The following is a 56033-nucleotide window of genomic DNA, read 5'->3' on the forward strand; positions in this document are numbered from 1 at the left end:
GACACCCGGTCGCGTTTATCCCGGTAAGCGTATGGCTGGTCGTTATGGTGGAACCAAAATCACCGTCCGTAAACTCGAAGTTGTTCGTGTTGACGAAGAAAGAAATCTATTGCTGATCAAGGGTGCAATTCCTGGGAAAGCAGGCAATCTTTTAAGTATTGCTCCGAGCAATATTGTGGGTCAAAACTAAGCAACAAATTTCTGGATTTTTCAGAACTATGTCGCCCACGTCACCCACAGCTCTATTTATTTCATTAGCTGATAACCGATAATCCGATACTTCATCACTATGGTTAACTGCGCAGTAAAAAATTGGCAGGGAGAAGATGTTGGCCAAGCCAGCCTCGACTTCAAAGTCGCCAAAGAAGAAAATGCCGCACATATTGTTCACCGCGCCCTTGTCCGTCAGTTGAACAACGCCCGTCAGGGAACTTCTTCCACGAAAACCCGCGCAGAAGTGCGTGGTGGTGGTCGCAAGCCTTGGCGCCAGAAGGGTACTGGCCGCGCCAGAGCTGGCTCCATCCGCTCTCCATTATGGAAAGGCGGCGGGGTGATCTTTGGCCCTAAACCCAAAGAATACAATCTCAAAATGAACCGCAAAGAGCGTCGTTTAGCGCTTCGAACCGCATTCCAAAGCCGGAACGAAGATCTGATCGTCGTCAAAAACTTTGCTCAGGAATTCACCGCTCCTAAAACCAAAGAATTAGTCAATGCGATGTCCCGTTGGGGCGTAGCTACAGGTGAAAAGGTACTCCTTGTTCTCGCTGAAATGACAGACAATGTGTATCTTTCTGCCCGTAATGTTGCTTCTGTGAAAACGGTTCCTGCTGATGGTTTGAATATCTTTGATATTCTCAACGCTGGCAAGATTGTTGTCACTGATGAAGCACTGGCAAAAATCCAGGAGGTTTACAATGACTAGTAGAATGCCTACTGCGAGCCGCGTGCCAACCCGTGACCTCGCTGATTTAATTCTCAAGCCCATTGTTAGTGAAAAGGCGACAATTTTGCTTGAAGACAACAAGTATGTGTTTGATGTTGCCCTAAAAGCAACCAAAATTGATGTTAAGGCGGCGATCGAAAGCTTATTTAATGTCAAGGTCGTCAAGGTGAATACCAGCAGACCGCCCCGTAAGAAGAAGCGTGTTGGTCGCTTTGTGGGCTTTAAGCCTCAGTACAAGCGGGCTGTTGTCACCTTGGCCCAAGGGGATACAATCACATTGTTCCCAGAAGTATAGTCGTCATTCACTTGAATAAATCATGGGTATTCGTTCATTTAGACCATATACTCCGGGAACTCGTCAGGCTACGGTCTCTGACTTTTCGGAGATTACTAAATCCAAACCGGAAAAATCTCTCACTAAGTATAAGCACCGCAAAAAAGGTCGTAACAACCGTGGTGTAATTACCTGTCGTCACCGTGGTGGCGGTCATAAGCGCCTTTACCGTTTGATCGACTTCCGTCGTGACAAGCGGGACATGGCCGCCCAGGTTATTGCCATTGAATATGATCCGAACCGTAATGCTCGGATTGCTCTAGTGCAGTATGAAGATGGCGAAAAACGCTACATTCTTCAGCCTGCGGGTCTAGGGGTTGGTGACACCATTGTTGCGGGAGAAGAAGCGCCCTACGAAATTGGGAATGCTTTACCTCTGCACAAAATTCCCCTTGGTACGGAAATCCATAACATTGAGCTCTACAAGGGTCGGGGTGGCCAGATGGTCCGCTCGGCTGGTGCTTTCGCTCAGTTGGTCGCAAAAGATGGTGACTATGTCACGATCAAGTTGCCCTCCAAGGAAGTCCGGATGGTTCGCAAAGAATGCTATGCCACGATTGGCAAAGTTGGTAATGCTGAAGCGCGGAACCTCAAACTCGGAAAAGCGGGAAGAACACGGCACCTTGGTCGTCGTCCCCAGGTTCGCGGTAGTGTGATGAACCCGGTAGATCACCCCCACGGTGGTGGTGAGGGTAGAGCACCCATCGGTCGCAGTGGCCCTGTGACACCTTGGGGTAAGCCAGCCCTCGGGAAGAAGACCCGCAAGAAGAAGAAGCAAAGTAGCTCTTTGATTGTGCGCCGTCGCCGCTAATCGTCTATTTTTGTTCATTACACGCTGTAAGAAACTATGGGTCGTTCACTGAAAAAGGGTCCGTTTATCGCGGACAGCCTCCTCAAAAAAATCGAGAAGCTCAACGCTTCTGGTGACAAACAAGTGATTAAAACTTGGTCACGGGCATCCACAATTTTGCCTCAGATGGTGGGTCACACGATCGCCGTTCATAACGGTCGTCAACATGTGCCTGTCTTCGTTTCTGAGCAAATGGTTGGTCACAAGTTAGGAGAATTTGCTCCGACTCGGACCTTCAAGGGCCATGCCAAGAGTGATAAGAAAGCACGTCGATAAGGGTTAAAGAAAACAATGACTATCGATACTCAAACTGAAGTCAAGGCGATCGCCCGTTATATCCGGATGTCTCCGATTAAAGTCAGACGGGTACTCGATCAAATTCGCGGTCGTAGTTACCGTGAAGCCTTGATCATTCTCGAATTTATGCCCTATCGTGCCTGTGAACCTGTACTGAAAGTTTTACGGTCTGCCGTTGCCAACGCGGAGCACAATGAAGGCTTAGATCCCGCCAATCTAGTTGTCAGCACCGCCTTTGCTGATGCTGGCCCCGTATTGAAGCGGTTTCGCCCCCGTGCCCAAGGACGTGCCTATCAAATCCGCAAGCCCACCTGTCACATCACCGTTGCTGTGGCCCCTGGCGCTGCTGAATAGCACCCCTAACTTGTCGTAGATCGTAAACATCAAAGGAACAAACCGTGGGACAGAAAATTCATCCAGTTGGTTTCCGTTTGGGGATTACAAAAGAACACCTTTCCCGGTGGTACGCTGACCCCAAACAATATCCTGCCCTTGTACAGGAAGACTACAAAATTCGTCAGTATGTTGAAGCAAACCTCAACAACGCTGGCATTTCCAAAGTCCAAATTGAACGAAAAGCCGATCAAGTAGACTTAGAAATTCATACTGCCCGCCCCGGCGTTGTCGTCGGTCGTGGGGGTTCCGGGATTGAATCCCTAAGAACTGGTCTCCAATCTGTTTTAGGTGACCAACGTCAAATCCGCATCAACGTTATCGAGGTAACAAGAGTTGATGCTGATGCCGCCCTGATCGCTGAATACATTGTTCAGCAGTTAGAACGCCGGGTCTCTTTCCGCCGCGTGGTTCGTCAAGCCATTCAGCGGGCCCAAAGAGCGGAAGTGCAAGGCATCAAAATCCAGGTCAGTGGCCGCTTGAACGGTGCAGAAATCGCCCGGACAGAGTGGGTACGTGAAGGTCGGGTTCCCCTGCATACCCTCCGTGCTGACATTGACTATTCCTACAAGACTGCCCAAACCATCTACGGAATTCTTGGGATTAAGGTTTGGATCTTCAAAGGCGAAATCATTCCGGGTCAAGAAGAAACTTCTACCGCCAGTGCTGCCCCTCTGCCCCGCCGTAAGTCTCGGCGTCAGCAGTTTGAAGACCGTAGCGAACAATAAATTGCACCCCAGGCGCAATTTAATTTTTCCACAATCACTGTTTACCCTTTAGGAAACAATGCTAAGTCCAAAACGTACAAAATTCCGGAAGCAGCACCGCGGTCGTATGCGGGGAATGGCGTATCGCGGCAATGATATTCAGTTTGGTGATTACGCCCTCCAAGCAATTGAACCCAGCTGGATTACTGCCCGGCAAATCGAAGCCGCCCGTCGTGCGATGACCCGTTATATCAAACGGGGTGGTAAGATTTGGATCCGAATTTTCCCCGATAAACCCATTACCATGCGTCCGGCAGAAACCCGTATGGGTTCTGGTAAAGGTAACCCTGAATTTTGGGTTGCCGTGGTTAAACCTGGTCGGATTATGTTTGAGATGAATGGGGTTGCCGAGCCGATCGCCCGTGAAGCTATGCGCCTTGCGGCCCAGAAGCTACCGATCAAAACCAAGTTCATCACCCGCAACGAGGAGTATATCTAAATCATGCCTTTACCCAAGATTGAAGATGCTCACAAGCTCAATGACCAAGAGCTTGCTGATGAAATCGTTGCCGTTAAGAAACAGTTGTTTGAACTCCGTCTCCAAAAAGGCACTGGTCGCCTCGAAAAGACCCATGAGATCAAGCATGCTCGTCACCGTCTGTCTCAGCTGATGACGGTTGAGCGTCAAAGACAACTCCAAGCTCAATAAAAGTAGGAGATAAGACCTCGTATGGCTACGAAAGAAAGAGTGGGAATGGTCGTCAGCGACAAAATGGATAAAACCGTCGTCGTCGCTGTAGAAAACCGCTCCCCCCACCCCAAATACAAAAAAATCGTGGTAAAAACCAAGCGGTTCAAAGCCCACGATGAGGATAATCAGTGTAAGGTTGGCGATCGCGTTCGTATTCGCGAGACCCCACCGACCAGCAAAACCAAACGTTGGACTGTCGCTGAAATCCTCGACCAATAGTTTTTCTCATAAACTGCTGGTTTTCCTTATTTTCTTTACCCTTACCGTAAAGCCGTGATTCAACAACAAACCTATCTAAATGTTGCCGATAACAGCGGTGCTCGTAAGCTAATGTGCTTACGTGTTCTGAGTACAGGGAATTGTCGCTATGGTGGCATTGGTGATCAAATTATCGCCGTCGTCAAAGAAGCAATTCCAAACATGGGTGTCAAAAAATCTGATGTTGTGCGTGCTGTTATTGTACGGACGCGTCAACCGCTCCGTCGCGCCAGTGGCATGAGCATTCGCTTTGATGACAATGCTGCTGTAATTATCAATGCAGAAGGCAACCCGAAAGGTACTCGCGTTTTTGGCCCTGTTGCCCGTGAGTTACGGGATAAAAACTTCACCAAGATCGTTTCCCTTGCACCGGAGGTCATCTAATGACAGGACGTAAAAGTTCCACCCCCGCACGCCATAAAATGCATGTGAAAAAGGGTGACATGGTTCAAGTCATCTCTGGTCGTGACAAAGGCAAAGTCGGCGAAGTACTTAAAACATTGCCGAAATCCAGCAAAGTCGTAATCAAAGATGTTAACGTGCGCACCAAGCATGTTAAACCTCAGCAAGAGGGTGAATCGGGTCAAATTCAGACCTTTGAAGCACCGATCCACAGCTCCAATGTGATGCACTATTCCGAAAAAGAAAAAGTTGCTAGTCGCATCGGCTACCAAGTCACTGAGGATGGCCGCAAAGTCCGTGTATTAAAGAAAACAGGCGAAGTCATCGACTAATCTAGTTTTCTTGCATTTTCTATCTACATTTAGTTTTTCCCTGACCAAGCCCAGGGAAGTTAAAGGTAATCCTATGTCCCAAAGACTCAAAACCCTTTATCAAGACGCAATTGTTCCTAAATTAACAGAGCAATTTGGGTACACCAACGTCCACGAAGTGCCTAAGCTCGTCAAGGTGTCTGTAAACCGAGGCCTTGGGGAAGCGGCAACTAATGCCAAAGCAATGGAATCTTCCCTCAAAGAGCTGGCAATTATCACTGGTCAACGTCCTGTTATTACCCGGGCGAAGAAGGCGATCGCCGGCTTCAAAATTCGGGAAGGCATGCCTGTTGGTGTAATGGCTACCCTGCGTTCCGAAAAAATGTATTCTTTCTTGGATCGTCTCATCAGCTTAGCGCTGCCCCGTATCCGTGACTTCCGTGGCATTAGTCCTAAGAGTTTCGATGGGCGCGGTAACTACAGTCTCGGGATTCGCGAGCAACTGATTTTCCCTGAAATTGACTACGATTCCATTGATCAAATCCGAGGAATGGACATTTCCATCATCACCACCGCGAGAACCGATGAAGAAGGTCGTGCGCTGTTGAAAGAAATGGGTATGCCCTTCCGTGAAAGCTAAATCCTAGGAGAGATTAAAGGTAATAATGGCGGCTAACGATACCATTTCCGATATGCTCACCCGCATTCGTAATGCGTGCATGGTGCAGCATGACAACACAAAAGTCCCGATGACTCGCATGACCCGTAACATTGCTGAGGTTCTAAAGGACGAAGGTTTCATTGAAAACTACACCGAAGCAGGTGAAGGGGTCGAGAAACACCTGATTATTTCTTTGAAATATAAAGGTCGCGATCGCCAACCGATCATCCAAAAGCTCCAACGGGTGAGCAAGCCAGGGCTTCGGGTATACAGTAACCACAAAGAACTCCCCCGTGTACTCGGTGGGATCGGCATCGCAATCATTTCAACTTCCAAAGGCGTGATGACAGATCGCCAAGCCCGTAAAGAAGGCATTGGTGGTGAAATTCTTTGCTACGTCTGGTAATCGTGGTTGAAGTTGATATCAGGAGAAAAACAAATGTCTCGTATTGGTAAACGACCAATTCCCATCCCCGACAAAGTAACAGTTACCCTCTCTGGCTCCACCGTATCCGTCAAAGGACCCAAAGGCTCCCTAGAACGGACACTGCCTGAAAAAGTAACTGTTGCTCAAGAAGACAACACCATCGTTGTCTCCCCCGTTGATAACTCCCGCACCGCGCGGGAACGCCATGGCCTCTGCCGCACCCTCGTGGCAAATATGGTCGAAGGCGTCGCCCAGGGCTACACCAAGCATCTAGAAATTGTTGGTGTAGGTTATCGGGCCCAGGTACAGGGGAATAAGCTCACCCTTAATGTGGGCTACAGTAAACCTGTAGAAATGGAAATGCCCGAAGGTGTTACTGCTGCAATGGGTGAAAAAAATACCCAAGTAAGCATCTCTGGCATTGACAAAGAGGTTGTGGGCAACACAGCTGCTAAAGTCCGTGCTGTCAGACCCCCCGAACCTTACAAAGGTAAAGGTATTCGCTACCAAGGTGAATACATCAGACGTAAAGCTGGTAAGACAGGGAAGAAATAAGAGATGAAAGCAAGCCGCAAACAACTCACGGAGCGTCGTCATTTCCGCATTCGTCGTCGTGTCGAAGGCACTGGCGATCGCCCCCGTTTAGCAGTGTTCCGTTCCCACAAGCATATCTATGCCCAGGTGATTGACGACGAAAAACAACATACCCTGGTCGCTGCCTCTACCCTAGACAAAGACCTCAAGGGAGAACTCGCCTCTGGTGGTAACATCTCAGCCTCCACCGCAGTTGGTGCTCTCATTGCCAAACGTGCCCTCGAACAAGGCATCACTCAAGTTGTTTTTGACCGCGGTGGTAACCTTTACCATGGCCGAGTCAAAGCCCTAGCAGATGCCGCAAGAGAAGCTGGTTTGGACTTTTAAGCTGTTGATGGAATCATTAGGAAAATAACCATGGCAAAGCGTCGTAAATCCGCAAAAAGCAAAGAAAAAGAAACAAATTGGCAGGAACGCGTCATCCAAATCCGTCGCGTCAGCAAAGTTGTCAAAGGTGGTAAGAAACTCAGTTTTCGCGCCATCGTTGTGATTGGCAATGAGACCGGGAAGGTCGGCGTTGGCGTCGGTAAAGCAGGTGATGTAATCGGTGCCGTCCGTAAAGGCGTTTCCGATGCCAAAAAACACGTTGTTGACGTACCACTCACCAAGACCAACACCATTACCCACCGCATCAATGGTGCGGCTGGCGGTGCTCGAGTCATGATGCGCCCCGCTGCTCCCGGTACCGGTGTAATTGCCGGTGGTGCAGTCCGAACTGTACTCGAGCTCGCTGGTGTGAAAAACATTTTGGCAAAACAACTTGGCTCCAGCAGTCCTCTGAATAACGCACGGGCAACCGTGGATGCTCTAGGAAACCTCCGGAGCTTCTCCTCCGTGGCCCAAGAGCGCGGCGTTTCTATCGAACGGATCTATGCCTAAATCCTGGTTGACAGGTCAAGGACATTAGTAAAACGTTTAACCCAAAAAAACTATGAAGCTATCCGATTTATCCCCCAAAGCAGGCTCAAAAAAACGCCGCCGTCGCGTTGGCCGCGGCATCGCTGCCGGGCAAGGCGCTAGTTGTGGTTTCGGTATGCGGGGTCAAAAGTCCCGTTCTGGTACTGGCACCAAAGCTGGATTTGAAGGGGGCCAAATGCCCCTCTATCGCCGTGTCCCCAAACTAAAGCACTTCACGATTGTGAACCCCAAAAATTTCACCGTTGTGAATATTTCCCAACTCGCAGCATTGCCTGCTAACAGTGAAGTAACCCTCGACAGCTTGATTGCAGCGGGGATTGTTACCACCAATGATGGCCCTTTGAAAATTCTGGGCGATGGTGAATTATCCGTTGCCTTGAAAGTTAAAGCGGCAGGATTCTCAGCCAGTGCAAAAGCAAAAATCGAGGCGGCCGGCGGTAGTTGTGACGTCTAGAAAAATTCGGGAACAAAGCACTAAGTTAGAATTTATCAAGGTTGCTTAATACTTCTTAGAATTGTTCATTACGTAAACTCCCGAAGAGAACATCACTATGGTTGTCAGTCGCGAAAAAACACCAACCGCCCAAGAAACTTTCATGCAGATGGCGCAAGCTGCTGGCCTCCGCGGTCGCTTACTTGTCACCCTTGGCCTGTTGGTTTTGGTTCGGTTTGGTGTTTTTATTCCTATTCCCGGCATTGATCGGGCTGCCCTGAGTGAGGGGATTGCTAATTCTCCACTTTTGGGTTTTCTAGATGTGTTTGCCGGTGGTGGTTTATCCGCTGTCGGCATTTTTGCCTTGGGAATTCTTCCTTATATCAATGCTTCAATTATCATGCAGCTCATGACGGCAGCCATTCCTGCCCTTGAGGATATGCAAAAAAATGATGGAGAAGCAGGACGTCGGAAAATTTCCCAAATTATTCGTTATGTGACAGTGGGTTGGGCCGCTTTACAGAGTTTTGGTATTACGCTCCAAATTCTGCGTCCCTATGCCATTGACGGTGGTTTTGCCTTTGTATTGGAAACAACTTTGGCGTTAACTGCTGGTTCTGTGTTTGTAATGTGGATCTCGGAGCTAATCACAGAGAAAGGCCTTGGCAATGGTGCTTCTCTCTTGATTTTCGTCAACATTGTTGCTGTTTTGCCGACAACCCTAGGCAACACCATTGAGTTTGCGCAAACAGGTGGTCGAGCCGTGATTGCACGGGTCATTTTGCTGTTGGTTGTCTTTTTGGTGATGATTGTTGGCATCGTCTTTGTCCAAGAAGGAACAAGACGGATTCCGATCATTTCTGCCCGTCGTCAGGTGGGTCGCAAACTCTACCGTGAACGTACAAGTTATCTGCCGCTACGCCTAAACCAGGGCGGAGTAATGCCGATCATTTTTGCTTCGGCAGTGCTGATCTTGCCTTCTTCTTTGGCTGGTCTAGCTGGTTCTGGAGAAGGGGTATTTGGCCAAATTATCGGCACGATTTCTACGGCGCTGCAGCCGGGTAGAATTCCCTATGTGCTCGTTTATTTGGGATTGATCTTATTTTTCAGTTATTTTTACGCCTCCTTAATTGTCAATCCGGTGGATATGGCCCAAAACTTGAAAAAGATGGGTTCTAGTATTCCTGGGATTCGTCCGGGCCGGGCAACGAGTGAATATCTGGAAAAGGTGATTAACCGATTAACACTGCTAGGGGCAATTTTCCTTGGTTTAGTAGCGACTGTGCCAACTTTTGTAGAGGGTGCGACAGGGGTCACAACCTTACGGGGTTTTGGAGCGACTTCTCTCTTGATTTTGGTGGGGGTTGCTATTGACACGGCGAAACAAATTCAGACCTATGTCATTTCCCAGCGCTATGAGGGCATGGTTAAGCAGTAGTTTTTGGATAATTTAAGGATTGGGTATTGGCTGGAATATCTAATCTTTCTTGTTGATTTAGTAAGCAATTCGGACAGGGGTAAGGGAGAGATGGTGCAAAGTATAAGATTGATTTTTCTGGGCCCTCCTGGTGCGGGGAAAGGCACTCAAGCTCAGATTTTGGCGGAGTCCCATGGCATTCCCCATATTTCTACGGGAGAGATTTTGCGGGCGGCGATCGCCAACGAAACGGAATTAGGTCAACAGGCCCAAGGCTTTGTTGACCGGGGGGAATTGGTTCCCGATAGCCTAATTTTGGACTTGATCCGCGAAAGACTCCAACAGCCAGATGCCCAACAGGGATGGATTTTGGACGGCTTTCCACGGAATGTTAGTCAGGCGGCGTTTCTGAACACCCTCCTTGCCGAGCTCAGTCAACAATGCAATGTGGCCCTTAATTTGGAGGTTCCTGACAGCACACTGATAGAGCGTCTTCTGAGCCGTGGCCGTAAGGATGATAACCAAGAAACGATTCGGCGTCGCCTAGAAGTCTATCGGGAACAGACAGCACCGGTAATTGATTTCTATCAAAAGCAAGGTTCTCTCCAATCTGTGAATGGCGATCGCCTCCCCGAAGAAGTGACTGCCGCCCTTAAAGATGCGATCGCATCATAGTCTTTTTCCCTATCCCCCAACCCGTTACTGACTAATGCAACTTATTAGGAGATCTATTTGTTTTGTCTAAACAAGATCTAATTGAAATGGAAGGAACCGTCACGGAATCCCTTCCTAATGCTATGTTCCGAGTCGATCTCGACAATGGTTTTAATGTCTTAGCCCACATTTCCGGAAAAATTCGCCGCAATTACATCAAAATTTTGCCCGGCGATCGCGTCAAAGTAGAGCTGACCCCCTATGACCTCACCAAAGGGCGGATTACCTACCGACTCCGGAAAAAATAAAAGACGCATCTCCTATGCTTAGTATTCATAGACAAAAAAACTTGCTATGATGATAAGCTTGCGGAGTTTTGTGCTAATCACCCAATCGGTTCATAGCAGAATCAATATATAGAAAATTGCTAAATCTAACCTGAAAATCTATGAAAGTTCGAGCATCCGTCAAAAAAATGTGTGATAAATGTCGCGTGATACGTCGTCGCGGTCGTGTCATGGTGATCTGTGCTAACCCCAAGCATAAACAACGCCAAGGGTAGATTTTATAAAAATCACTCAGACATTTATTTCGTAATTAAACTATTGAAATTGTTCATTTAGGGAGAAAAAATCGTGGCACGAATTGCAGGTGTTGATCTTCCCCGCGATAAACGCATTGAAATTGCCCTGACCTACGTGTATGGCATTGGTTTATCGAGAGCCCAAGAGATCATCGCAAAGACAGGAGTAAACCCCGACATCCGAGTAAGAGACCTCTCCGACGAAGATGCCCTTAAACTCCGTTCCTACGTCACCGACAACTATCAAGTGGAAGGGGACCTCAGACGTTTAGAGTCCATGAACATCAAGCGTCTGGTTGACATTGGCACCTACCGCGGTCGCCGTCATCGTCAAGGCTTACCCGTACGTGGTCAAAGAACCCGGACCAATGCTCGCACCCGCCGTGGTCGTCGCGTCACTGTTGCCGGTAAGAAGAAAGCACCGCGTTAATCCCCTGAGGTGAGTTTTACCTCACAAAGCTACGCACTTAACTCTATCTTCTAAAAACTAGAATTATGGCACGACAAAAAAAAGGCAGCCCCAAAAAGGTCAAAAAAAATATTCCCAACGGCGTTGCCCACATCCAATCAACTTTCAACAACACCATTGTGACAATTTCTGACACAAAAGGAGACTCTGTATCCTGGTCTTCTGCTGGTGCCAGTGGTTTCAAAGGCGCTAAAAAAGGGACTCCCTTTGCTGCCCAGACCGCAGCTGACAACGCTGCTCGTCGCGCAATGGAGCAGGGTATGCGTCAGATTGAAGTAATGGTCAGCGGCCCTGGTGCTGGGCGCGAAACAGCAATTCGTGCTTTGCAAGCCGCTGGTTTAGAAATTACTCTAATCCGTGATGTTACTCCAATCCCCCACAACGGTTGTCGTCCGCCCAAGCGCAGACGGGTCTAAACATCCTTGACTTGCCTTGGGTAAGTTTCGGGTGAAATCAATCTTGTCTGAAGGCTTGGTGCCTGGCTCAGATCGCGAAAAATGGGAGATCAGAAAAAGCGTGACACAGTTTCAAATCGAGTGTGTAGAAAGTAAAACACACAAAAATCAAAGCCAGTATGGCAAGTTTGTCTTCGAGCCTCTTGACCGAGGTCAGGGAACTACCCTAGGGAACTCCCTTAGACGAATCTTGTTATCTAATTTAGAAGGAACCGCTGTAACGGCCCTAAGAATTGGTGGTGTAAACCATGAGTTTGCCACGATTCCCGGTGTGCGGGAGGATGCCCTTGAAATTATCCTTAATATGAAGGAAATCATTCTTAAGAGCTACACTCACCAGCCCCAGATTGGTCGTTTGGTTGCGAGTGGCCCTGGTCAGGTAACTGCGGCTCAGTTTGATCTGCCATCAGAGGTAGAAGTTGTAGATCCGAGCCAGTATATTGCGACCCTCGCCGATGGTGCGAAGCTCGAAATGGAGTTTCGGATCGAAAAAGGGAAAAGCTACCGAGCGATTCAACGCAATCGTGATGAGTCTACTGCTCTGGACTTCTTGCAGATCGACGCGGTGTTTATGCCTGTTACTAAGGTAAATTACACTGTCGAAAGCATCCATAGTGAAGGAGATGCGGTCCGCGATCGCCTGATCCTTGAAATTTGGACTGACGGCAGTATGAAGCCCGAAGAAGCTCTGTCTCAAGCAGCGGCAATCGCCGTTGAGCTGTTCAATCCCCTCAAAGATCTCACCCTCGAAGCTATTCAGGATGAATACCAAGAGGACGAAGACCCCACCAGCCAAATTCCCATCGAAGAATTGCAGCTGTCTGTGCGGGCCTATAACTGTCTCAAGCGGGCACAAATTAATTCCGTTGCTGATCTCCTCGACTACAGTCAAGAAGATTTGCTCGAAATCAAGAATTTCGGCCAAAAATCAGCAGAAGAAGTCATCGATGCCCTCAAAACTCGATTAGGCATTACTTTACCGGAAGAAAAAACAGCGAAATAACTTTCCTGTTATCCAATTTTTTTCATTTAGTTCACTGTTTATATCCTAGGGAGGAATAAAAAATGCGTCATGGTTGTCGCGTTCCCGAATTGGGGAGACCGGCGGATCAACGGAAGGCCCTTCTGCGTGCCCTTACCACCCAGCTTATCCGCCATGGTCAAGTTAAAACCACAAAGGCCCGAGCCAAAGCCGTCCGCTCTGAAGTTGATCGGATGATCACCCTGGCAAAAGATGGTTCCCTGGCTGCTCGTCGCCGGGCTTTGGGTTATCTCTACGACAAAGACTTGGTTCATGCATTGTTCGCTCAAGCACAAGAGCGCTATGGCGATCGCCAAGGGGGTTATAGCCGCGTCGTACGAACCATACGTCGCCGGGGTGATAACGCAGAAATGGCCATTATCGAATTAGTTTAATTCGACTAATCACGCCAGCCTACTGTCCATGCCAGAGTCCCTCGCCAGCCCCAAAAAACGCATCGCGTTAGTTGTTCAATACATTGGCACTCACTTTTGTGGTTGGCAGCGACAAACCGCCGAAAGAACAGTCCAAGCCGTCCTTGAAGAAACCATTTCCCGGGTGGTCGGTCAAAAAATCACCATTCATGGTGCTGGTCGTACCGATAGCGGTGTCCATGCCGCCGGACAATTCGCCCACTTTGAATGTGACAGTTTAATCCCTGGATATAAATGGGCCAAAATCCTGAATGATCGCCTGCCTCCCGATATCAATATCCGTGGTGCTTGCGAAGTCCCCCAGGATTGGCATGCGCAGTTTTCTGCCCTGTGGCGACGATATCGCTACACCATTTACACCCACCCAACCCCCAATCTGTTTATTCAGCCCTACACTTGGCATTATTATCAGGCCCCCCTCGATGAAACCCTCATCCAGGCAGCCCTGACACCCTTGTTGGGTGAACACCACCTTGCTGCATTTCAACGGACTGGTTCCAAACGAACCCATGCTTGGGTCAACGTACAAGCAGCAGAGTGTTTTCGCCGAGGCTCCTTCATTCACATAGAGATTCAAGCCAATGGTTTTTTGTATGGGATGGTCCGCTTACTCGTTGGGATGCTAGTGGACGTTGGACAAGGTAAACTTTCTTTAGCACAGTTCCAAGATATTTGGAAAAACGAGAGACGACACCTTGTAAAATATTCGGCCCCAGCAAAAGGCTTATGTTTACTTAGGGTTGGTTATCCTGAGCCTTTGTTTCCCCCCCATATTTGGTTTGACACCCAGCCAACTTTTCTACTAACTCATTAGTTGAATTCTTTATGCTTATCTAAGCGAAACTTCTATGATTAAGACACCTTTACCAACACAAGAAACCCTCAACCAGAAATGGTATGTGGTCGATGCTGCTGACCAACGCTTGGGTCGTTTGGCCACCGAAGTGGCAAAAGTCCTCCGGGGCAAAAATAAACCAGAATATACTCCCCACATTGATACTGGGGATTTCGTCATTATCGTGAATGCCGATAAGGTCGTTGTGACAGGCCGCAAGCCGGAACAAAAACTCTATCGTCGCCATTCTGGTCGTCCTGGTGGGATGAAGGTCGAAACCTTTAATCAGCTCCAAGATCGGATTCCCGAGCGCATTATTGAGAAAGCCGTGAAGGGGATGTTGCCGAAAAATGCTCTTGGCCGCCGTCTTTTCACAAAGCTCAAGGTCTATGCCAGCGCGGATCACCCCCATGGTGCCCAGCAACCTGAAGTACTCACCATCAATACCATTCCCGGAGGAGATAACTAATGAACGCAACTGCAACCCAAGACCGTGCTGTTTACTGGGGCACTGGTCGTCGTAAATCGTCTATTGCGCGGGTACGTCTTGTCCCTGGCTCTGGTAATGTCGTGGTCAACAACCGCTCCGGAGAAGACTATTTCAATCGGATTCCAGGTTATATTGTGGCCCTTAAGTCTCCCTTAGAAACCCTCGGTTTGGAAAGCGAGTATGACATCCTCGTCAATGCCCATGGTGGGGGATTGACAGGTCAAGCCGATGCGGTCAAGCTCGGTGTTGCTCGAGCGCTGTGCCAATTGGATCCTGATAACCGTCAGCCCTTGAAGATCGAAGGTTATCTAACTCGTGATCCCCGTTGTAAAGAACGGAAAAAGTATGGTTTACACAAGGCGCGCAAAGCCCCCCAGTTCTCCAAGCGTTAATTTTCTTGGTGGGCGATCGCTATTTTTATGGTGGCGATCGCCCCGCTTATCTATCTTTTTAAACTAATCTGCTAGAGAGTAATTTCCATGCCTAAAGCTGATATTCACCCCGAATGGTATCCAGAAGCAAAGGTCATCTGTAACGGTGAAGTTGTGATGACCGTTGGCTCTACCCAACCTGAAATCAACGTCGACGTCTGGTCAGGTAACCACCCCTTTTATACTGGGACCCAAAAAATGATTGACACCGAAGGTCGTGTAGACCGCTTCCTTCGTAAGTACGGCATGCTAAGCAGCACCTCTGACGATCAGAAGTAACTGCTTTCTTGCGTTTTTTTGACCCGGCAGATTTCTGCTGGGTTACTCGTTTTTTAGGGATCACCCTTTTTTTGGCATTAACATTGGAATTATGGCTGAAGCATATTTACTCGACAAACTGAAATCCGTAGAAGAAACATTTCAGGAAATGACCCGCCGCTTAGGGGATCCAGACATTGCCACTAATCCCGACGAGCTCCAGCGGGTTGCCAAAATTCGTGCATCCCTAGAAGAAACAGTGCTTACCTACGAAGAATGGAAAGAAGCACAAACTCAGCTGCTGGAAGCCAAAGAAATTCTCAAAGAATCAGCCAGTGACCCAGAAATGCGCGACATGGCCGCCCTAGAGGTAGAGGAGCTCGTTGCGAAAATCGATGCCCTTGAGCTGCGCTTGAAATTACTATTGGTGCCTAAAGACCCCAATGATGAAAAAAATATCATGTTGGAAATCCGCGCAGGTACTGGAGGTGATGAAGCCAGTATTTGGGCGGGAGACTTATTACGAATGTATTCTCGCTATTCAGAATCACAAAATTGGCGAATTAAATTACTCAGTGAGTCGGCAGCGGATATGGGGGGTTTTAAATCGGTAATCCTTGAAATCCAAGGAGAACAAGTTTATAGCAAACTCAAATATGAGGCAGGCGTCCATCGGGTACAACGGGTTCCTCTGACTGAGGCAGGGGGCAGGGTGCATACCTCAACGGCAACGGTGGCGATCATGCCAGAGGTAGATGAGGTAGAAGTCCAGATTGATCCTAAAGATATTGAAATTACAACAGCCCGTTCCGGTGGTGCGGGGGGACAAAACGTCAACAAAGTAGAAACAGCGGTTGACCTAATCCACAAGCCCACAGGAATCCGTGTCTTTTGTACAGAAGAGCGATCGCAGTTAAAAAACCGTGAGCGGGCGATGCAGATTTTGCGCGCGAAATTATATGAAATTCAGCTGCAAGAGCGAAATGAAGCGATTAGTTCCATGCGGAAATCTCAGGTGGGGACAGGCTCGCGCTCTGAAAAAATTCGCACTTATAATTACAAGGATAATCGCGTAACAGATCACCGCCTTGGGGAAAACTTTTCCTTAGCGCCTGCCCTTGAGGGTAATATTGACGATATCATTCAATCTTGTATTTCCCAAGACCAACAAGCTCAACTTGAGCAACTCGCCGCGGAAGGCTAAATCTGCCGAAAAAAGGAAGGGCGATCGCCCTTCCTTTTTTAATGCTCGTATCTACTGTAGAGCTACCCACAAAGTGCTCCTTCTGGTACGAATTGCGCCCCTGCTTCCCCAGTGCCACCCCTGGGGGGAGTACCCAAGATAAAAGATCTTCTCTCCTGAGAGGAACGCCGGAAGCAGAAAAAGAATTAAGAAGGTTGAATTTCACTACAGACTTGGTAAAAATCTGTTTCTGGTGGTTCCGCAAACAGAGGATTCATTTCTGCCATAATTTGCTGGCCAAGCTCCGTTTGATTTTTATCCATATCCTCAATATTGTCCCAAAGGATCATCGCAATGCCTTGGTCACTGTCTGGATCCATTTTTTGCAGCAAAAAAGCACCTCGAAATCCATCCGAATAACCAGACACTACTTTTTCGTAGAGAGTTTGGGCCTGGGTAAAACGTCCCGGTTTAAATTTTCCAATCGCCACATAAGCGACTTTATGTCTTAGGCAGTCATTTAGTCCTTGCATCATCGAAATTTTCCATCCTTAAAAACCAAGTTTTCCGGAGGCCACTCCATGTAGCTCCCGTAATCTCACTGTAGCGGGGGAAGTTCAGTTCCTGATGATTTTGCGAGGTTTCTTAACTGCCCCTTGATTGTTGAATCTTTTGTCCGCTACGGAAGCAGAGACAAGGGCAATGGGTCACCCATAGTAGCAACCTTGAAATTAACCTGCCATTAATCTGACATCAAAGCCCTATTAATCATCCTTTGCTTAACTGGGAATGCACTAACACCTAAATCAACAAGTATCCAACTTTACTAATCTTGAAAGTTGTTCACTTGCGGTGCTATACTGCCAAGCGATGTTTTGCTAATAATTTGCAGCAACGTCTATGCTTGCACAGAGCATGATTGCCCAAATTCAGAAACAAACTTATATCTCAGGTGTGAGGTTCATTCGAAAATTATGTCTAAAGCAATGAGAAATCTTCTCAGTGGTGCAACCGTTGCTCTCGGTGCAACTGTTGCTTTTTCTGGCGCAGCGATCGCCGAAGAAAACCAAGCCGTCCTCGACCAGATCAGTCAATACAGCACTGATAACTCCGTTGCTCAGGTCAACAGCGTTTTCCAGCTCAGCGACGTTTCCCCTTCCGATTGGGCTTTTGACGCGCTCCGCAACTTGGTTGAAAACTACAACTGTATCGTTGGTTATCCTGATGGTACTTTCCGTGGCACTCGCCCCCTCAGCCGTTATGAGTTCGCCGCAGGTCTGAATGCTTGTTTGCAGCAGATCGAACGGATGCTCGAAGGTGGCGGTGAAGTAACCCAAGAAGATCTCGCAGCCCTCCGTCGTCTGCTCAACGAATTTGAAGCAGAACTAGCTACCCTCGGCGCTCGTGTTGATGACCTTGATGGCCGTGTTGAGTTCCTTGAAGACAACCAGTTCTCCACCACCACCAAACTGAATGGGGAAGTTATCTTCAACCTTGGTGGCGCTTTTGGCGATAGCAGAGCTGATGGTCCTGGCCCAATCGATGATGAGTTCACATTCAGCAATCGTGTTCGTCTGAACCTAGACACTAGCTTCACTGGTCGCGATCGCCTCCGCACTCGTCTTGAAGCCGGCAATATCACTCGCTTAGACCGTGCAACTGGTGTAGATGCAGCCCGTCTCGGCTTTGACACTAACAACGGTAATGATGTTGAAATTGGGAAATTGTTCTACCGCTTCCCTGTAGGTGACAACATCACTGCCTATGTCGGTGCCGTTGGCCTAGGTCTTGATGACATATTTGATGTAACCAACCCATATTTTGAGAGCAGCGGTAATGGTGCCCTCTCTCGTTTCGGTCGTTTTAACCCCATCTACCGTGGCCCCGATGGTGCTGGTGCTGGTTTTAACTTCGATCTTGGTGAAAGAGTTACCTTCTCCGCAGCTTACCTTGCGGATGATGGTGGTGCTAGCAGCCCTGTCTCGAAGAATGGCCTGTTCAATGGCAACTACACTGCGGGTGCTCAGCTCGATTTTGCTCCCTCTGACAACATCATGCTGTCTGCCGTTTATACCCGTCGCTACCAACAGGGTGGCGATGTCAACCTGAGCGGTAGCACTGGTAGTGATTTTGCTGCAGATCCTTTTGGTTTTGCTGCTTCTTCCAATAACTTCGGCTTACAAGGTAGCTGGTTGATCGGTGAAAAATTCAACCTTGGTGGCTGGGTCGGCTACACCAATGCTGATCTCAAAGATCCTGTTGTCACCGGTAACGCTGATGTTTGGAACTGGGCTGTTAACGCCGCTCTACTTGATGTCGGCGGCGAAGGTAACACCCTGGGCTTCATCTTTGGTCAACCCCCCAAACTGACTGAAGCTGATATTGATTTTGGTGGTGGTCCGATTACCTTTGACGGCAGTGACAGCACCTATCTTGCTGAACTGCAATACCGTTACAAAGTCAACAACAACATCACCATTACCCCTGGTGCTTATGTTCTTTGGAACCCCAACCAAGATGATGCTAATGACACCATTGTTGTGGGGACTGTACGGACTACCTTCAGTTTCTAAAAAAACTGAATTTCAAGTCTGATTCTTTCACTTAAGGCAAATCTAAACTTAAGAAATTATTGTTTAAAGTGGGCCAAAATTTGGCTCACTTTTTTCTATTATCGGCGAGTCCATTGGGAAACTTGCGTTTATTTTGACTTTAGGTTGTATTGTCCATATACTAGTAAATTGTGAGTTTTTTGAAAAACCATGAACGCAGAAGCAATTATTCGCTCCATCGAAGCGGAACAGCTCAAGGGTGATCTGCCGATCATCCACGTGGGCGATACCGTTCGAGTCGGAGTTAAAATCAAAGAAGGGACAAAAGAGCGGGTTCAGCCCTATGAAGGCACCGTGATCGCGATGCGCAATGGTGGGATTAACGAAACCATCACCGTGCGTAAGATCTTCCAAGGAGTTGGCGTAGAGCGGGTCTTCCTGCTTCACTCTCCCTTGGTCGACAACATCAAGGTTATCCGTCGGGGTAGAGTCCGTCGGGCCAAGCTTTATTACTTGCGCGATCGCGTAGGTAAGGCAACCCGCATCAAACAGCGCTTCGATCGCCCGATTTAGGCCCACCGTAATGCATTTGATTCACCCAAAATGTTTTGCATAAAGCCGGCCACCTGTGCTAAGATTGCTAAGGCTTATTAAGCGTAAGCCCATGAGCGTCCTTAGTTCAGTTGGTAGAACGCAGGTCTCCAAAACCTGATGTCGGGGGTTCGAGTCCTCCAGGGCGCGTTTCAATATAGATTAAACTTTAGTTGAAGTATTGCAGTAGCTCTGGGAGGAGTTTCTGATTGTGGCCAAAACAAAGAAGATAGTCGACACTGAAGTCAACAAGCCAGAAGGTTTTGACGTTACAAAATACGCAAATGAAACAAAAGAAGAGCTTGCTAAAGTTGTCTGGCCATCTCGCCAGCAGCTTATTAGTGAGTCCGCCGCTGTTATTTTGATGGTGATCCTTGTTGCGACTATCGTTTACGTCGTAGACAACATTTTTGTTTTTGTTTCAGGCGCCGTGTTTTAACAGACTCTTTAACTTTTTATGGAACATTCAGAAGAATACACAGAAACGCAAACAGGGCCGAAGCCACGCTGGTATGCTGTCCAAGTTGCATCTGGGTGCGAAAAAAGAGTCAAAGCAAACCTCGAACAACGTATCCATACCCTTGATGTGGCGGATCGAATCTTCCAAGTGCAAATCCCCCAGACGCCAACGGTGAAAATCCGCAAAGATGGCAGTCGGCAACATGGCGAAGAAAAGGTTTTTCCGGGTTATGTTTTGATTCAGATGAACCTCGATGATGAAGCTTGGCAGGTTATCAAAAATACGCCCCATGTAATCAACTTTGTTGGTGCAGAACAGAAGCGTAGTTATGGCAGAGGCCGGGGACATGTTAAGCCCATGCCTCTCAATCGGTCTGAGGTAGAGCGTATCTTTAAACAGGCTCAGGTCGTCGAACCGACCGTTAAAGTCGATATGACTATCGGTGATAAAATCCTTGTCCTTTCGGGGCCCTTCAAAGATTTTGAAGGCGAAATCATCGAAGTCAGCCCTGAGCGCAGCAAACTGAAAGCTCTATTGTCGATCTTTGGTCGAGATACGCCAGTAGAACTTGAATTTAATCAAGTGGAAAAACAGAGCTAGCAATGGCAAAAAAAGTTGTTACGGTAATTAAATTGGCTTTGCCTGCGGGCAAAGCAAACCCTGCACCCCCTGTTGGTCCGGCCTTGGGTCAACATGGTGTGAATATCATGGCTTTCTGTAAGGAGTACAACGCCAAGACTTCTGACCAGGCAGGCATGATCATTCCTGTGGAAATTTCGGTCTATGAAGACCGGAGCTTCACTTTCATTCTCAAAACACCCCCTGCTTCCGTACTTATCCGCAAAGCAGCCGGTGTTGAAAGAGGTTCTGCCCAGCCGAATAAGCAAAAAGCAGGTTCGATTACCCGGGCCCAGCTCCAGGAAATTGCCCAAACCAAAATGCCTGATTTGAATGCGAACGATATCGAAGCAGCAATGAAAATTGTTGAAGGTACTGCGCGCAACATGGGTGTGACGGTTACAGACTAGTTTTTGGTTTGGACTGGAATTTAACAGTTAAGTTTTTGATCTTTATGTTTGGGGAGAGGCGCGTGTCTCGCTAGGAACCCAAGGAGTAAATATGGCAAAAAAATTATCTCGTCGGCTGCGCGAGGCTCTTGAAAAAGTTGAAGACAGAGCCTATGAGCCTCTAGAGGCGTTAAAGCTTCTCAAAGAAACGGCTACTGCAAAATTTGATGAAACGGCAGAAGCACACATTCGTTTGGGCATTGACCCGAAATATACCGATCAGCAGTTACGGACTACGGTTGGTTTTCCGAAAGGGACGGGCCAGTCTGTCCGGGTAGCGGTCATCACCAGTGGTGAACAGGTGAAAGTTGCACAGGAATCTGGCGCTGATTTGGTTGGTTCTGAAGAGCTGATCGAGGATATTCAAAAGGGCATGATGGATTTTGAGGTCCTGATTGCTACCCCTGATATGATGCCGAAGATTGCCCGCCTAGGTCGTCAACTTGGCCCCCGTGGTCTGATGCCTTCGCCCAAAGGTGGTACGGTAACCACTGATGTGGCTGCGGCGATCGCCGAGTTTAAAGCTGGGAAACAGGAGTTCCGGGCTGACCGCGCTGGGATTGTCCACGTACTTTTTGGAAAATCCTCTTTCGCGGCGGAAGATCTTCTGGTAAACTTGAAGGCTCTTCAAGAAACCATCGACCGGAACCGTCCCTCTGGTGCCAAGGGTCGTTACTGGCGGAGTATTTATGTCTCTGCTTCCATGGGACCTTCAATCCAAGTGGACATTAATGCCCTCCGGGATCTTTCTATCGAAGAAAAAGCCTAAGCCTTCCTTAGGCCAGACAAAAAAATAGATTTGTACTTATGCCAGAGACAGCAGGGGCGATCGCTTAAACATCCTGCCGAGGTAACACGCTACAAGACCTAACAAGTTTTTCCAAATTTTATTGGAAAGAAAGCGTGACCCTGGCATTCCCGCTGGGGTCTATTTTTTGTCCCTACTAATAACCTTTCCCCAAAAAGGAGGTGAGAACAGAATGGGAAAATCGCTAGCCGAAAAGCAAGAGCTGGTCGCTGAGATCAAAGATTTGCTGAAGGATGCACAACTGACTTTTGTGATTGATTACAAAGGACTGACCGTTTCAGAGATCACCGATCTCCGAAACCGCCTTCGTCCCGCTGGGGCATATTGCAAAATTGCGAAAAATACGCTGATGCATATTGCCGTTGACGGTGACGAAACATGGCAGCCGGTGCAATCTTTCTTGAAAGATTCGTCTGCGTTTTTAATCGCGGGTGAAGATGTTGCCTCCGCCGTTAAAGCTTATAAAGAATTCCGCAAAGCAACGAAGAAAACAGAACTTCGTGGCGGCGTTATGGAAGGACAAGCCTTAACCAGCGACCAGATCGAAGCCCTGGGTGATTTGCCGACCAAAGACCAACTCTATGGTCAAATTGCCGGTGCAATCAACGCGGTTACTGCCAAAATCGCCATCGGCATCAACGAAGTGCCTGGTTCTTTGGCCAGATCCATCAAGGCTGTTTCCGAAAAAGAAGCAGCTTAAGTTTGAGCGTCGCATGATGATAACTTTGACTGCGGCCTGACTATTTTCGTTGTTCTAAACGTAAATTTTATTCACTAAGGAGATAGATTAAATGTCTGCTAATACTGACGAAATCTTGGAGAAGCTAAAATCTCTGACCCTACTCGAAGCTGCTGACCTTGTTAAGCAAATTGAAGAAGCTTTTGGTGTAAGTGCCGCTGCTCCCGTTGGTGGCATGATGATGGCTGCTCCTGCTGCCGCTGCTGCTGAGGAAGCTGAAGAGAAAACTGAATTTGACGTTATTCTCGAAGAAGTTCCTGCTGACAAGAAAATTGCTGTTCTTAAGGTTGTTCGTGGCATCACCGGCCTCGGTCTGAAAGAAGCTAAAGAAATGGTTGAATCTGCGCCCAAGCCCATCAAAGAAGGCACTGGCAAAGAAGATGCTGAAGCTGTTAAGAAGCAACTCGAAGAAGCTGGTGCAAAAGCAAGCGTCAAGTAACTTTCTTCAGTTGGCTGATGGCTAACTAAACTAAATTTTTTTTAATTTTATTGGCGAACAGAGTTTTCTGTTCGCTTCTTTTTTTAAGCGCAATTGTTGCAGTAAAAATCCCCTATACCACTAGGGGCAAGGGGATTAGTTCTCTAATGACTTGTTCTGTTCTACAAGGGCAAAATTAAAGTTTGGGTTGTTGTTTATGCCATTCGGTTGCTTGTTCGTAGGCATAAGCTGCCTGGAGTAGGAGATCTTCTCTAAGTACATTGCCAATAAGTTGCATCCCGATGGGTAGCCCTTGGGTATCAAAACCACAAGGCAGGCTCAAGGCCGGCAGGCCAGCGAGATTAACGGGGATTGTCATCAGGTCAGATAGGTACATGCTGAGGGGATCATCTGTTTTTTCGCCAGCTTTAAAGGCAGTGCTGGGGGAAGTGGGGCAGATAAGGAGGTCAACTTTTGCAAAGGCATTGTCAAAATCTTCTTTGATTAAAGTTCGCACCTTTTGAGCTTTGAGGTAATAGGCATCGTAATAGCCGGCGGAGAGGGTATAAGTCCCTAGCATGATCCGCCGTTTTACCTCAGGACCAAAGCCTGCTGCCCGGGTTTGGGTATACATATCCACCAGGTTATTGGCAGAATCACTACGGCGCCCGTATTTCACTGCATCGTAGCGGGCGAGGTTTGCCGAGGCTTCGGAGGGAGCAATGATGTAGTAGGCGGGCAGGCCATAGCGGAATCGGGGACAGGAGATGGTTTCAATTTCAACGCCTAGGGCTTGAAATTGGGCGATCGCCTGTTGGACTGCCGCCGCCACTTCTGGCTCAAGACCTTCCCCAAAGGTTTCCTGGATAATGCCAATTTTTAGGGGTTTATCCTTAGGTAGGTCCGTCTGGAGCAGTTGGCTATACTGGGGAATTTCGACATCTAAGCTAGTGGAATCTTTCGGATCATAGCCGGCGATCGCCTCCAACAAAATTGCCGTATCCTCTACGGTGCGGGCAAAGGGGCCAATCTGATCTAGCGAAGAAGCATAGGCCACCAGACCAAAGCGAGAAACAAGGCCATAGGTTGGCTTCAAACCCACAACACCGCACAAAGAGGCTGGCTGACGAATAGAGCCCCCCGTATCCGAACCCAGGGCGATCGGCGCTTCCCCTGCCGCCACTGCTGCCGCCGATCCCCCAGAAGAGCCCCCTGGAACCCTGGTCACATCCCAGGGATTGCCTGTTACTTGGTAGCCAGAATTTTCTGTAGAGCTACCCATGGCGAACTCATCAAGATTTGTTTTACCGACCATAATCGCCCCTGCTTCCCGGAGCTTCTGGGTTACCGTCGATTCGTAGGTGGGCACAAAACCTTCAAGAATCCGTGATGCACAGGTGGTCTGAATGCCTTTGGTACAGAGATTGTCTTTAATTGCGATTGGAATTCCTTCCAGGAGGCCAATGGTTTCCCCCCGCGCAATTTTTTCATCCACCTGCGCCGCTTGGGTTAGAGCCTGATCTTTAGTCAATGTCAAAAAGGCCTTAACCTTAGGTTCCACCGCTTCGATATGGGCAAAGGTTGCCGTCAAAATTTCAACAGCAGAACGTTCCTTTGTGATGAGTTGTTGGTGTAGCGTGCGGATGGCTGACATGCTTTATATATTCTCTGAAATACCCCAATCAGTTTATCTACTTGCCTTCCTCCCTGACAATCACCCCCCAAAATAATTTTCAGGCGATCGCCCCGGAAGGGAACCCCCATCCGATACAATAAATTCCAGCTTATGTTAATTTAATAAATCTGTTTTTAGTCAGCACAACAAAATGCTAAATTTATGAGCGCTCATATTCTTAAACAAAATGTGAGAATCGCTCCGGTAGACTTTTTAGGAATCATCAATGAACCAGGAAATTTTCGACAAAATTAAAAACATCATCGTTGATCAGCTAGATGTCGATGCTGACGCCGTAACCGCCGACTCAAATTTTATCAGTGACCTTGACGCTGATTCCCTTGATACAGTTGAGCTGGTCATGGCTTTTGAAGAAGAGTTCGATATCGATATTCCCGATGATGTCGCTGAAAAAATCACTACGGTGGGAGAAGCAGTTAACATCATTGCTGAGAAAACGGGTCAAAATTAATTCTTTCGATCTCACCAACTGAACCGTGACCTTTAGAGCTGCGAACTTTTTACAGTTATCGCGGCTTTCTCGCTAGTTTTTACAATCATTGCTTCCCCCGGACGCCCAACCTTTTTCCCCCACTGCAAAAACACTTACATCAGCCATGGCAAACTCATCCCCGTATCGCGTTGTAATCACCGGTTTAGGTGCGATCACCCCGATTGGCAATACCCTACAAGAGTATTGGGAAGGACTCATGACCGGTCGCAATGGGATTGATGTTGTGACCGCCTTTGATGCTTCTCAGCACACTTGTCGCATTGCTGGTGAAGTCAAAGGCTTTGATCCGCTGGATTTTATTCCCAAAAAAGAAGCCAAACGGATGGATCGATTTTCCCAATTTGCCGTGGCTGCCAGCAAGCAGGCCCTGGCTGATGCGGGATTAGAAATCAATCCAGAAAATGCGCCAGATATCGGTGTGATAATTGGGACAGGGGTCGGTGGCATCAAGGTCATGGAAGACCAGCAGGAAATTTATTTAGAAAAAGGCCCAAGCCGTTGTAGCCCCTTTATGATCCCCATGATGATCGCCAATATGGCGGCGGGTTTGACGGCGATCCACACCGGTGCCCAGGGACCAAATAGCTGTACGGTGACGGCCTGTGCTGCTGGTTCTAATGCTGTCGGAGAGGCATTTCGGCTCGTGCAACAGGGCTATGCTAAAGCCATGATCTCCGGTGGTACAGAAGCAGCGATTACCCCCCTAAGTTTTGCTGGGTTTGCCTCAGCTCGGGCCCTTTCGACTCGCAATGACGATCCCAAGCATGCCTGTCGTCCCTTCGATCAAGACCGGGATGGTTTTGTAATGGGTGAAGGAGCGGGTATTTTGATCCTCGAAGAATTAGAACATGCCTTAGCCCGAGGCGCGAAGATCTACGGCGAAATCGTCGGCTATGGCATGACCTGTGATGCCTACCACATGACAGCGCCGACCCCCGATGGGGCTGGAGCGACCCGGGCAATCGAACTAGCCCTCAAGGATGCGGGTCTAGCGCCCAATCAGGTGAGCTATGTCAATGCCCACGGCACCAGTACCCCAGCCAATGACATTACCGAAACCAAGGCGATCAAAAAAGCCCTCGGTGATCAGGCTTACAAAATTCTCGTTAGCTCGACCAAATCGATGACAGGTCATCTCCTGGGTGGTTCCGGTGGCATCGAAGCGGTGGCTACGGTGATGGCGATCGCCAACGACCGCGTCCCCCCAACAATTAATCTGGAAAACCCCCAGGAAGGTTGTGATTTGGACTATGTGGCCAATGAGAGCCGGGCGCATTTAGTTGAAGTTGCCCTGTCTAATTCTTTCGGTTTTGGCGGCCACAATGTCACCCTTGCCTTTCGGAAATATCGCCCCGAATAAATGTTAGCGATTTGACAGAATCATTCTTGCCCAGGGATCCTAACAGTGGGATGATGGGGGGGATTTTGAGGAGGACGGCTTGTTCTCCTAAGACCGTCTAATAACTCCCTATAGTTTTTCTTTATTTGTCGTTTACTGTCAGAAACTTTCACTATGACCGTTGCAACCCAATCCGTAGATCAACTCTGTATTAATGCGATTCGCTTTTTGGCGATCGATGGCGTCGAAAAGGCAAAGTCTGGTCACCCCGGTCTCCCGATGGGCGCGGCTCCCATGGCTTACACCCTCTGGGATAAGTTCATGCGCTTTAATCCCAAAAATCCCCACTGGGTTAACCGTGATCGCTTTGTGCTGTCGGCGGGTCATGGTTCCATGCTGCAATACGCCTTGATGTATTTGGCAGGCTATGACAGTGTTAGCCTCGATGATATTAAACAGTTCCGTCAGTGGAAGTCCAACACCCCTGGCCACCCCGAAAACTTCGTTACTCCCGGTGTCGAAGTTACCACTGGCCCCCTCGGTCAAGGGATTGCTAACGCTGTTGGCTTGGCTCTCGCTGAAGCGCACCTGGCTGCCCGTTTCAACAAACCCGATGCAACTTTGTTTGACCATTATACCTATGTGATCATGGGGGATGGCTGCAACATGGAAGGGATTTCTGGGGAAGCGGCTTCCATTGCTGGCCACTGGGGTCTTGGGAAGTTGATCGCCCTCTACGATGACAACCACATCTCCATTGATGGTTCCACTGATATCGCTTTCACCGAAGATGTGTGCAAGCGCTATGAGTCCTACGGTTGGCATGTGCTCCATGTGGAAGATGGCAACAATGACATCGAGGCGATCGCCAAAGCTATCGAAGCAGCAAAGGCAGTAACCGACAAACCTTCTCTAATTAAAATCACGACCACCATCGGTTATGGTTCCCCCAACAAAGCTGATACCGCTGGTGTTCACGGTGCAGCCCTGGGGACTGATGAAATTGAACTGACCCGCAAGGCCCTCGACTGGAACTATGGCCCCTTTGAAGTACCGGAAGAAGCCCTGAGCCACTTCCGCAAAGCTGTTGACCGTGGTGCCAGTGCCGAAGCGGAGTGGAACCAAGTTTGGGCCACCTACAAAACCAAATATGCCGCAGAAGCTACCGAATTAGAGCGGATGCTCTCCGGTAAGCCCCCCGCTAACTGGGCTGATGTTCTCCCCACCGCTACCCCCGCTGACAAGGGTCTTGCCACCCGGAAGCATTCTGAAATCACCCTCAATGCGATCGCCCCGGTACTGCCCGAGCTGATCGGTGGTTCGGCTGATTTGACCCACTCCAACCTGACGGAAATTCATGTTTCCGGCGATTTCCAAAAAGGCGCTTATGAAAACCGTAACGTCCACTTCGGTGTGCGGGAACATGCCATGGGTGCTATCTGTAACGGGATGGCTCTCCACGGCACTGGTCTGATTCCCTACGGCGCAACTTTCTTGGTGTTCTCCGACTACATGCGGAATTCCATTCGTCTGTCTGCCCTGTCTGAAACCCGGGTGATTTGGGTGATGACCCACGATTCCATCGCCCTTGGGGAAGATGGCCCGACCCACCAACCGATCGAGCATGTCGCTTCCCTGCGAGCAATGCCGAACCTCTATGTGTATCGTCCCGCCGATACCAATGAAACCTCTGGCGCTTACAAAGTGGCAGTAGAAAGTGCAAAAACGCCGACTCTCCTGGCCCTCACCCGCCAAGGTTTACCCAACCTCGAAGGCAGTTCGATCGCCAATGCAGAAAAGGGTGGTTATGTCCTCTCTGACAGCGAAGGCACTCCCGATATCATCTTGATCGGTACCGGCAGTGAAGTGCATCTCTGTGTAGAGGCGGCGAAGGAATTGCGCGCTGCTGGTAGAAAGGTCCGCGTCGTTTCTATGCCCTGTGTGGAGCGTTTTGAAGAACAAGATGCCGCTTACCAAGAATCCGTACTACCAAAATCTGTCACCAAGCGGGTGGCCGTTGAAGCCGGTCACACCATGTGCTGGTACAAGTACGTTGGCTTTGAAGGGGCCGTAATTGGGATCGACACTTATGGTGCCTCTGCCCCTGGTGACGTCGTCATGAAAGAATTCGGCTTCACCGTCGAGAACGTTGTTAACACTGCCAAGACAGTTTTGGGCTAAAGCCAAGTCTGGTTATTATCTGACGTAAATTGATTAGTTGATTAGAGGCAGAGTATAAATCTGCCTCTTTTTTTATTCCCAGGGCATCCATTACAGGTCATGCAATGAAACGGACAATTTAATTTTTCCAAGGCTTTCACTTTGATCTCCAGTGGCATGATGACCCCTACGCAAAAAATTCATCCTTGCCACAACAATTATGTCGAACAAAGTAAAGCCTATCAAAAGCCACTTAGCCCGTACGCCAAATAATGGTTCCCGCCGCCACCAAACCCAGAATGTTTGGAAACCAAGCTCCTAAAAATGGCGTAACCGTACCCCAAACCCCGATGGAACTGGAAATTACAGAAATCATGTAATAGGCAAATACAATGGCGACAGAAAGGCCAACGCTGGTAGCTCGACTAGAATTTTGGGGACGGAGGCCAATGGCACTACCCACCATCGCGAAGACAATGCAGACAAATGGCACAGAGAATTTTTCTTGTTTTTTCACCTGGAGGGTACGGATACGCCGTTCGTTGCGACTTAATCGCAAGCTTTCGAGGCACAGATCAATCACAGGTAGGGTCATTTCATTGGGCTGTTGACACTGGGTCGCCAACACAAGGGGCGCATCAGAAAGTTTAAAGAAACTTGTTTCGAACTTTTCGATGTCACTAAAGGAGCCATTTGCGGCAATCTGATAGATACTACCCTCACGCATTTGCCACCCTTCTTGGGCTGGGTTCCACTGGGCAGCAAGGGCGGTGATAATTCGTTGGGTGTCTGTGGTAGCTCGATCGAGAATTGTGAGGTTGTTCATTTGTTTGCCGTCAAAATTCTCGGCATAAAAAAGGGTTTTCAAAATTTCTCGATTTCCGGTGTCACCTTGGAGACGTTGATATTCAGGATAAATAATATTTTTCTCTTGGTAGTCACTGCTTGCCTCCCCCTTCGCAATTTCGGTGATCTTGGTTGCTTGTCTGAGTGTGCCAGGAACAATCCAGTCGTTTAGGCTAAAGGTGAACCCTGTAATCAAAAGACCGAGAATCAGACCAGGCAGCATCAGGCGCAGAGGTGAGACCCCGGCACTCCGGAGGGCAATAATTTCACTAAAAGAGGAAAGGTTGCTGTAGGCAGTGAGGGTCCCTAAAAGGGTCGCCATGGGTAAGCCTAAAACCAGAAATTCGGGTAAGCGAAGCGCTAAGATCTGGAAGGCGATCGCCCAAGTGATTTCGTTGGCAACGACATTTCGTAGTACCTCAAAAAGAACCCCAATGGTGAGGCCGAGACTCGTGAAAATTCCTAACCCAAACAGGAAAGGCCCCACGAGTTGCGCCATAATATAGCGATCTAACAGTGAAAATACCCTTAAATTTCTCGACATTGTAGTCTAGTCTGAGTGAAGCAGAAAAAATGGGCTGCATCTTTGTCCATAGCCCATCATGCCAAACAAGCTGAGTCTTTGGTTGAAATTGGGGCCACTGATTTATGGCGGATCTTCTCTATAATCGGGAACTCTAAGCCTTAATTGTGATTCAGTGCCATTGCCCTTCGGTTTATTTCAAATTTTATTTTTTTGATAGAGTTTATGTTTGACCTGTTTGCTTCCTTGCTAATTGCCCAAGAGTCTGCCCCATTATTGGTGGCCCAGGAGAACAGGCCAACGGAACAATTACTCCCTCACCAAGCCCCGAGACTGGGGGAAGATCGTCAATCTCCCCTGGAGCGATCGCCCGCCCCAATCATCACGGAATATCAAGAAATTCGCCCGTTACCGGGAAGTTTGAACCAGGTGCCCGTCTTCAATAGCAATAGCCCCGAGGTCATTGCCCAAGAAGGGATTTTATTATCGACTTTCCCGAAATCAGGGAAAGCCCAGGCGATCGCTCACCTCGATACGCCCCTAGAAGGCCGCTTTGATATTTTTACCCACCATATTTCTCGACCCGCCGGAGAACCACGGACCCTCTATCAAGGCTTATTGGTTAATAATCCCACGGGTACGACCCGCACCTTGAGAGTCCTTCAGGGCATCAGTTATCTCAACAGTCAAGATGCACCGTTTCGGGAGTTGTTGCCCCTAGTCAACGACCCCCATGGCCATGTTTTTTCTGGCCCTGGTTCTCGCCTGGTCAGTGATGTCCTTCGAGGAAAAAATCAAACTCAATTCCCCTCAGTCCTGCGGATTCCTCCCTATAGCACCGTCGTTCTAGCGACATTGCCAATTCCGGCCAGTGGCGCCCGTTCTACTTACCTCCAGGTAGAGACCGATGGCAATGTTTATCTTGCAAATTTGGCGAAGTATGAAGTCCGCGAAGAAGCACTGGTTACCCGCATCAATGAGCGGGGCGCCATTGTTGAAGGAAAAACAACTCGCTCACGTCCCCCCAATCTCAATGAATGGCGATCGCTGCTGACCCAAGGACGACTGGCTGCCCCCCGTGATATCCCTCCAGTGCCAACCAGGGATCCCAGCCGTATTGTTTATGGCCGGGTTGCAGGTATTTCTGAGGGAAATCAATGGGAAGCGACGGTGACAGATCCCGATGCCGATACTTTAAAGATCCCCGCAGCAGGATCTGCTATCTCTTTTCCGATTAGCACCACCACCACAGGAACTTTTGGTACCGATCAAATTCAAAGTGCAACAATGCTGACCCGTTATCCAGACACAGCACTCCAAGGCCATGGCAACTATTTGGTGAACTACAAGCTGACTTTTCCTTTAGAAAATCCTACGGATCAAACCCAGCGTACAGCGTTGATTTTTCAGACGCCGATCAAGGATGATCTCCATAACGATCGCCTGACATTTTTTGAAACGCCCCCAGACCGGATCTTCTATCGGGGCACAGTGCGTATCACCTACCCGGATGAATACCGCCGTGAAACGACCCGTTACATTCACCTTGTGCAAAATCGAGGCCAGCAAGCAGAGCCATTAGCCGTTATCGAGATTCCCGCAGGGACGCGACGCACCGCAGAAATCGACTTTTTCTATCCCCCTGATGCAACCCCACCGCAGGTCATCACGGTGGAAACATTCCCGACCACAGAATAATAGTTCTTTGGTTTAAACATAAGTTCAAGGCAAGCGTCGGGGCGGAAACAACTGTCCTAGGGGGAAACCCCAACAGGCAAAATCCCGGCGGATACTCACGGTTGGATGGGGGTCAATTTCTTGGACTGTTTTTTCAGAAATCAGCAATGCAGGTAAAAGAGTGAGGGGAATTTGAAATAGTACATTGCTAAAGAAAAACAGCACAATTGCCGCCCCAAAACCCAGGATGTGCCACTGGGGAAGCATCGCCGCTACACCAATCGCCAAGGGGGCGTAGTGAGCCACTTGCCACAGCAAAATGACCATGGCGATCGCCCCAAGCACATTAAAGACAGGCTGCCTTGTCCCCTGGACGAGGCGGAGGATTTGTCGCTGCCGCTCATCAAGCTGCTCTGGGGGAATTTGCAAAAATGCCAGACCAAAGGGTTGCCAGGGCCGTAAAATTTGCAGGATCCACACTGGCATCCCCCCCAAAAGAATGATTAGGCCCAACTCTAGGTTTGCAACGGGAAAGGGAATACCAACGGCCAAGGCGATCGCCAAGAGAGCCCAGACCAAAGGGAGGAGTGCCAGTCCCGCGATATGTAACCAAAAGTAAGGTTCAAACAACATTTTTCCGACCCCGACTGCCTAGCTTACTAATCAGCTCACGAAATTTATAACGCCATAATGCCCTGAATATCCCATGGCGACCATAGATAAGTAAAGATTCTCCAGCGGGGGCGATCGCCTAACTCTCTTCTTTTAAAGTTATGACGTAAATGTCAAGGAATATAACGAAAAATTAAGTTTGGTTTATCAAATTGTGTCAGAATCACTGCTGCTTCCGGGGCTGGCCAAGATTTTTTGCTAAAACTCTTTATGTGCCTTTGGCTTGCTCACTGTCATACAGCGTCTCGCGCTTCATATAATGTGATGATGAGCTGTGAAATAGTTATACATTTTTTAATATCCATCTGCTTGTCCAAGTAAAGGAGACTCACCATTTATGTTCACTAACGTCAAGTCCGCCATTCGTCGCATCACACCAGATGACATCAATAATCGCACGTTAGTGAAGGTGGTCTATGTCGTGTTGGAATCCCAGTATCAGAGTGCGCTCTCGGCTGCGGTGAAGACGATTAACGCAAACCATCCAAAGATTGCGATCGAAATTAGCGGCTATTTGATCGAAGAACTACGGGACCCTGATAACTATGCCGAGTTTAAGCAGGATGTTTCCCAAGCAAATTTATTTATTGCGTCACTAATTTTTATTGAAGATCTTGCCCAAAAAGTCGTTGAAGCAGTGACCCCTCACCGGGATAATCTCGACGCGGCAATTGTCTTCCCCTCGATGCCAGAGGTGATGCGCCTGAACAAGATGGGAACCTTCTCCATGGCACAGCTGGGCCAGTCCAAGAGTGCGATCGGCGAATTTATGAAGAAGCGTAAGGAAAAATCCGGCGCTTCTTTCCAAGATGCAATGTTGAAGCTGCTGCGCACCTTGCCGAAGGTTCTGAAATATCTGCCTGTAGAGAAAGCCCAGGATGCTCGCAACTTTATGTTGTCCTTCCAGTATTGGCTAGGCGGTTCTTCTGACAACCTCGAAAACTTCCTGTTGATGATGACTGACAAATACATCCTCAAGGGTCAGTTGGGTCAGCGCGACTATGAAGAGCCAGTCGTCTATCCTGACATGGGTATTTGGCATCCCCTCGCACCGAAAATGTTCGAGGATACGAAGGAATATTTGCAGTGGTACAACAACCGTGAAGATATTGGTGAAGATTTAAAAGATCCGCTGGCTCCCTGTATTGGCCTGGTGCTGCAGCGGACGCACCTCGTGACAGGAGATGATGCGCACTATGTGGCGATGTTGCAGGAGTTTGAGTATCGCGGCGCTCGGGTGATTCCCATTTTTGCGGGGGGGTTGGACTTCTCGAAACCTGTGGATGAATTTTTCTGGGATAACACGGTGGCGGGTGTAGAAAAGTTACCGCTCGTTGATACGGTAGTCTCCTTGACTGGGTTTGCCCTCGTCGGTGGTCCCGCCCGTCAGGATCATCCAAAGGCGATCGAATCTTTGAAAAAACTGAATCGTCCCTACATGGTGGCTCTGCCCCTGGTGTTCCAAACCACGGAGGAATGGGAAGAAAGTGATCTCGGTCTGCACCCGATCCAAGTAGCGCTTCAGATTGCTATTCCTGAACTAGATGGGGCGATCGAGCCGATTATTCTCTCGGGTCGCGATGGCATGACGGGCCGCGCGATTACGTTACAGGATCGGGTCGAGGCGATCGCCACCCGTGCGCTGAAGTGGACGAATTTGCGCAAGAAACCCAAGCTTGATAAGAAACTGGCGATCACGATTTTCAGTTTCCCCCCCGACAAAGGAAACATTGGGACAGCCGCTTACCTCGATGTCTTTGGTTCGATCCATGAAGTGATGAAAGGGATGCGGGATAATGGCTACGATGTCCAAGATATTCCCGAAACGCCAAAAGAATTACTCGAAAGCGTGATCCATGATGCCCAAGCGCAATATGCCTCGCCCGAACTCAACATCGCCTACCGCATGAGCGTACCGGAATATGAGCAGTTAACCCCATATTCCACGCGCCTTGAGGAAAACTGGGGCAAACCCCCCGGCAATCTCAACAGCGATGGTCAAAACCTGTTGATCTACGGCAAACATTTCGGCAATCTGTTTATCGGTGTGCAGCCCACCTTTGGTTACGAAGGCGACCCGATGCGCTTGCTGTTCTCCCGTTCTGCTAGCCCCCACCACGGTTTTGCGGCGTACTACACCTACCTAGAGCGGGTTTGGGGCGCGGATGCGGTGCTGCACTTCGGCACCCACGGTTCGCTGGAATTTATGCCCGGTAAGCAAATGGGGATGTCCGGCGACTGTTACCCCGATAATCTGATCGGCAACATTCCCAACATCTACTACTACGCAGCGAATAACCCCTCAGAAGCGACGATCGCCAAACGTCGGAGTTATGCCAATACCATTTCCTACCTGACTCCTCCGGCGGAAAATGCAGGTCTGTACAAAGGTTTGAAGGAATTGAGCGAGTTGATCGCCTCCTACCAAACCCTAAAAGATGGCGGGCGCGGTGTGCAGATTGTGAACACGATCATGGATCAGGCGCGGATCTGTAACCTCGATAAGGACATCACCTTCCCCGAACAGGATGCAGGCACATTGACCCAAGACGAACGCGATAATATCGTCGGTTTGGTCTACCGCAAGCTGATGGAAATCGAATCCCGTCTGTTGCCCTGTGGTCTGCATGTCATCGGCAAACCCCCCACCGCTGAAGAGGCGATCGCCACCCTTGTGAACATTGCCAGCCTTGATCGTGAAGAAGAGGGCATCACAGGCTTACCCAGCATCATCGCCAAGAGCCTCGGACGTAGTATCGAAGACGTTTACCGCAACAGCGACAAGGGGATTTTAGAAGACGTTGAACTCCTCCAAGCGATCACCGAAGCCTGCCGTGCCGCCGTTCGTGCGCTCGTCATGGAACAGGTCAATGCCGAAGGTCGCGTCTCCCTCGTCTCCAAGCTCAACTTCTTCAACATGGGCAAAAAAGAACCTTGGGTCGAAGCCCTCCACGAAGCAGGCTACAAAAACGTCGATCAGGACCTACTCAAGCCCCTCTTTGCCTACCTCGAATTCTGTCTCGAACAGGTTTGCGCCGACAAAGAACTCGGTGGCTTACTCAAAGCCCTCGAAGGCGAATACGTTCTCCCCGGTCCCGGTGGCGATCCGATCCGCAACCCCAACGTGCTTCCCACAGGTAAAAATATCCACGCCCTCGATCCCCAGTCGATCCCGACCCTTGCGGCAGTCCAGTCCGCTAAAGTCGTCGTCGATCGCCTGATTGAGCGACAAAAACTCGACAATGGCGGCAACTACCCCGAAACGATCGCCTGCGTCCTGTGGGGAACCGACAACATCAAAACCTACGGTGAATCCTTGGCGCAAATCATGTGGATGGTCGGTGCAAGACCCGTCCCCGATGCCCTCGGTCGCGTCAACAAACTCGAACTGATTCCTCTCGAAGAACTTGGTCGTCCCCGCATCGACGTCGTCGTCAACTGTTCCGGCGTATTCCGTGACCTGTTCATCAACCAAATGAACCTTTTGGATCAAGCCGTCAAAATGGCAGCCGAAGCCGACGAACCCCTCGAAATGAACTATGTGCGCAAACACGCCCTAGAACAAGCCGAGGAAATGGGCATCAACATCCGCCAAGCCGCGACCCGCATCTTCTCCAATGCGTCCGGTTCCTACTCCTCCAACGTCAACCTCGCCGTTGAAAACAGTTCTTGGGAAGAGGAAAAAGAGTTACAGGATATGTACCTCAACCGGAAATCCTTCGCCTTTAACTCCGATAACCCCGGCGTGATGGACGAAAACCGCAAGGTATTTGAATCTGCCCTGAAGAAAGCTGATGTGTCCTTCCAGAACCTTGATTCCTCGGAAATCAGCTTAACGGATGTATCCCACTACTTCGACTCTGACCCCACCAAGGTCATTGCTTCCCTGCGGGATGACGGCAAGAAACCCGCTGCCTACATTGCCGATACCACCACAGCCAATGCTCAGGTGCGTACCCTATCGGAAACCGTGCGTTTAGATGCGCGGACAAAACTGCTCAATCCCAAGTGGTATGAGGGGATGCTGTCCCACGGTTACGAAGGTGTGCGCGAACTGTCCAAGCGTCTGGTGAATACGATGGGTTGGTCAGCAACGGCGGACGCAGTGGATAACTGGGTTTACGAAGATACCAACGAAACCTTCATTAAGGACGAAGAAATGTGTAAGCGTCTGATGGATTTGAACCCTAATTCTTTCCGCCGGATGGTCAGCACCTTACTCGAAGTGAATGGACGTGGGTACTGGGAAACCAGCGATGAGAACCTTGAGCGTTTGCAACAGCTTTATCAAGAAGTTGAAGATCGTATCGAAGGTATCGACGGTTAAGCGATTAATGACAATTTAATCAATAGAGGGTGGGCTAGTCCCGCCTTTTTTTTGTCTCAAGCTTTGTATTGACGATGTAAAGATGTGTTGGTTATCCTGTAACTGATGGATATTTTCTATACGCTAAACGGCATTACGTTTGTTTGGAATGCGGACAAGGCACAAAGTAATTTTCTGAAGCATGATGGGGTATCTTTCCAGCAAGCAGCGGGAGTCTTTTTTGATCCTTTTTTGGTTGTTGTCGATGCCAGTCGTAATCAGGAAGCCCGTGATGCGGTCATTGGTTTAGATCAAAAATGGAATTTACTGTTTGTGGTTTATATCGACAAGGAAGATGAAATGATTCGCATTATTTCAGCCCGTAAGGCGACGCGACAGGAGCGTGAATTTTATGAAGTTTGAAGATCTTAAAAAACGGCTGGATAAAGATCGCCCGATGACAACGATTACGATGCGGATGCCAGAAGATGTAATTGATGACCTAAAGCGTATCGCACCTTTACTGGGTTTTTCTGGTTATCAGCCTTTGATGCGTGCTTACATTGGGCAAGGATTACGCTCTGATTTAGAAAAACTAGAAAATAATTCGATGAATACTTTAATCGCAAACTTAAAACGTAATGGTGTAAGCGATGATGTAATTCAGTTAGCTTTAAAAGATCTATAACTGGAAATCATAAGATATGGATTTATCTAGTTTCCAATTTATCGAAAATAATATTTTTTCAGAGACAGAGTCAACAGTTCTTGAGTTCAAGATGATAACTCCTGAAGCTCCGAAACGAAAAGATCAACAACAACAAATTAGAAAGAAATTCTGGAATTATTGTAAAGAGTATGCAGTTGCATTCTTGAATGCTAATGTCTCAGGAGACTTGCTAGTAGGTATTCTAGATGAAAAAAATAAACCGCATTATATCAAAGGGATTAAGCTAGAAGACTCTTTTAAAGACGAGCTTGACAGAAATACAAATAGTAAATTAACAGAAATTAAACCCAAAGTCCCAGTTTCTTGCTTTAGTCTGCATTTTCATCCGCTTTTGATTAGTAATGGCAAAAGATACGAAGAGCATTATGTGATCCAGTTTTCTGTTAAACCGATTAAAGAACAAGATTGTTTGTATACAACAAATAGTGGTCGTTGTTGGATTCGACGAGGAACAGAAAATGTCACGCTCTCAGATGAAGATGGTTCGTTTAGAGCAGAATTCAAGAAAAAGAATTTGAGAGTACTCAATAATAAGTTAGAAGAAAACTATGAAAAACTTGAAAAAGAACCTGATAGTCCCAAATTAATTCTTGAGAGAGCACGTTTACTAGGGGATTACGGGGAATCTATTGAATCACAAAAATATTATGAAGAATATATTAAACTAATTCCGGGTAATCAGACTGTCAGACAAGAATATGCATCAACATTTCAACTTGAGGATAAAGATCAACTCCAAAAAGCGTTGAACGTTCTGGGAATTAAAGAAGATGACCATAAGCTGATTACAACAGTGAACAGTAGGCTTAATGATTATATGTGGTGTATTAATACAGGAGTCTTTTTGAGAAAAGTAAAACGGTACAAAGATGCTATTCATTTTTTTAACATGGCATTAAAAATCAATCCTAAATATCGAAAAGCGGCATATGAAAAGAATAAAACCTATATTTTGCTTTACAAAAAAATAATTTTCTATAGAATTATCTATCAAGTACTTGATCTTTAAATATTGATTCCTGTCGTGAATACTGCGACGGCTAGATTTTAAGAGCCATATAGGGCTTTATAAGTGACACTAATGCTATTGGTAGTGCAAAGCAGAAAAGTCGAATATTGAGGTCAAGTACTCTTTTTATTATGAATTTTTTTCGATACTCCCCAAACACTACTGTTCTACTGGAAGAAAGTACAGAGGATCTGTCTAGAAAATTTCAGTCATTACAAACAGTTAAGGACTTGGCTGATTTATTGGGGACGTCCTATAGCTGCCTGGTTTATTATGCAGTTGGTAGTATTGGAAATAAAAATAGATATAAGAGCTTTCTCGTACCAAAGCGATCTGGTGGAAGTAGAAGAATAACAATCCCCCAAAAATCTCTTAAAACACTTCAACGCAAACTTAGTCAAGTTCTATATACGCAATATAATCCGAGGCCCTGTGTGCACGGATATGTTGTTGGGAAAAATGTCATTACTAATGCAAATAGTCATCGTCGTAAAGCTTTTATATTCAATCTAGATATCCAAGATTTCTTTGGTTCAATCAATTTAGGAAGGGTAAGGGGATTATTCATGGCCAAACCTTTCTTCTTTTCAAATGAAGTTGCTACGACAATTGCCAACTTATGCTGTCATGAAAATAAGCTACCTCAAGGATCACCATCTTCGCCAATAATTTCCAACTTTATATGCCAACAACTTGATCAAGAATTGTCATATTTTGCAAAAAAAATCGACTTTACTACACAAGGTATTCTGATGACATCACTTTTTCTTCAAAGTACTTAGATGTTTTGTCAGCTCTCATTAAAAATCTAGATTTAGTTAGAGAGAAGTATCCAATACTAGTGAGTGACGAATTAGAGTACTTATTTACGAGTAATGGTTTTACTTTAAATCAAAATAAAATACGCCTCTTATATCCCCATCAAAAACAGCAAGTTACAGGTCTAGTTGTCAATAAAAAGTTAAACGTCAGTCGAAAATATATTCGTAATCTTCGCGCGGCACTATACTCTTGGGAAAAGTTTGGATTAGAGAAAGCAAGTCAAGTTTATTTGGAAAAATATGCAAAAACTCCTACACTAAAGCGAAAGAAAAAATCATCTTTTGTTGAGGCAATACGAGGAAAAATAGAATTTTCGAAGAATGTTCGGGGAAGAAGCGATCCAATAACTCAAAAATTTTTGGATAAATATAGTGAACTTTACAAGAGAGATGTTATTCAAGCAAAAGAGGAACCAGATAGTCAATCAACTTAAACGGAAAAGTTTTGTATTATGATCGTCGAGAAATTTAGTTTGAAATGGCAGGCAATCGCCTGCCATTTCAGTAGCTGCCCTTGGGCGATCGCCCCTTATTTTCTAAAAAAATCAGATAGCTCAGACCAAGAGTGAATCCAAGCTACCTTGGCGCTCTAGCGCGTAAATGTCATCACAGCCGCCGATATGTTGGTCGTTGATAAAAATCTGGGGGAGACTACTACGACCATTGGCCCGTTCGGTCATCACATCCCGTGCTTGGCGATCACCATCAATACAATACTCAGTGTATTTCACCTGTTTTTTGTCGAGGAGATGCTTGGCGCGGATACAAAAAGGGCAAGTGCTCCAAGTGTAGATTTCAACGGTTGCGGCCATAATTAAAATTTTCCTGAAATGTAACAATTTATGTCAAGTTTAGCGTTTTCTGTCCCCGAAGAATAAACATCGCAGCTTTCCCTTGGGCTTACGGCAACGTTATAAAGATTCGATGCAGTGCGCCAAGACGCTTTGGAATCACGCGTCAGGCATTATTTTTCAATCAGACAGCGGTAAATATTTACACAATTTTGGCGCATCAAAAAAATCCACGCTTAGCATTTGGGTAAAGAATCACGGCAAAGGGTTCAGAGATGTCAGAGAGAAAGCGGATCAACCTGTCACTCAGTGCAGAGCATCCTCAACTGCTAGCAGGGTTAGATCAGTTGTTGCAACTGGGATTAATCAGCCACGACTGGGTCTTATTACTGGGGCGATCGCAGCTCTCTTGTCCCATTCCAGACGAAGCAGAGCGCAAAATTCCAGCCAAACAAAAAAAAGATTCCCAAGAGCGAATCCCCGTTATCGTCGGGGCATTGGCAGCCGCTCAGAGGTTCCAAAGAACTTTGCCCCGACAAGCGAAAACACCCAATATTCTAGAACGCTTTTTTGAAGAGCTTTCAGTGCGCTGGCTCTTATTTCTTGGGGTTTTTCTCGTCGTTCTTTCCTCAGGGGTATTGGTCGCCAGTCAATGGGGGAATTTTCCTCCGCTGGGACAATATCTAGTGTTATGGAGTTACACCGTATTGTTCGGTTGTACGGGTTTGTGGGCAAACCGTCAGGTCGCTTTAAATTTAACTGCCCGCACCCTGCAAATCATCGCAATGTTGCTGGTGCCGTTAAATTTCTGGGCGGTCGATCAATTGGCTGTGTGGACATCATCTTGGGCTGGTTGGGTGGCGATCGCCTTGATCATCCCGTTGCTTGGGGGAGTCGATTACTTCACAAAGGCGCATGCCTGGTCAAAACCCATGGTGGCGGGCTTCATCGCCCTAGGATTGTGCCATTGGGGCTGGGAAAGCATCTTCCCACCAGTGGGAGCAGTTTATTTGAGTATTGGGATTATTCTGGTGATTTTCTGGGGATTACCCCTGGCGGCTGAGCGCACTCATTCCCCAAAAATTCCCGAAAAAACGGGCTCAGAATTTTTACTCTTTGGCTTGGGATTATTACTATTTCGAGGCATTACCGTGACGGGGATCCCCATCGGGGAATTGGGCTTAGGGCTCGGGGCCCTGGGTTGGCTCTTGACGACATTAGAGCGACCAAGGGCTGTGGCTCAAGCTTCGGTGAAAGTTTCTCCCTTTTGGGAAATTGGCGGTGGTATATTGCTGCTGCTTGGTTGGTTAGTCACCGTTGGCCGCTATGACTGGCAGGTGTTAGGAGTATCAGCTTTAGGGATCATGTGGCTGCTCCAAAGGCTGCGACGCACCTGGCTGGTGACGGATTTGGTGGCGTTGTTTGTGGTGGGTCTACAAGGGGGCATTCTGTGTCGCAATATTATTCCATTGGGGTTTAAAACGTCAGCGACGGCGGCAGCGGTGGAATTTTCCCAAGCCTATGATTTTCCCTACGCAATTTATAGCGTCACTCTTCTTCCCTATCTGGTGATTTGGGCGATCGCCGCCCTGTGGTTTTATCGCCGAGGGAAAGTCAATCTCGCCCTAACCTCAGAAAGATTGCTGTTAATGTTGGGCCTGATTTTGGTGGCCTTGAGTTTACCCAATCCCACCTGGCGTGCCTTGAATTTAAGCATTTCAGCCGGAATTTGGTTTTATTTTGCGGAATATAGCCGTCCCCAACTGCGCCTTGGTTATCTTTACCTCTGTCACGGGATGGCTCTCTTAGCTCTGGCTGGGATCATTGGCCGCTTCTCACCACCCGGAGATTTTTTATTATGGGGACAACTCTGTCTATTGGCCCTGGTGTTGGAATGGGGATTTTGCCTGTGGCCCACCACCTGTCACCGCCGTAAAACTTGGCAACGAAGTAGTTGGTATTTTGGGTTTATTTTGGCGATCGCCAGTTTAATTACTCTCCTCATTACGCCTTCTGTGGTCTCCCCTCTCTGGCGATTGTTATGGCTTGTGGTGCCAGGGATGGCGACCTTAGTTGCTTGGAACAAAAGGCGACAATGGCGACGGGAAGGGGTGCTGCTCAGCATTGCTGCCTTGGTGGGGTTACCTGTTTGCGGCTTGGTGACTTACGATTGGGAGTTTTTGATCGGGGGGAGTTTTACCGAGTCCAGCAGTTGGCTTTTTTTAACAATTTGCTGGGCGATCGCCGGAATTTTAATGTCTATTAATGTGCGTTTATTGCCCCTTGCTCACCTGGCATCCTTACACCTCGCCTTTGGGAGTGCCTTAATTCTGACGGTAGCGGCCCAGTGGTCGCAGGCTTGGACTTGGCTCATTGTAGGCAGTTTGACCAGTGCTCTGTGGTGGGGTCTGAGCCATTTTTTACAACGGCACCGTCAATATCTGGGGCGACTGTACCGCAACGCAAGCCAGCAGTGGGGTCTATTGTTTGCCGGTTCTGTGGCCTTAGCCTTGGCAAATTACTGTACTGAACAATGGCGCTATTTCGAGTCCGTTGAAGCTCACCCCGAGATTCTGGTCAGTAGTGGTATTTTGGCGTTGGTCTTGTTCAAAAAATATGGGCCAAAGCCCCAGGAGGAAGCGTTTGCGATGGGGGCGATCGCCCTCGAAGGTATCGTTTTAGAAGGGGCTCGTTTACAGGGGAGTAGCCCCACGGCGATCGCCATGGTTCATTTCGTTTTAGCGGCGATCTTTTGGCAACTCCAACCCAAGGCCACCGCTCTAAAAACCTTGACCACTTGGCGGGCCTATCCCCTCATCTTTACAAGCCTTGGGTGGTTTTGGCGGTGGGGCTATTTTGAAACTTATACGGGGCTGGCTTCCCTGGTAGCCGGCATTTTATTTTTGGCGATCGCCCAAACCTATCCCAAGCTCAGTGGTTTTTTACGGTTGCTTGGCTTTAGCGGCATTACCCTTGGTCTGTACGAAATTGTTCTTTTTCAAATGTCGCGCAGCAGTGGCGGAAATTTGGGGGATGCCCTAATTCTTCTTGCGGTGGTGGGGATTATTCTCGCCCTTTTTTATCGTAGTTTTTACTGGCTACTGAGCCACCAACAAAAAACCGAAATCTATGGTATTCCCCTCCAAGAAATACTCACCGCCGCCCATCTCCACTGGTTGATTGCAGCCAGCTTTAAGCTCCTCACACTTCCCTACTTTTTATCTACGCCGCCAAACCTGAAAATTTTGGCGATCGCCGTGAATCTTGGCCTTGCTCTCTATGCTTTCATCCAAGCCCAAAACTCCACAAATCGAGCCTCGCAATCCTCAGACTGGTGGATTTATCTCGGTGCCATAGAACTTACAACAACAGGCATTCAAGCTCGCTGGATGTGGACTGAAATCCAAAGTCTCGATTCTGTGCGAGTTCTCCTCGTGTCAATCCTGGCCCTTTTCATTTTTCAACTGCCTTGGTCAAACCTCGGCTGGCGCGAAGCCCCATGGCATCGTCTGGCGATCGCCATGCCAGCCCTTTGTCTTACCGCCACCCAAGATGCGTCCTATCTCAGCCTCATTAGCATCAGCATCGTCTATCTCCGTCTGGCACAAGTACAACAAAATATCCGTTGGAGTTATATCAGCCTCATTTTTGGCAACTGGCTCATCGCTAAAACTCTGGCTGATTTTGACCTTAACCAGCCCCTCAGTTACGGTCTCCAAATTGGTCTGAGTATTTTACTGATCGTCCAACTAGACCCTAGCTTCAAATCAAAATATCAACGCAAACACAAACATTATTGGCGGCTCATCGGCAGCGGTCTTATCTGCCTCATTGCCCTAGTTTATTACCAAGAATTTGGCATTACCCCAGCTCTCATTAGTCTAGGCTTAATCTTCCTAGCCCTCGGCTCTCAGATCCGTGCTTTTCTTTATAACGGCACAATTACCCTCATGCTGACAGGCGTTTATCAATTGGTGATCCTAATTGACCGCTACGCCTTCGCCAAATGGATCATTAGCCTTATTGCTGGAATTATTTTAATCAGCATTGCCGCAAACTTTGAAAAACGTCGTATCCAGATCCTTTCTACACTGCATCATTGGCTCGAAGAATTTAGCCTCTGGCAATAACAATATAAATGATGGCGATTAACTTTAAAAATAGTCAATACCCCAATCCCAGAAGTATTTTGAACCATACCTGTAATGCTGAGTGAACAATCGCGAGAGCGAGCTTGCTCACAGCCAATGCTTCGGGTAAGGGCGCCCTGGCACGACACGACTGAAAATGACTGTCAACCAGACAATCATTACAGAACCACACAAAGCAGGCGTCAAAATAAACTGCCAAGAAGCATGGCTCAAAATGCCAATTAATGCCACCGCCCCCGAAGGTGGGTGCACCGTCCGGGTGAGTTGCATTAACTTGATGGTTACGGCCACCGCTAAACCCATAACCCAGGGAGCATCCCCAAACAAATGAAATAACACCACACAACTACATGCCCCGATTACATTGCCCACAATCACATTACGAGGCTGAGCTAATGGACTATCCGGCACCCCGAAAACCAGCACTGCTGTAGCCCCAAAAGGGGCGGCAATTAAAGGATAAGAACTATAAAGCGAAATATAAGCGAGGGTCGAAATTCCAATAAAACTCCCCAAAAATGACAAACTAATGTGCTGCCAAGAGAAGCTAGGCTGATGTTTGCGACTCTGTTGTAGCGCGTAAAATTTGCGTCGCCAACGTCTTAAAATCACTATATTAGAGCGTTTTTGCAGTCGAATAGATGCCCGCTGGGGAGATGCTGACATAAAAGGTTTTATCAAGATTAATGGAATTGCTGGAGTTTAATACTTTACTTCATGCAATAAATTAAATGTATCATGACATTTTTGCATTTATTGATTTTCTACAAGATAAATTTGTGATTTCAATGTCAATTTTTACTTATAGAATTAGCAAAAAATTACCTTATTCATCAGTCAGATTGAAAGCGATAAATAGACAAAAAAACAGGTGAAGTTTTCTTCACCTGTATCAAGCATTCATGGTTTATTGCTCGAAGCCTCAGCCCCCTGCTACGGCAGGGACAATGCTGACTTCATCACCGTCATTCAGAGCTGTTTCAACACCGTCAAGAAAGCGGATATCTTCTTCATTGACGTAGAGGTTTAAAAAGCGCCGGGGGTTACCCTGTTCATCACAGAGGCGAGCTTTGATGCCGGGACAGTTTGTTTCTAAGGCATCGAGCAATTCTTTAATGGAAGAACCAGAACATTCAACGGTAGGTTGGTCCTTCGTAAACTTTTGGAGCGGGGTGGGGACTAGAACTTTAATTGCCATTTTTAAGAGACAAATTTTGACTAAGTTAACGACAGAATAAAACTGGGCAAATTTTTGACGTAGGCTAAAAATTTACCCAATTTAGAACAGCAACTATACCAAAGTTTGCTGCCACTCTAGACGCTCAAGGGTGCGAGCTCGTTCGAGGGCTTGCTCGAAGGCTTCGAGGTTTGCCTCGATGGTAAGGGGCTCACCAGCGGCATTTTGGACGGCTTCCTGAGTCTTGAGACCATTGCCTGTAATGTAAACAACTGTTTTTTCATCGGGGTTGATTTTGCCTGCTTCTACCAGTTTCTTCAACACAGCGATGGTTGTGCCGCCAGCGGTTTCAGTAAAGATGCCTTCGGTTTCGGCGAGGAGTTTGATCCCTTCGACGATTTCGGTGTCATTGACATCCTCGATGTTGCCATTGGTCTTGTTGGCAATTTCCACGGCGTAAACACCGTCAGCGGGGTTGCCGATCGCAATGGATTTGGCGATCGTGTTGGGCTTAACGGGGGTGATGAAGTCGCGGCCTTCTTTGTAAGCTTGGGAAATAGGGGAACAACCTTCTGCCTGGGCGCCACTAAAGCGAACGGCTTTATCTTCCACAAGACCGACTTTAACGAATTCATTAAAACCTTTGTAGATCTTCGTGAACAAAGAACCGGAGGCAAGGGGGGCAACCACATGGTCAGGCAGTTCCCAGCCAAGCTGTTCGATCACTTCGTAGCCGAGGGTCTTGGAACCTTCGGAGTAGTAGGGGCGGAGGTTGATATTCACAAAGCCCCAACCATGGGAATTCGCTACTTCGGAACAAAGACGGTTGACTTGGTCATAGTTACCGTGAACCGCCATCAAAATGGGGTTGTAGATCAAAGTGCCGAGGACTTTACCAGCTTCAAGATCGGAGGGGATAAAAACGCAACAGTCGAGGCCAGCATGGGCGGCGATCGCCGCTGTGGAGTTGGCCAAATTCCCAGTACTGGCACAGGAAACGGTAGAAAAACCCAATTCGCGGGCGCGGGTCAATGCGACGGATACCACCCGGTCCTTGAAACTCAAGGTAGGCATATTGACCGCATCATTTTTGATGTAAAGCTCCTTGAGACCGAGGCGACGGGCCAAACGATTTGCTTTGAGGAGGGGGGTAAAACCAGTACCCACATCGATGGGCCCCCCAGCAACGGGCAAAAATTCTTTGTAGCGCCAGATAGACTTGGGGCCAGCTTCGATGCTTGCGCGGCTTACTTTGCTGGCGATTTTGTCGTAGTCATACTTCACTTCGAGGGGGCCAAAGCAAAATTCACAAACATGGAGGGCTTTGGGTTCGTACTCGGCGCCACATTCCTTACAGGCGAGGGCGGTGAAGTTGGCGGTGTCGAGGGAGGCGACGGCAGTATCAAGGGTTGCTTGAGTCATTGAATGTTTTCTCCGTTTCCATGAATGCTGAATGCTTAGTTGAAAGTCATAGTAAACAGTAAAAAAGCCGGCGTCAATCATACCCGATAAAAATAGTCGGGATTAAAGCGCCTATCAACTCATAATGAAGCAGCACAAAAAAAGAGAAGAGGCGATCGCCTCTTCTTCTCTAAAGACCAATTAATTATCTAAAATCCCCGAAACTGTTCTCCCCTAAGGAGACGCCATCAGGCAGAGAGGACTATTCTGGCAAAGTTTTATCCTGAACACCCCGCATAATCCGTGACAGTTCCGACTTCTCGTCCACTGCAATTCGTGTCGGTGAACCGCTAATAATCCGTTCATAGTTACGGAAGGAATCCTTAATCGCGGCCCCTCCCTCACTGATGGTGTATTCTCGAATTCCCTTATCGTGCCAAGAGCCCCTCATCTTGAAGACGTTGATTGCCCGGGACATCTCGCCACGAATTTCCACATACTGCAGCATCAAAATTGTGTCTGTAATTGTCGAAATATGGGACTCCGTAATCGAGTGAGCCCCCATAAATTGGTCCGTTGTATTCGTAAAGAAACCTGTGATTTCTTCCTGTTTCGCATAACCTGTCACGCCAATTACAAACTGACGGAACGCATTATTCGTCACTCCCCGCGCTAACGCCGATAGAGAATCGATCGCAATCCGAGAAGGTTTAAACTCTGAAATTTCTGATTTGATCATCTGCAAATGATCCTCCAGACCCGCTGATTCTGGGTAGGAGCAGAGCAACTTCAACAGCCCCTTGCGCTCCATCTCCTCAAAGTCAATCCCCCAGGAAGAGGCATTTCGTGACAACTGAGCCCGGGACTCTTCATAGGCGAATAAAATCGCCCGTTCGCCGCGCCGACAGCCTTCTTCGAGGAACTTACTGACCAGCAATGTCTTGCCTGTCCCCGTGGCCCCCGTTGCCAGAATGATTGAATCTTTGAAGAAGCCACCACCACACATTTTGTCGAGGGTTTCCACACCGGAAGAAATCCGTGCGTTGGAAGAACGCTGGGTGAGACGCATCGCCCCCAGTGGGAAAATATTGATCCCATCGTTGGTGATCGTAAAAGGATATTCTCCTTTCATGTGGGTTGTTCCCCGGAGCTTGAGAATTTCGATAGTCCGCCGTCGTCGTTCTCCTTCCAGCACGTTTCGCAGAATGATGACATTATCTGAAACAAATTCTTCGACCCCAAAGCGAGCCACCGGGCCATATTCATCTAACCTTTCGGTGGTCATGATCGAAGTCACTGCTAAATGTTTGAGCCGAGCAACTAAGCGAAAAATTTCCCGGCGCACCACTGGTGCTGCATCGTATTGCTGGAAAACCGCTGTCACAGAATCAATCGATACCAATCGCGCGTTATATTTACGGATTGCATACTGGATCCGCTCAATCAAGGCTGAAAGATCAAAGTTTCCTACTACTTCTTGGCCATCGGGATCGGGAGATGCATCAAGGATAAAAAGCTTGCCTTCATCCACCAGGCTCTGGAGATCCCAGCCAAAGCTATGGGCATTCTGGATAATGTCTCGGGGAGATTCCTCAAAGGTGACAAACAGCCCTGGGTAATCAAAGTGTTTAATGCCATGGTAGAGAAATTGAATCGCCAATAAGGTTTTCCCTGTGCCTGATGTCCCACTGACCAGAGTTGTTCTGCCAGAGGGTAAACCACCATGACTAATCTCATCAAGACCTTCGATGAGGGTACGAATTTTCTGGACGCCTTTAATGGCGCCGTTATTGGGGGAAATAGGCTGATTCATTACGATTTAGCGGCTAGAAATCTCAAATAGCGAAGAGTAAATAGGGTGGATGATTGGAAATACTCGGAGTTTTCAGGTTGCCCCCTATGCTAGGCGATCGCCCAACGAACTGGAAAATAAGTTGACTTAAATGGCTTCATCCTACTAGAAGAAGGGCTTCTCCCTAAAGCTCCTCTTCTCGCTCTAAAAATTCCTCATAGAGGAGGTCGAGACCGATTAAAACTTTTTCTCGATCTGAGAGATCGCCGATAATCTTACGAACAGGGGGGGGCAATACCTTTGAAAGGGTTGGGGTTGCGAGTATCTTGTCCTCTTCAGCAAGCTGGGGGTTTTGAAGGACATCAATCACTTTTAGGGCATAAACGCCTTTAAAGTCTGTTTCTAAAATATTTTTTAAGGTTTTGAGGGCCCGGACAGAGTTGGGAGTGTTGCCAGCCACATAAAGCTTTAAAACATAAGTTTTCTTTAGACGATTCATAGAGCGGGGCTGCTGTGGGTAGGAATAAAATTGGACTTTTGTGGATGTCAGAGAAGCGCAATTGCATCCTAGTCTATCCTAGAATAAAAGTTCGAAAGGTAAATCTTCACGGGGGATAGAACGGCGGTACATTTCGCACAGATGCGCCACAATATCAATTAGGGTGAGGCGATAGTCTAACAGAATATCTTCACTGCGACCTTCTAATTTTAATTGCTGCGAAAACTCATCCATTAATTGCATATGAGTTTCAAGAATATATGAGACTGAAACATCCGCAAAAAAGGCTTGGTTCACAAATTGATCAATTGCTTGATTTGTGGGCAGGTCACCATTGAAGTAATTGAGTACCACATCCCGATAGTCAGCGGCAAATTGTTCACGAAACTCCTGTTGTTCTGCGGCAGAAAGATTGCGGTAAAAATATTTTGAGTTGCGCTTGTAGTAGACCCCTAAATAGCCGAGACGTTCTCGCAATTTTTCGGCAAGACGGCGCTGCTGCAACAGTAAAAAGGCTTGGTGGGTTTTGTCGGGATTGCTCTGGCGGGGATCCTCTGGTTTATCGCTGAGGGCACAACTAGGAGCGAGGTGAAGGAATTGGGCGATCGCCTGGTCGATACTGAAAGGCAAATGCTTCAGATCGGCAAATTCCAAATACTGTTCAGCGCTATGGTAGCATTGGGTCGTCTCATCCCCTGGGAAATTCGCAACCTTTTTTGTTGGGTAAAGAAAGACGCAGGGAAGGAGAATACTGTCCTTGACTAAAGATTCAAAATAAAAATAATTTTCAGTATTTTGAATAACAACTAGACAATCAACTTTCTCTTTATTACTTTCTAGGAAAGTTAAAAATTCTTGGTTATAGTCAAGGTGTTTCACTTGGTAGCGATCGCCGCTTAATTCAGCCTCGATTTCTCCGGATTGAAACCCGGGAGGCATGACAAGACAAAGGTAAAGTTTAGGAACCAATAGACCGACCGAACTCAAGATTAGCTTAGGTTAAAGGATAACTTTCTTTCCGTAATAGGACAATTATAAAAATAAACTTAATTTTTTACTTGCATATCCTAGGGATCACTCCAGTTGAAGTCTCTAGAATGTTATTGTCGCTCTACCCGCAACAGCTGGTAAGGCTTCCTTTCAAGGAGGGTCTCTACGGTTTTATCGGCGAGCGGAAGTTTCCCTAGGGTATCGGCGCCAGTAATCAGCAAAAAAGAAGGATTCGCCTCGGTTGCGATGGCATTGATGGCGGCGATTCCGTCTTCTTGATCGGGATTGATAAAATGAATATCCTGACCACTGTAAAAGACGAGACTCGGTTTTTCAAAGCCGACCATGGCGATCGCCTCATTAGGGCGTTGATCGGTGGTGATCAGATGGGCAATCTCCCTCAAACCGCTTTGGCGTTCTTGGTCAATTAAGGCGCCAACAGGGAGCAATACTAGGGCAATCAGCGCCACCATAATCACGCTATTGCTTAGATAAATGCCCAAGGGCGATCGTCGCTGCACCATGGCAATCAGCATGAGACTGCCCACGAGCCAAATGCCAAATCCCCACCAAGCTAAGTTTGACTGGGCAAAGGTTGCAGCAAGGTCAGGGGCAGCGGGATCATCGCCGATCACCCGGGGGCTATAGAGCATAAAGCCGCTTAAAATGAGGCCAAACACCACATTGGCGATCGCACTCCCCAAAAATCCTTTCGACAACCGTTGGGGGGTTTCAATCCCATAGCTACTAAAAAGAGCCACTAAAATCGCCGCCGCTGGGAGTAAAGGAATGGTATAGCTGGGCAACTTGGTCACAGCGATTGTGAAAAATATAAATACCACCCAAAACCAAACACCGGCAAAGAGAGCCAGGTGTGCTTCCCGGGGAGCTTGACGCCAGAGGGAGGGGCGATGGAGCTGGAGTCTGGCGATCGCCCCTGGCAAATATACAGACCAGGGCAAAAAGCCGATTAAAACCACCAAAAAATAAAAGTACCAAGGGGCATTATGACCATTCACAACCCCCGTAAAGCGTTCTACATTGTGGTAGCCAAAAAAGCTATCAATATAAGCCTGGCCGTTGCGGAGGGTCACTAAAACAAACCAAGGGGTGGCGATCGCCAAAAAAATAACTGTGCCCATCAGGGGTTTAGCTTCCTTGAACACTTCTCGAAATTTACCGAGATAGAGGAGAAAAACCAAAATAACCATTCCCGGTACAACGATCCCCACGGGTCCTTTTGCTAGCACCGCACAGGCCAATAAAACGTAGGCAGCAATATACCAACTATTGGGTAGCCAACGATTGATCGCCTTGCCACCACTGCCATAACCATAGAAAAAACAAATGAGGCCACCACTAAAACAGCCATTGAGCAGCATATCGGCAACCCCCTGTCTTGCCCAAACAATGGTCTGGAGATTTAGGGCGACAAGACTGCTACCGATCCAAGCGGCTAACCATAGTTGACGCTGACTTTTCGGGCTAGTGGGATCAGCTGCCGCTGCGATGGTACCGAAGCCAAATTTACGCAACAAAATAAACAGCAGGATCATGAGCCCTAAGGCGGCGAAAGCAGACGGTAATCTAGCTCCCCAGGCATTGACACCCACAATTTTGTAGGCGATCGCCATCAGCCAATACACCAAGGGCGGCTTATCGAAGCGGGTTTCGCCATTGTAATAAGGGGTAATCCAATCCCCCGTGAGTAGCATTCGCCGGGCCGCATCTGCAAACATCGGCTCCGTTTCATCGATGAGACCAATGCTGCCTAAACGAAAGAAAAAAGCCAAGCCCCCCAGCAGACCTAGGGTGATCGCCGAGATGATCCCCGTCGTTTTCGGGAATTTTTCGTAGGTTTGATACCAACGGCGGACAGAGTCAAAGCGCGACATAAATCAGGGAAATCGAGAGTCAAAACTTCAGCGATTGTAACCTGCCCAGAGAAAAACTAATTTGCATCCGTTGAGAGCGCCCCCGGATCTAGTAATTCCACTTGGCCGAGACGCCCATCGAGGCGCACCCACTGACCCGGCTGCAAACTATCAAAAGCCACTGCAACATTAGCCACCATTGGGATGTGGTGCTGGCGGGCTAAACTGGCTCCCTGGGAAAGAACCCCTCCCTGGGTTGTAATAATTCCCCCCACTTGGGGAAGCATCGCCAGGTCACCTTCGTGGATATAGGAAGTTACGAGGATATCATTGGCACTCCACCCAGTTGATAGTTGCCCCTGGGGACAGAAACGTACCTGACCAATCACCGCCCCACTACTGACCGCCTGGCCTTGGAGTTTTTGGAGAGAACAACTACTGGAGACATCGGTTTTTGTCTTCAGTTGACCGTAGATAATATCCGGTGGGGCCCCCTGTTCTTGGTCTAAACTGAGCTGTGATCGCCGATATTGAATTTTCAGTTGCAGTTGCGAAAAATCTTGGGAACCAGGATCTGTCGTTAAGGTCTTCACCTCAGATAGTTTCAGCCAAAAAATATCGTCAGGTTGTTCTAAATAACCCTGCTTTTGCCACATTTGGGCGATCGCCAACAGATGCTGGCGCAATTGGGCCAAAAACATTTCGTAAAAGCTCGCCACTTCCTCTTGTTGCAAATGGGTCTGCTGGAGTTGCCGTTGGGCGGCACTGAGGGCCACCGGAGAAATGGCGGTTCTTGGCTGATTGACCAAATCTGTTAACCACTGTCGTACGGCCCCCGTATTTTCTCGCCAGCGCTTTTGGGCCAGTTCCCAGGGTAAGGCAGCCCCGTCGCTATAGTCTGCGATCCATTGGTCTAAGCGCTCAAAAAAGCGATCGCCATCGGGGAGTTCTGCCAATTGCGCGAATAGGGCGGCCCGGGTCAAGGGTTCCCGGTGCCCCCGGCCCACCTTTCCCTCTGCCTTGAGTTGAGCCCGAATATCCACAGCCAACTGATTGAGCGTTTGTACACGGGGGGGGAGGGGCGGCAGAAAGTTTGGTAAACCACTGGTCAGCCTTTTGCGCCAGAGGATCACTTCACCCCGTAACCAAAAGCCCAAAAGCAGCTCCAGGATATCAGTGATTTGTTCTACGCTATGGACGCGGTCAGCCAATCCCAAGGCCGTTGGGTGACTATCGATCATTTTGAGGGTTTTCAAAAGAGGATAGCAAAACCGATGGACTATCCCCTGAAATTCCCCATACCACTGCCAGTCCCAACGGAGATAGCGATAGCAAAGCATCGGATGGCGGAGCATGAGCCCCATTAACCCAGTTCGCGATTGTAAATCAGCGACATTGAAGTTTTTGCGGTGCCAGAGACGCTCCCAAAAGCTGCGGTTGAGGTAACTGTAACCTCGGTGATGGGAGATGAAAGTAATATTGCGGGGGTTTTCCTGGCCTTCCCACAGGGCCGTGTAGAGGGAGGCAATCGCCCCGGGGACGATAGTCTCCAGTAGAGACGCACTGAGGGGAGAAAGGGGTTGGGGTAAGAGGCTCCCGATCCATTCCCTCGTCCACACTGGGTGGAGGTGATAGACAGGCCGCACCCGCAAAATCCACAGTTGTTCCCCCGTGAAACACCATTCCATTGCCTGGGGACTCCCTTGGTGCTTTTCCAGTTGGCGACTGAGTTGGGCCACGTCCCGGAGAAGAGTTTGGGGTGGCTGTTCCGGAGCAGACACTTCCCCGAGAGGCTGGGGATCAGCTAGGCCATAGAAAATTGGAAATCGCCCTTCTCCGATCACCAGGGGGGTAATAAAATCCCGGGCCACTTCTGTCAGTGGATCTTGGCGACTGTAGGGCAAAGGGGGACGGCTATAGGTAATGCCAGACCATAACACCGATGGTTGGGCTTGGATGAGGAGAGCTTGCCGTCCTAGATCGGCGTTGCTAAACCCATTGACCAAAGCCGCTTCAAGTTCCGCTGAGGTCCTCAGAGACTCCGTGGGAATATGGAAAGTAAGGGCCGGCTTCTCACTGGACAGACGCACCATATAGGGGCGATCGCCCTTAGGTTCGAGGAAAGTCAAAAAACGCTGGAGATCATCCCCTGGCCTGAGTATCCAGCCTGGTAAAACGGGGTAACCCAGGGCCTTGAGCTGGCTGAGGGTCGCTGCATCTTGGCCCACCTTAGCCGCCATGAGGGGTTGATCGAGATTCAGAAAACCATATTCGGGTTGGAACAGTTGCCACAGTTGCTGCTGGCTCCCTGCGCGTTGGTTCAACCAACCTAAGACCCCTCCGAGGGCGATCGCTGCCCCCCAATAACCCGGCGCTGTGCCATGGCGCAATCCCAAGGCCACAAAAACTAAAGCCAAAACGGCCCAAGTCCCCAAATAAACCTGACGAAAGAGCGTCAGACTGATCACACCAATAAAACTGGTAGTCAAGGTTATCTGCCAATCGTGGAGTAGCAGACCCCCCCAAACTAGCCCCAAGGAGATTTCTTGTCGTCGCCAGTAGCGGCCCATGGTCAGAGCCAACAGGGTGATGAGCTCCCAGGGGGAATGGGGCGGGAAAAAATATCGCGTCAGGGCGATCGCCCCCAACCCCAGCAGCATATCCCAAATGAGTTGTCGACTGGCATGGTTACGCCCTTGGGGGAGCGAAACAAAGGCTCCCAGCAGCGGCATGGCCGTCATGATCAACAGGCAACCCCAGAGTTGAGTAAAAGTCATGGTTGTTGCGCGAGAAATCGCTGGATTCGGCGAACGGCTTCCCGGAGGATGAGCGGCTCCTGCACGAGGGCAAAACGCACGAAGCCTTCCCCTGTCGAGCCAAAGCCAGAACCGGGAGAAAGGGCGACCCCCGTTGCTGCCACCAACTGTGTACAAAATTCTAAGGCGCTTCCCGACCAAGTGGTTGGTAATGGAGCCCAAACATAAAGCGTTGCTTCTGGCTTAGGCACAACCCAACCGGCTTGGTTAAGGGCTGTTACGAGGGTATCCCGCCGGTCTTGATATGCTTGGACGTTTTCAGAGATTGTTTTTTGATCCCGTTGGAGTGCGGCGATCGCCCCGGCTAAAATCCCTTGGTATTGGTTAAAGTCAACCACTGCTTTGAGCTGACGTAGGGCCGCAATTAACTGGGCATTGCCCACCGCAAAAGCGACCCGAAAGCCGCCCATGTTAAAGGATTTTGAAAAGGTGAAAAATTCAATGGTGCAGGTTTTTTCGGGATCAGCCTGGAGTACTGAGGGCGGCGCTGCTGCCGTAAAGTACATATCGTTATAGGGAAAATCATGCACCAGAACGAGATCATGGGTCTGGCAGAAGGCGACGGCTTCCCGGAAAAAATCTAGGCTGGCGATCGCCGCAGTCGGATTATTAGGATAGCTGAGAATCATCAACCGGCTTTGCGCCAAAACTGCCAGGGGAATTGTTTCAAATCGTGGCAAAAAATTATTTTCAGCAGTGAGAGGCATATAGTAGCTCTCGCCCCCTGCCAGGGCGACTCCCCCGCCATAGGAAGGGTAGCCCGGATCTGGCAAAAGGGCATAATCACCTGGATCCATGAGCGCCAGGGGGAGATGGGCTGTCCCTTCCTGGGAGCCGATCAGGGCCAAAACCTCGGTTTCTGGGTCAACCCCAACCCCATAGCGTTGGCTGTACCAACTGGCGATCGCTTCCCGAAAAGCTTGAGTGTTGCGGTGGAGGACATAACCGTGGGTCTGGGGATCCTGGAGCGCCTGCCCGATGGTTTCAATGGCGATCGGCGACGCAGGCAAGTCAGAGGATCCCAAGGATAGATCGATTAAGGTCTGACCTGCCGCCACTGCTTGGGCCTTGGCCCGGTCCATGTCTGCGAACACATTTGCCGAAAGCCGTGATAACCGCTGGGAAA

General features: G+C 48.4%; 64 protein-coding genes, 1 tRNA gene and 1 other annotated feature (2 of these 66 only partly in view). Of the genes, 51 read left to right on the forward strand and 14 right to left on the reverse strand.

What is annotated here, in order from left to right:
- The 31 genes from rplC to prfA form a co-directional block, all read left to right on the forward strand.
- Positions 1-190 carry the 3' end of a 50S ribosomal protein L3 gene (rplC, locus tag ACZ45B_RS03610; RefSeq protein ID WP_024547154.1) on the forward strand. The gene continues 452 nt to the left of window position 1, outside the view, so 190 of the gene's 642 nt are visible here — the last part of the coding sequence; its start codon lies off the left edge, out of view; it ends in the stop codon at positions 188-190.
- A gap of 99 nt (positions 191-289) precedes the next feature.
- On the forward strand, positions 290-922 hold the full coding sequence (gene rplD / locus ACZ45B_RS03615; RefSeq protein WP_024547153.1) for a 50S ribosomal protein L4: 633 nt from the start codon (positions 290-292) through the stop codon (positions 920-922).
- A gap of 4 nt (positions 923-926) precedes the next feature.
- Entirely contained in the window at positions 927-1238 is a 312-nt protein-coding gene (locus tag ACZ45B_RS03620; RefSeq protein ID WP_029682035.1) for a 50S ribosomal protein L23, read from the forward strand.
- A gap of 22 nt (positions 1239-1260) precedes the next feature.
- Positions 1261-2088 carry a 50S ribosomal protein L2 gene (rplB, locus tag ACZ45B_RS03625; RefSeq protein WP_024547151.1) on the forward strand — a complete coding sequence of 276 codons (828 nt, stop codon included), beginning with the start codon at positions 1261-1263 and terminating at the stop codon, positions 2086-2088.
- 36 nt (positions 2089-2124) lie between these two features.
- Positions 2125-2403: a 30S ribosomal protein S19 gene (gene rpsS, locus ACZ45B_RS03630; RefSeq protein ID WP_012306686.1), complete on the forward strand. Its 279-nt coding sequence runs from the start codon at positions 2125-2127 to the stop codon at positions 2401-2403.
- A 15-nt stretch (positions 2404-2418) separates the two neighbouring features.
- Positions 2419-2778: a 50S ribosomal protein L22 gene (gene rplV, locus ACZ45B_RS03635; RefSeq protein ID WP_024547150.1), complete on the forward strand. Its 360-nt coding sequence runs from the start codon at positions 2419-2421 to the stop codon at positions 2776-2778.
- 44 nt (positions 2779-2822) lie between these two features.
- The gene (rpsC, locus tag ACZ45B_RS03640) at positions 2823-3545 is read left to right on the forward strand and encodes a 30S ribosomal protein S3 (protein WP_024547149.1); all 723 of its coding nucleotides are present in this window, start codon (positions 2823-2825) and stop codon (positions 3543-3545) included.
- A 58-nt stretch (positions 3546-3603) separates the two neighbouring features.
- Complete coding sequence (rplP, locus tag ACZ45B_RS03645; protein ID WP_024547148.1) at positions 3604-4023, forward strand: 50S ribosomal protein L16; 420 nt, start codon at positions 3604-3606, stop codon at positions 4021-4023.
- Between the two features lie 3 nt (positions 4024-4026).
- Positions 4027-4233: a 50S ribosomal protein L29 gene (gene rpmC / locus ACZ45B_RS03650; protein ID WP_024547147.1), complete on the forward strand. Its 207-nt coding sequence runs from the start codon at positions 4027-4029 to the stop codon at positions 4231-4233.
- 21 nt (positions 4234-4254) lie between these two features.
- A complete protein-coding gene (gene rpsQ, locus ACZ45B_RS03655) occupies positions 4255-4494 on the forward strand; it encodes a 30S ribosomal protein S17 (RefSeq protein ID WP_024547146.1) in 240 nt (79 codons plus the stop codon).
- 54 nt (positions 4495-4548) lie between these two features.
- A complete protein-coding gene (gene rplN / locus ACZ45B_RS03660) occupies positions 4549-4917 on the forward strand; it encodes a 50S ribosomal protein L14 (RefSeq protein ID WP_012306680.1) in 369 nt (122 codons plus the stop codon).
- The gene (gene rplX, locus ACZ45B_RS03665) at positions 4917-5267 is read left to right on the forward strand and encodes a 50S ribosomal protein L24 (RefSeq protein WP_024547145.1); all 351 of its coding nucleotides are present in this window, start codon (positions 4917-4919) and stop codon (positions 5265-5267) included. Before rplN ends, rplX begins: the two co-directional genes overlap by 1 nt.
- A gap of 73 nt (positions 5268-5340) precedes the next feature.
- Entirely contained in the window at positions 5341-5886 is a 546-nt protein-coding gene (gene rplE, locus ACZ45B_RS03670; RefSeq protein WP_024547144.1) for a 50S ribosomal protein L5, read from the forward strand.
- Positions 5887-5911: 25 nt separating this feature from the next.
- A complete protein-coding gene (gene rpsH, locus ACZ45B_RS03675) occupies positions 5912-6313 on the forward strand; it encodes a 30S ribosomal protein S8 (protein ID WP_024547143.1) in 402 nt (133 codons plus the stop codon).
- A gap of 33 nt (positions 6314-6346) precedes the next feature.
- A complete protein-coding gene (rplF, locus tag ACZ45B_RS03680) occupies positions 6347-6889 on the forward strand; it encodes a 50S ribosomal protein L6 (protein ID WP_024547142.1) in 543 nt (180 codons plus the stop codon).
- Positions 6890-6892: 3 nt separating this feature from the next.
- Positions 6893-7255, forward strand: a complete 363-nt coding sequence (gene rplR, locus ACZ45B_RS03685) for a 50S ribosomal protein L18 (RefSeq protein WP_096416832.1) — start codon at positions 6893-6895, stop codon at positions 7253-7255.
- Positions 7256-7285: 30 nt separating this feature from the next.
- Positions 7286-7807 carry a 30S ribosomal protein S5 gene (rpsE, locus tag ACZ45B_RS03690; RefSeq protein ID WP_024546078.1) on the forward strand — a complete coding sequence of 174 codons (522 nt, stop codon included), beginning with the start codon at positions 7286-7288 and terminating at the stop codon, positions 7805-7807.
- Positions 7808-7859: 52 nt separating this feature from the next.
- Entirely contained in the window at positions 7860-8300 is a 441-nt protein-coding gene (gene rplO / locus ACZ45B_RS03695) for a 50S ribosomal protein L15 (protein ID WP_024546077.1), read from the forward strand.
- A 97-nt stretch (positions 8301-8397) separates the two neighbouring features.
- Entirely contained in the window at positions 8398-9717 is a 1320-nt protein-coding gene (secY, locus tag ACZ45B_RS03700) for a preprotein translocase subunit SecY (protein ID WP_024546076.1), read from the forward strand.
- 90 nt (positions 9718-9807) lie between these two features.
- Entirely contained in the window at positions 9808-10371 is a 564-nt protein-coding gene (locus ACZ45B_RS03705; RefSeq protein WP_024546075.1) for an adenylate kinase, read from the forward strand.
- Positions 10372-10433: 62 nt separating this feature from the next.
- The gene (infA, locus tag ACZ45B_RS03710) at positions 10434-10658 is read left to right on the forward strand and encodes a translation initiation factor IF-1 (protein ID WP_006276978.1); all 225 of its coding nucleotides are present in this window, start codon (positions 10434-10436) and stop codon (positions 10656-10658) included.
- A 140-nt stretch (positions 10659-10798) separates the two neighbouring features.
- A complete protein-coding gene (rpmJ, locus tag ACZ45B_RS03715) occupies positions 10799-10912 on the forward strand; it encodes a 50S ribosomal protein L36 (protein ID WP_071819462.1) in 114 nt (37 codons plus the stop codon).
- Positions 10913-10985: 73 nt separating this feature from the next.
- Positions 10986-11363, forward strand: a complete 378-nt coding sequence (gene rpsM / locus ACZ45B_RS03720) for a 30S ribosomal protein S13 (RefSeq protein ID WP_024546074.1) — start codon at positions 10986-10988, stop codon at positions 11361-11363.
- A gap of 65 nt (positions 11364-11428) precedes the next feature.
- Positions 11429-11818 carry a 30S ribosomal protein S11 gene (rpsK, locus tag ACZ45B_RS03725; RefSeq protein WP_096416835.1) on the forward strand — a complete coding sequence of 130 codons (390 nt, stop codon included), beginning with the start codon at positions 11429-11431 and terminating at the stop codon, positions 11816-11818.
- A 100-nt stretch (positions 11819-11918) separates the two neighbouring features.
- On the forward strand, positions 11919-12860 hold the full coding sequence (locus ACZ45B_RS03730; RefSeq protein WP_024546072.1) for a DNA-directed RNA polymerase subunit alpha: 942 nt from the start codon (positions 11919-11921) through the stop codon (positions 12858-12860).
- Positions 12861-12922: 62 nt separating this feature from the next.
- Positions 12923-13273, forward strand: coding sequence for a 50S ribosomal protein L17 (gene rplQ / locus ACZ45B_RS03735; protein WP_024546071.1), 351 nt, complete (start codon positions 12923-12925; stop codon positions 13271-13273).
- A gap of 28 nt (positions 13274-13301) precedes the next feature.
- A complete protein-coding gene (gene truA / locus ACZ45B_RS03740; RefSeq protein WP_024546070.1) occupies positions 13302-14126 on the forward strand; it encodes a tRNA pseudouridine(38-40) synthase TruA in 825 nt (274 codons plus the stop codon).
- A gap of 34 nt (positions 14127-14160) precedes the next feature.
- Positions 14161-14616, forward strand: a complete 456-nt coding sequence (rplM, locus tag ACZ45B_RS03745; protein WP_024546069.1) for a 50S ribosomal protein L13 — start codon at positions 14161-14163, stop codon at positions 14614-14616.
- Positions 14616-15029, forward strand: coding sequence for a 30S ribosomal protein S9 (gene rpsI, locus ACZ45B_RS03750; RefSeq protein WP_024546068.1), 414 nt, complete (start codon positions 14616-14618; stop codon positions 15027-15029). The genes rplM and rpsI overlap by 1 nt, the downstream gene beginning before the upstream one ends.
- A gap of 87 nt (positions 15030-15116) precedes the next feature.
- On the forward strand, positions 15117-15347 hold the full coding sequence (gene rpmE, locus ACZ45B_RS03755) for a 50S ribosomal protein L31 (RefSeq protein WP_096416838.1): 231 nt from the start codon (positions 15117-15119) through the stop codon (positions 15345-15347).
- 91 nt (positions 15348-15438) lie between these two features.
- Positions 15439-16530: a peptide chain release factor 1 gene (gene prfA / locus ACZ45B_RS03760; protein WP_024546067.1), complete on the forward strand. Its 1092-nt coding sequence runs from the start codon at positions 15439-15441 to the stop codon at positions 16528-16530.
- A gap of 185 nt (positions 16531-16715) precedes the next feature.
- Here the strand turns inward: prfA and ACZ45B_RS03765 are convergent, their stop codons facing one another.
- Positions 16716-17045, reverse strand: a complete 330-nt coding sequence (locus tag ACZ45B_RS03765) for a hypothetical protein (RefSeq protein ID WP_029681837.1) — start codon at positions 17043-17045, stop codon at positions 16716-16718.
- Between the two features lie 438 nt (positions 17046-17483).
- On the opposite strand from ACZ45B_RS03765, the gene ACZ45B_RS03770 reads away from it, so the two are divergent.
- From ACZ45B_RS03770 to rplL, 9 genes are all read left to right on the forward strand, one after another.
- A complete protein-coding gene (locus ACZ45B_RS03770) occupies positions 17484-19082 on the forward strand; it encodes an iron uptake porin (protein ID WP_024546065.1) in 1599 nt (532 codons plus the stop codon).
- Positions 19083-19271: 189 nt separating this feature from the next.
- Positions 19272-19634 (forward strand): 50S ribosomal protein L19, encoded by a 363-nt coding sequence (gene rplS, locus ACZ45B_RS03775; protein WP_024546064.1) that lies wholly within the window; start codon positions 19272-19274, stop codon positions 19632-19634.
- Positions 19635-19729: 95 nt separating this feature from the next.
- Positions 19730-19802 (forward strand) — tRNA-Trp (locus ACZ45B_RS03780).
- A gap of 61 nt (positions 19803-19863) precedes the next feature.
- Complete coding sequence (gene secE / locus ACZ45B_RS03785) at positions 19864-20091, forward strand: preprotein translocase subunit SecE (protein ID WP_024546063.1); 228 nt, start codon at positions 19864-19866, stop codon at positions 20089-20091.
- Positions 20092-20109: 18 nt separating this feature from the next.
- On the forward strand, positions 20110-20712 hold the full coding sequence (nusG, locus tag ACZ45B_RS03790; RefSeq protein WP_024546062.1) for a transcription termination/antitermination protein NusG: 603 nt from the start codon (positions 20110-20112) through the stop codon (positions 20710-20712).
- A 2-nt stretch (positions 20713-20714) separates the two neighbouring features.
- Entirely contained in the window at positions 20715-21140 is a 426-nt protein-coding gene (gene rplK, locus ACZ45B_RS03795) for a 50S ribosomal protein L11 (RefSeq protein ID WP_024546061.1), read from the forward strand.
- Between the two features lie 91 nt (positions 21141-21231).
- Positions 21232-21948, forward strand: a complete 717-nt coding sequence (gene rplA / locus ACZ45B_RS03800) for a 50S ribosomal protein L1 (protein WP_024546060.1) — start codon at positions 21232-21234, stop codon at positions 21946-21948.
- A gap of 23 nt (positions 21949-21971) precedes the next feature.
- Positions 21972-22124, forward strand: a sequence feature (ribosomal protein L10 leader region).
- Between the two features lie 35 nt (positions 22125-22159).
- Complete coding sequence (gene rplJ / locus ACZ45B_RS03805) at positions 22160-22687, forward strand: 50S ribosomal protein L10 (protein ID WP_024546059.1); 528 nt, start codon at positions 22160-22162, stop codon at positions 22685-22687.
- A gap of 91 nt (positions 22688-22778) precedes the next feature.
- Positions 22779-23165: a 50S ribosomal protein L7/L12 gene (gene rplL / locus ACZ45B_RS03810; RefSeq protein WP_024546058.1), complete on the forward strand. Its 387-nt coding sequence runs from the start codon at positions 22779-22781 to the stop codon at positions 23163-23165.
- A gap of 175 nt (positions 23166-23340) precedes the next feature.
- Here rplL and gatA read toward each other — a convergent pair whose 3' ends face one another.
- A complete protein-coding gene (gene gatA, locus ACZ45B_RS03815) occupies positions 23341-24798 on the reverse strand; it encodes an Asp-tRNA(Asn)/Glu-tRNA(Gln) amidotransferase subunit GatA (protein ID WP_024546057.1) in 1458 nt (485 codons plus the stop codon).
- 247 nt (positions 24799-25045) lie between these two features.
- On the opposite strand from gatA, the gene acpP reads away from it, so the two are divergent.
- The 3 genes from acpP to tkt all read left to right on the forward strand — a co-directional run bounded on the left by acpP (position 25046) and on the right by tkt (position 28853).
- Positions 25046-25291, forward strand: coding sequence for an acyl carrier protein (gene acpP / locus ACZ45B_RS03820; protein ID WP_024546056.1), 246 nt, complete (start codon positions 25046-25048; stop codon positions 25289-25291).
- 145 nt (positions 25292-25436) lie between these two features.
- Complete coding sequence (fabF, locus tag ACZ45B_RS03825; protein ID WP_024546055.1) at positions 25437-26693, forward strand: beta-ketoacyl-ACP synthase II; 1257 nt, start codon at positions 25437-25439, stop codon at positions 26691-26693.
- A gap of 153 nt (positions 26694-26846) precedes the next feature.
- The gene (gene tkt / locus ACZ45B_RS03830; RefSeq protein ID WP_024546054.1) at positions 26847-28853 is read left to right on the forward strand and encodes a transketolase; all 2007 of its coding nucleotides are present in this window, start codon (positions 26847-26849) and stop codon (positions 28851-28853) included.
- Between the two features lie 232 nt (positions 28854-29085).
- Here tkt and ACZ45B_RS03835 read toward each other — a convergent pair whose 3' ends face one another.
- Positions 29086-30177, reverse strand: a complete 1092-nt coding sequence (locus tag ACZ45B_RS03835; RefSeq protein ID WP_236612464.1) for an LptF/LptG family permease — start codon at positions 30175-30177, stop codon at positions 29086-29088.
- A gap of 249 nt (positions 30178-30426) precedes the next feature.
- Between ACZ45B_RS03835 and ACZ45B_RS03840 the strand changes: the two genes are divergently transcribed.
- On the forward strand, positions 30427-31899 hold the full coding sequence (locus ACZ45B_RS03840) for a DUF3370 domain-containing protein (RefSeq protein ID WP_024546052.1): 1473 nt from the start codon (positions 30427-30429) through the stop codon (positions 31897-31899).
- Positions 31900-31923: 24 nt separating this feature from the next.
- Here ACZ45B_RS03840 and ACZ45B_RS03845 read toward each other — a convergent pair whose 3' ends face one another.
- Positions 31924-32511, reverse strand: coding sequence for a low-complexity tail membrane protein (locus ACZ45B_RS03845; RefSeq protein WP_024546051.1), 588 nt, complete (start codon positions 32509-32511; stop codon positions 31924-31926).
- Positions 32512-32887: 376 nt separating this feature from the next.
- Between ACZ45B_RS03845 and ACZ45B_RS03850 the strand changes: the two genes are divergently transcribed.
- The 6 genes from ACZ45B_RS03850 (at position 32888) to ACZ45B_RS03875 (ending at position 39850) form a co-directional block, all read left to right on the forward strand.
- Positions 32888-36877, forward strand: coding sequence for a magnesium chelatase subunit H (locus ACZ45B_RS03850; RefSeq protein WP_024546050.1), 3990 nt, complete (start codon positions 32888-32890; stop codon positions 36875-36877).
- 105 nt (positions 36878-36982) lie between these two features.
- Complete coding sequence (locus tag ACZ45B_RS03855) at positions 36983-37279, forward strand: BrnT family toxin (protein WP_024546049.1); 297 nt, start codon at positions 36983-36985, stop codon at positions 37277-37279.
- Entirely contained in the window at positions 37269-37544 is a 276-nt protein-coding gene (locus tag ACZ45B_RS03860) for a hypothetical protein (protein WP_024546048.1), read from the forward strand. Before ACZ45B_RS03855 ends, ACZ45B_RS03860 begins: the two co-directional genes overlap by 11 nt.
- Positions 37545-37560: 16 nt before the next feature.
- Positions 37561-38595, forward strand: coding sequence for an RNA-binding domain-containing protein (locus tag ACZ45B_RS03865; protein WP_038027906.1), 1035 nt, complete (start codon positions 37561-37563; stop codon positions 38593-38595).
- A gap of 230 nt (positions 38596-38825) precedes the next feature.
- On the forward strand, positions 38826-39377 hold the full coding sequence (locus tag ACZ45B_RS03870; RefSeq protein WP_158505988.1) for a reverse transcriptase family protein: 552 nt from the start codon (positions 38826-38828) through the stop codon (positions 39375-39377).
- Positions 39378-39436: 59 nt separating this feature from the next.
- The gene (locus ACZ45B_RS03875; RefSeq protein WP_051352934.1) at positions 39437-39850 is read left to right on the forward strand and encodes an RNA-dependent RNA polymerase family protein; all 414 of its coding nucleotides are present in this window, start codon (positions 39437-39439) and stop codon (positions 39848-39850) included.
- A 120-nt stretch (positions 39851-39970) separates the two neighbouring features.
- On the opposite strand, the gene grxC is transcribed toward ACZ45B_RS03875, so the two are convergent.
- Positions 39971-40228, reverse strand: coding sequence for a glutaredoxin 3 (gene grxC, locus ACZ45B_RS03880; RefSeq protein ID WP_024546046.1), 258 nt, complete (start codon positions 40226-40228; stop codon positions 39971-39973).
- Between the two features lie 254 nt (positions 40229-40482).
- Between grxC and ACZ45B_RS03885 the strand changes: the two genes are divergently transcribed.
- Positions 40483-44337, forward strand: coding sequence for a hypothetical protein (locus ACZ45B_RS03885; protein ID WP_464674997.1), 3855 nt, complete (start codon positions 40483-40485; stop codon positions 44335-44337).
- 108 nt (positions 44338-44445) lie between these two features.
- On the opposite strand, the gene ACZ45B_RS03890 is transcribed toward ACZ45B_RS03885, so the two are convergent.
- From ACZ45B_RS03890 to ACZ45B_RS03930, 9 genes are all read right to left on the reverse strand, one after another.
- The gene (locus ACZ45B_RS03890; protein ID WP_029681836.1) at positions 44446-45024 is read right to left on the reverse strand and encodes an HPP family protein; all 579 of its coding nucleotides are present in this window, start codon (positions 45022-45024) and stop codon (positions 44446-44448) included.
- A 256-nt stretch (positions 45025-45280) separates the two neighbouring features.
- Positions 45281-45556 carry a MoaD/ThiS family protein gene (locus ACZ45B_RS03895; protein ID WP_024546042.1) on the reverse strand — a complete coding sequence of 92 codons (276 nt, stop codon included), beginning with the start codon at positions 45554-45556 and terminating at the stop codon, positions 45281-45283.
- A gap of 93 nt (positions 45557-45649) precedes the next feature.
- On the reverse strand, positions 45650-46957 hold the full coding sequence (gene thrC / locus ACZ45B_RS03900; protein WP_024546041.1) for a threonine synthase: 1308 nt from the start codon (positions 46955-46957) through the stop codon (positions 45650-45652).
- Positions 46958-47198: 241 nt separating this feature from the next.
- Positions 47199-48749: a circadian clock protein KaiC gene (gene kaiC, locus ACZ45B_RS03905; protein WP_024546040.1), complete on the reverse strand. Its 1551-nt coding sequence runs from the start codon at positions 48747-48749 to the stop codon at positions 47199-47201.
- Positions 48750-48912: 163 nt separating this feature from the next.
- Positions 48913-49227, reverse strand: a complete 315-nt coding sequence (gene kaiB / locus ACZ45B_RS03910) for a circadian clock protein KaiB (RefSeq protein WP_024546079.1) — start codon at positions 49225-49227, stop codon at positions 48913-48915.
- Between the two features lie 78 nt (positions 49228-49305).
- Positions 49306-50214: a circadian clock protein KaiA gene (locus ACZ45B_RS03915; RefSeq protein WP_464674998.1), complete on the reverse strand. Its 909-nt coding sequence runs from the start codon at positions 50212-50214 to the stop codon at positions 49306-49308.
- Positions 50215-50327: 113 nt separating this feature from the next.
- Positions 50328-52112, reverse strand: a complete 1785-nt coding sequence (locus ACZ45B_RS03920; RefSeq protein WP_024546039.1) for an ArnT family glycosyltransferase — start codon at positions 52110-52112, stop codon at positions 50328-50330.
- A 56-nt stretch (positions 52113-52168) separates the two neighbouring features.
- The gene (locus ACZ45B_RS03925; protein WP_024546038.1) at positions 52169-54868 is read right to left on the reverse strand and encodes a PEP-utilizing enzyme; all 2700 of its coding nucleotides are present in this window, start codon (positions 54866-54868) and stop codon (positions 52169-52171) included.
- Positions 54865-56033, reverse strand: partial view of an LL-diaminopimelate aminotransferase gene (locus ACZ45B_RS03930; RefSeq protein WP_024546037.1) — the 3' portion only. It continues 7 nt past the right edge of the window; only the last 1169 of its 1176 coding nucleotides appear in the window; the start codon falls outside the window, past its right edge; it ends in the stop codon at positions 54865-54867. The genes ACZ45B_RS03925 and ACZ45B_RS03930 overlap by 4 nt, the downstream gene beginning before the upstream one ends.

This window comes from Picosynechococcus sp. NKBG15041c (genome assembly GCF_055380235.1).

Bases quoted from the DNA above. Each gene is read 5' to 3' on its own strand.
- thrC (WP_024546041.1), bottom strand. From the start codon at position 46,957: ATGACTCAAGCAACCCTTGATACTGCCGTCGCCTCCCTCGACACCGCC.
- truA (WP_024546070.1), top strand. From the start codon at position 13,302: ATGCCAGAGTCCCTCGCCAGCCCCAAAAAACGCATCGCGTTAGTTGTT.
- gatA (WP_024546057.1), bottom strand. From the start codon at position 24,798: ATGTCAGCCATCCGCACGCTACACCAACAACTCATCACAAAGGAACGT.
- grxC (WP_024546046.1), bottom strand. From the start codon at position 40,228: ATGGCCGCAACCGTTGAAATCTACACTTGGAGCACTTGCCCTTTTTGT.
- acpP (WP_024546056.1), top strand. From the start codon at position 25,046: ATGAACCAGGAAATTTTCGACAAAATTAAAAACATCATCGTTGATCAG.
- ACZ45B_RS03925 (WP_024546038.1), bottom strand. From the start codon at position 54,868: ATGACTTTTACTCAACTCTGGGGTTGCCTGTTGATCATGACGGCCATG.
- rplA (WP_024546060.1), top strand. From the start codon at position 21,232: ATGGCAAAAAAATTATCTCGTCGGCTGCGCGAGGCTCTTGAAAAAGTT.
- ACZ45B_RS03895 (WP_024546042.1), bottom strand. From the start codon at position 45,556: ATGGCAATTAAAGTTCTAGTCCCCACCCCGCTCCAAAAGTTTACGAAG.
- rpsH (WP_024547143.1), top strand. From the start codon at position 5,912: ATGGCGGCTAACGATACCATTTCCGATATGCTCACCCGCATTCGTAAT.
- rpsS (WP_012306686.1), top strand. From the start codon at position 2,125: ATGGGTCGTTCACTGAAAAAGGGTCCGTTTATCGCGGACAGCCTCCTC.
- kaiC (WP_024546040.1), bottom strand. From the start codon at position 48,749: ATGAATCAGCCTATTTCCCCCAATAACGGCGCCATTAAAGGCGTCCAG.
- ACZ45B_RS03860 (WP_024546048.1), top strand. From the start codon at position 37,269: ATGAAGTTTGAAGATCTTAAAAAACGGCTGGATAAAGATCGCCCGATG.
- prfA (WP_024546067.1), top strand. From the start codon at position 15,439: ATGGCTGAAGCATATTTACTCGACAAACTGAAATCCGTAGAAGAAACA.
- rpmJ (WP_071819462.1), top strand. From the start codon at position 10,799: ATGAAAGTTCGAGCATCCGTCAAAAAAATGTGTGATAAATGTCGCGTG.
- rplJ (WP_024546059.1), top strand. From the start codon at position 22,160: ATGGGAAAATCGCTAGCCGAAAAGCAAGAGCTGGTCGCTGAGATCAAA.
- rpsE (WP_024546078.1), top strand. From the start codon at position 7,286: ATGGCAAAGCGTCGTAAATCCGCAAAAAGCAAAGAAAAAGAAACAAAT.
- rpmE (WP_096416838.1), top strand. From the start codon at position 15,117: ATGCCTAAAGCTGATATTCACCCCGAATGGTATCCAGAAGCAAAGGTC.
- rplD (WP_024547153.1), top strand. From the start codon at position 290: ATGGTTAACTGCGCAGTAAAAAATTGGCAGGGAGAAGATGTTGGCCAA.
- ACZ45B_RS03770 (WP_024546065.1), top strand. From the start codon at position 17,484: ATGTCTAAAGCAATGAGAAATCTTCTCAGTGGTGCAACCGTTGCTCTC.
- ACZ45B_RS03840 (WP_024546052.1), top strand. From the start codon at position 30,427: ATGTTTGACCTGTTTGCTTCCTTGCTAATTGCCCAAGAGTCTGCCCCA.
- rpsI (WP_024546068.1), top strand. From the start codon at position 14,616: ATGAACGCAACTGCAACCCAAGACCGTGCTGTTTACTGGGGCACTGGT.
- fabF (WP_024546055.1), top strand. From the start codon at position 25,437: ATGGCAAACTCATCCCCGTATCGCGTTGTAATCACCGGTTTAGGTGCG.
- rplM (WP_024546069.1), top strand. From the start codon at position 14,161: ATGATTAAGACACCTTTACCAACACAAGAAACCCTCAACCAGAAATGG.
- rplP (WP_024547148.1), top strand. From the start codon at position 3,604: ATGCTAAGTCCAAAACGTACAAAATTCCGGAAGCAGCACCGCGGTCGT.
- secY (WP_024546076.1), top strand. From the start codon at position 8,398: ATGGTTGTCAGTCGCGAAAAAACACCAACCGCCCAAGAAACTTTCATG.
- rplE (WP_024547144.1), top strand. From the start codon at position 5,341: ATGTCCCAAAGACTCAAAACCCTTTATCAAGACGCAATTGTTCCTAAA.
- rplV (WP_024547150.1), top strand. From the start codon at position 2,419: ATGACTATCGATACTCAAACTGAAGTCAAGGCGATCGCCCGTTATATC.
- ACZ45B_RS03845 (WP_024546051.1), bottom strand. From the start codon at position 32,511: ATGTTGTTTGAACCTTACTTTTGGTTACATATCGCGGGACTGGCACTC.
- ACZ45B_RS03835 (WP_236612464.1), bottom strand. From the start codon at position 30,177: ATGGCGCAACTCGTGGGGCCTTTCCTGTTTGGGTTAGGAATTTTCACG.
- ACZ45B_RS03850 (WP_024546050.1), top strand. From the start codon at position 32,888: ATGTTCACTAACGTCAAGTCCGCCATTCGTCGCATCACACCAGATGAC.
- tkt (WP_024546054.1), top strand. From the start codon at position 26,847: ATGACCGTTGCAACCCAATCCGTAGATCAACTCTGTATTAATGCGATT.
- ACZ45B_RS03890 (WP_029681836.1), bottom strand. From the start codon at position 45,024: ATGTCAGCATCTCCCCAGCGGGCATCTATTCGACTGCAAAAACGCTCT.
- rplX (WP_024547145.1), top strand. From the start codon at position 4,917: ATGACAGGACGTAAAAGTTCCACCCCCGCACGCCATAAAATGCATGTG.
- rpsK (WP_096416835.1), top strand. From the start codon at position 11,429: ATGGCACGACAAAAAAAAGGCAGCCCCAAAAAGGTCAAAAAAAATATT.
- ACZ45B_RS03865 (WP_038027906.1), top strand. From the start codon at position 37,561: ATGGATTTATCTAGTTTCCAATTTATCGAAAATAATATTTTTTCAGAG.
- rplK (WP_024546061.1), top strand. From the start codon at position 20,715: ATGGCAAAAAAAGTTGTTACGGTAATTAAATTGGCTTTGCCTGCGGGC.
- ACZ45B_RS03765 (WP_029681837.1), bottom strand. From the start codon at position 17,045: ATGATGCAAGGACTAAATGACTGCCTAAGACATAAAGTCGCTTATGTG.
- nusG (WP_024546062.1), top strand. From the start codon at position 20,110: ATGGAACATTCAGAAGAATACACAGAAACGCAAACAGGGCCGAAGCCA.
- rplQ (WP_024546071.1), top strand. From the start codon at position 12,923: ATGCGTCATGGTTGTCGCGTTCCCGAATTGGGGAGACCGGCGGATCAA.
- ACZ45B_RS03705 (WP_024546075.1), top strand. From the start codon at position 9,808: ATGGTGCAAAGTATAAGATTGATTTTTCTGGGCCCTCCTGGTGCGGGG.
- rpsQ (WP_024547146.1), top strand. From the start codon at position 4,255: ATGGCTACGAAAGAAAGAGTGGGAATGGTCGTCAGCGACAAAATGGAT.
- rplB (WP_024547151.1), top strand. From the start codon at position 1,261: ATGGGTATTCGTTCATTTAGACCATATACTCCGGGAACTCGTCAGGCT.
- ACZ45B_RS03620 (WP_029682035.1), top strand. From the start codon at position 927: ATGCCTACTGCGAGCCGCGTGCCAACCCGTGACCTCGCTGATTTAATT.
- kaiB (WP_024546079.1), bottom strand. From the start codon at position 49,227: ATGAATCGTCTAAAGAAAACTTATGTTTTAAAGCTTTATGTGGCTGGC.
- rplO (WP_024546077.1), top strand. From the start codon at position 7,860: ATGAAGCTATCCGATTTATCCCCCAAAGCAGGCTCAAAAAAACGCCGC.
- rplR (WP_096416832.1), top strand. From the start codon at position 6,893: ATGAAAGCAAGCCGCAAACAACTCACGGAGCGTCGTCATTTCCGCATT.
- rpmC (WP_024547147.1), top strand. From the start codon at position 4,027: ATGCCTTTACCCAAGATTGAAGATGCTCACAAGCTCAATGACCAAGAG.
- ACZ45B_RS03855 (WP_024546049.1), top strand. From the start codon at position 36,983: ATGGATATTTTCTATACGCTAAACGGCATTACGTTTGTTTGGAATGCG.
- ACZ45B_RS03920 (WP_024546039.1), bottom strand. From the start codon at position 52,112: ATGTCGCGCTTTGACTCTGTCCGCCGTTGGTATCAAACCTACGAAAAA.
- rplL (WP_024546058.1), top strand. From the start codon at position 22,779: ATGTCTGCTAATACTGACGAAATCTTGGAGAAGCTAAAATCTCTGACC.
- ACZ45B_RS03885 (WP_464674997.1), top strand. From the start codon at position 40,483: ATGTCAGAGAGAAAGCGGATCAACCTGTCACTCAGTGCAGAGCATCCT.
- rplS (WP_024546064.1), top strand. From the start codon at position 19,272: ATGAACGCAGAAGCAATTATTCGCTCCATCGAAGCGGAACAGCTCAAG.
- rplF (WP_024547142.1), top strand. From the start codon at position 6,347: ATGTCTCGTATTGGTAAACGACCAATTCCCATCCCCGACAAAGTAACA.